This window comes from Flavobacterium sp. ST-158 (assembly GCF_058309975.1).
Window position 1 is genome coordinate 280272 of record NZ_JBZEEN010000004.1, and the last position, 49209, is coordinate 329480.

A 49209-nucleotide genomic window follows, 5' to 3' on the forward strand; every position below is an offset into this window, starting at 1 on the left:
AGGTTTTTTTGAGAACCATAAGAAAACAAAAAGTTAGGAAGTAACAGGGATCCTCCTGTCAATGTTCCTGTAAGGGATAGAAAATTTCTTCTGTTCATAATCAAATAATTAGAGGAGGTTTTTAAATTAATTGAAATTCAGGTTCTTTGACCATGGCATTAAAAAGTCTTATAACGGCTTGATTGGCATTTTGAGCATGGGAATCAAAATCGTATTTTAAGATGGTTTCAAAATCTTTTTGGGTATCTTCATCCACTTGAAACAACAATCTATCGGATAATTCGCTGATGATTTGTTTGTTTGTTCCTTGGTTCCAGTCTAAATTAAGTGTGGTTTTTCGGGCGGCGGCACGATTGTTATTTCCATTTTCAGACATCATGGTAGCCATTGTTCTTTGATTGAAATTTTCCCTGCCGCTACAATACAAATCGGCTAGGTTGTTGCGTTGTAAATATACTTGCGAGGTTAACCACGATTTTCCACCTTCCCAGCCTTTTACATTGGGTTGGTTAAATAAATCCATGCCTTGATTTTTTAAAAAAGCAACAATGGGTCTGTTGGTTCTGGGATTAATTTGCAGTTCCGTAAGCAGTTGCAAGCTGTATTCTACCGGATTTTTTATTTTAGAACCTGCGGTATTTTTATCAAATTCTTCCGTGAAAATTTTTTCTAATAAGGGCTTGATTTCAAAGTTTTGTTTTCTAAAATAATCACCATAATAAGTTACTAATTCCGCGCTTGGATTGTCATAAATAAACCATTGCAGTATTTTTCGAGTAAATAAGTAAGGGCTGTTTTTTTGTTTAAAAATAATATCTACAATATCATCGGCTTTAAAATGCCCTTTTTTACCTAAATAGACAATTTCTGAATCATCTGAAATTTTATCTCTGTATACACCTCCATTGTCAGCAGGACTAAGGCCTGCTAAGGCTTTTGCACCGTTTTTGATGTCGTCTTCTGTGTAATTGCCAATACCCAACGTAAAAAGTTCCAGGAGCTCTCTACTTAAATTCTCGTTGATTTTTCCTTTTTTATTGTCCACGTTATCGAGATAACGTAGCATGGCATTACTTTTTACAATGGCTTTGGTTAATTCTTTAAAATTACCAAAAGCATGTTCCCGGAGGAGTTGGTTGTGTTCAAAAATCCAATAGTTTACTTTTACTTTTTGATAAGTAGAAACAAAATGATTGTGTAATAACAATGTCATTTTTTCTCTTAATGGATAGTTATCCTGCATCATTTTGTCTATCCACCAAGATTTCATTTCAATAGAAGTATTTCCTTCTTGTCTTTGTAACTCTTTTTGAAGTTCTCTCTTTTTTTCCTGACTTAGGTTTTTGTATTTTTTTCGCTTTTCGCGAAATTCGACGAATGTCTTAGGACTGTCTTTTAGAAAATCAGGAATGCTTTTGTCAAAATTAGTTTTGAATGAAGCGTCTAAGAATTTTGAAATCCCCATTTTTTCTATTGCGGTAGCTTGCTTGTTCGAAAAGCCTAAACGGAGCGACCAAAGTGAATTGCGATTCATAACGAGTAGGTTTTGTGGTTTAGTCCCGAAGCTTCGGGTGGTATTTTAGGTTGTTCTTAATTAAGATATTAATATGTTAAAAAGGTTTAACGTTGGAGCTTGTTAATTTTGTGTTTTAGATTAAATTTTTGTGAGTTCGCCAAATAAAATGCCAATTTCAGCAGCAATAAATGAGCATTGTTTTCTTTTGTATTTGATTATATATCAACGATTTTTAAGGCTAAAATATTACGATTAAGATTATAATTTGTTAACACGCACTTAACGAGTTTGCCGTTTTTCGGGGCTTATTTTGTGGTTTTAATAAATTAATGTAATTCTTATGAAACTTTTAAATCTTACGGCTTGTTTGCTTTCGGTGGCATTTATTAGCTCTTGCGAAAATGACAATAATAAAGACAAATTTGTATTGCCTGCTATTGCTAATACAGGTGTTGCTTTACCATATACCGTTTTAAGCACAGCTAATGGTGTTGAAATTCGTAATGGAGGTTTTGGATCTTCAGCCTGTGCGCATCCAACTCAAGCGGGAGAATTTTATGCCATGACAGATCGTGGTCCTAATGCAGATGCTACAGGAGGCAAATATTTTCCAGTGCCAGATTACACTCCGCGTATTGGTCATTTTAGATTGAACAATGACGGAACTATAGAAAAGCTAGAAGAAATTTTATTTAAAACTCCATCAGGAACTCCTATTAGCGGAAGACCTAATCCAGCAGGCTATGGTTCTACTGGAGAGATTCCTTATGATTTAAATGGAGCTGTATTGGATACAGATGAATACGGACTAGATCCTGAAGGTTTAGTAGCTATGAAAGATGGTACTTTTTGGGTTTCTGATGAGTACGGGCCACATATTGTACATTATAGCAAAACAGGAGTGCAATTAGAGCGCATTAGCCCGGTAGGAATCAATACAGGTTCTCGCAAATTGCCTGCGGTTTTTGCTAAAAGATGGGCTAATCGTGGTATGGAAGGTTTAAGCATTACACCGGACCAGAAAACATTAGTGGGTATTATGCAATCTCGATTGTACAATCCTTCTAAGGCTGGAGCTATAAACAAGACTTTAACTCGTATTGTTACTTTTGATATTGCTACGGGAAATACGAAGCAATATTTATACCGTCAGGAAATTGATGATAATTCTAATTCAGAGATTTGTGCTTTGAGTGCTACTCAATTTTTAGTAGTAGAACGAGATGGTAAGTTTAGTGGAGATGGTTCTGTGATGAAACATATTTACAAAATAGATATTAGCAATGCAACGGATGTTTCAGGTATTGATTTTAATGCCGAAAATGGGTATTTAGTTAATGGAAAAGCCTTAGAGGCTAATACTTGGGAAGAGTTAACGGCAGCCAGTATTAAAGCTGTTTCTAAAACGCTTGCAGTGGATGTGTTTAACTTTTTAGGGAATTATCCACATGATAAATTAGAAGGGATTTGGTTGATTGATTCTAATACTATTGGTATTATTAATGATGACGATTTTGGGGTTTGGAGTGATGCTACGAATAAAATTAAAGCCAAAACTCTTTCTCCAACAAACGGTACAGAAAGAGACGGTAACCGATTGTATATTTTGAAGTTCTAAGAACACCAAAGAAATAAAAAAAGCAGGTATTCTACATTTTAGATTGCCTGCTTTTTTGTTATAGTCTCCGAGTTAAGGTTTAGATTTTATAGCTTTAATTAGTTTTTTGTTTCTTTTATCGGCTCTTGCATTTTGTAAAGAGATGACTGCCCAAATAGCAGCAGGAATCCAACCAATAAGCGTTATTTGTAATAGTAAACAAAGAATTCCAGTTAATATCCTACCTCTTAAAAAGAAAGAAAGAAACGGAAAGAAAATAGCGATTAAGGTCATAGTTTAGTTTTTTTATTTATTTCTCTTTGTATGATTTTTTAATGAAATATTGAATAAGCATTGTTAAAAGCAATATTAGGGTGAATAATAGAGAAAGGCTAATTATTCCTACTAAAGGCATACCGCAATGAATTCCTTTTTTTTGAATTAGATTTCCCGTAATGGAAAGTGAAAGAAGAGTAAACAAAATTTGTCCTGAAAAACTAATCAGGCAAACAGTACCAAATTTTAATTTTATGTCTTCTCCTATGGCTTTTCTCCCGTAAATAATTTGAAAAATTAATGGGGCGATTATTAGGGCTAAAGTTAAAAAACCTTCCATATTTTTATAGTTTCTTTATTTTACAATATAGGTTTCCCATCCGTCATAGTCACCCTCTAATTCTTTTGCTCTTTTTCTTAATTCTAAAGTGATTTTGCTAATTGATTCTGGGTCAACTTTATTATTTCTTGAAATATGTAATTTGAATGGTTTGTCAGGATCGTCAATTTTTTCTTTGAGTTCAATTTTAAAACCATTTTGGGCAATTTGCTTTTCAAATAAGTCTCTGTTTTTTTCATTTGAAAAATAGAGCCAGTGATCTACTTGTCTTGATTTTGTTAAATCATCGCCTCCCTTTTGTAATTGCTCAATTACTTTTTGATTTGACATACTTTCTTGTATTTCTTCATTTGGGTATAGAAAATTAAGATAAGCATCCCAGTTTTTATCCGGTTTTATATTTATATAATATTTATAATTGCTGAATTTGTTTTTATAAAGAGCTGTTAGTTTAGACCTAATTTGAGTTGTATCGCTGATGTAGTAATAATTTAATCTTTCGCATTGATAAGTAAAAGTTCCTGCCAATTCCGTTTTTGTTACTTTGGATATTGTTGTCTCAACTTCATCTGAAACTTCGTAAAGTTTATTGAATTCATCTTTTTCAGGAAAACCATCTTTATTACAATTTGAGAAAGTTACACCTGTAATTAAAATATAAGGTAAATTGGTTTTAGGAGCATCTTTTTTTAAATCCATATTCAATGTTATGGATCCGGCACCGTTTTCATAATTTGCTATATAAGCATCCCAGTTGCTGTCTTCTGTGGTTTGTGTTTCTTGTGATTTAGTGTTGCAACTAAATAAAAGAAAAATAAATCCAAAAGTTATAATGTTCTTCATGTAATTAGCTTTATTAATAATTTTCGAGGGTTTTATAGGTTTAATTTTTTCTGAATTCCATTATGAAATTATATTCTTCTTCAATAGGAATTTCTTTTTTTGAATTTTTTTCAATGTCTTTGCCTTTTTTGGTCCATAGGTATGGAAAAAAATAGAAGACAGTATCACCGTTTAATTTAGAAACTTCGTGTTGCCAGTTTTTCCATCTAAGACCTTTGTAAAAATCTTCTAAATTATTATTGAAGCAAAAGAATAAGAATTCTGAATAATTTAATTCTAATGGTTCAAATTCTAAACTATCAGGTGCTAAATAATAAATTTTTCCTAAATCTTCTCCAAGTCCGCCTCCATTTAAATAGAAAAAACCACCAATTACATCGTCTGCAATAAGTAAATATGGAGGTTTTTGATCCAAAGTAGTATGTGTTTTTCCTAAATTCCAATCAGGTAAATTTCGTTTAAGTTTTTCGTTACCCGAACCGAGAATTCTAATCCAACCATTGTCAACTAAAAGTCCTCCTGTATTATAAATAATTGTTCCCATAGGGGAGCGCGTTGTAACTTGCGTTTTGTACAAAGCCTCCTTTGCTTTTTGGTTGTCAACTGCTAAAATTTCTACTTTGTTTTTTGCCGAATGAATCCAATCTTTGACTAACGGCCATGCAGATTCTTTTTCGTTGATTAATTCATCAATAGTTCTCATTTTATTTTGAGAAAATAAAAATGTAGAAGTTAGAAGTAGAATTAAGAATTTATGAATTTTCATTTAGAAATTATTTTTAATAGTATGGTTTTTTATTTGTATTATCCAAAGTTTGCCCAAATTGAGTGAATTGGAAGAAATTTGCAAATCTCAAATATACTTATTTTTCTTATATATTTTTAAAGAGTTAAGGGTATGGTTTAGTTGGAAGTTTTTTTTTCTAGCCCTGATGGAAGCGGCATCCTTATGGTTTTTTCTTTAAAAACCATAAGATATAGCGGACAGCAGGCATAGCTCCTGAAAATAATTTGGCTTTGAAGACCTTTATAAAATATAAATAATTATTTTTGCAACCTCTTAAAATTAAAATTATTACTGGATATATTATGGTAAAAGATTTATTCGAAAGGATTCAAAGCAATAAAGGACCGTTAGGGAAATGGGCTTCGCAAGCAGAAGGATATTTTGTGTTTCCAAAGTTGGAAGGAGAATTAGGCCCAAGAATGAAGTTTGGTGGAAAAGATATTTTGAACTGGAGTTTGAATGACTATCTAGGTTTAGCGAATCATCCTGAAGTGCGTCAAGCCGATACAGATGCAGCTATTCAGTTTGGTGCAGCTTACCCAATGGGTGCTCGTATGATGAGTGGTCATACAACGTATCATGAGCAATTAGAGAAAGAATTGGCTGAGTTTGTAATGAAAGAATCAGCTTATTTGTTGAATTTTGGATACCAAGGAATGGTCTCTATTATCGATGCTTTGGTGACTAAGAATGATATTATTGTGTACGATGTAGATTCGCATGCTTGTATAATTGATGGTGTTCGTTTACACATGGGTAAGCGTTTTACTTACAAACACAATGATTTAGACAGCATGGAGAAAAACCTGCAACGTGCTACTAAAATGGCTAAAGAAACAGGAGGAGGAATCCTTTTTATTACTGAAGGTGTTTTTGGAATGCGTGGGCAACAAGGAAAATTGAAAGAAATTGTAGCTATGAAAGAAAAATACAATTTCCGTCTTTTAGTTGATGATGCGCACGGTTTTGGTACTCTTGGAAAAACAGGAGCTGGAGCAGGCGAGGAGCAAGGTTGTCAGGATGGAATTGATGTTTATTTTTCAACTTTTGCCAAATCAATGGCTAATATTGGAGCTTTCGTAGCAGCTGATAAAGATGTTATTGATTATTTAAAATACAATTTACGTTCTCAAATGTTTGCTAAGGCATTGCCAATGATTCAAACATTAGGTTCCTTGAAACGTTTAGAGTTATTGCGTCAGTCTTCTGAGATTAAAGATAAACTTTGGGAAAACGTAAATGCGTTGCAAAACGGATTGAAAGAAAAAGGATTTAATATTGGTGATACTAATACTTGTATTACTCCGGTATATCTTGAAGGAAGTATTCCTGAGGCAATGGTAATGGTAAATGATTTGAGAGAGAACTACGGAATTTTCCTTTCTATTGTGGTTTATCCAGTAATTCCAAAAGGGATTATCTTATTGAGAATGATTCCTACGGCATCTCATACTTTAGCTGATATTGAAGAAACCTTAACTGCTTTTGAAGCTATCCGTGAGAAATTAGTAAACGGAACATACAAGTCTATCGCTGAGAAAACAACAGTTGATATGGAAGCGCAAGCTTAATACAATTAAATTTTAGATTCCTCTTTATGGGAATTATATAACAAAAACCATTCATTCTATGAATGGTTTTTTTGTTTTAAAAATACCTTTACATAATATAAATCTTAAATTTTATAATTATGAGAACAGTATACATATTTAGTGGTATCGTTTTATTTAGTATTCTTACTTCATGTATGGATAAAAACAAAAAAGAAGTTGTGATTCCAGAAATTGAAGTAAATGCTCCAATGGAAACGCTTCATAAAGAATGTTACCAAGCTGTGCTTGAAAAAGATACCATCACATTGTCTGTAGATGTAAATAGTGTCAATGAATTTAAAGGATCATTAAATTATTCTTATTATGAGAAAGATAAAAGTTTTGGTACACTTTTAGGAAATGTAAAAGGGGATACCATTTTTGCCGATTATAAATTCCAATCAGAAGGAACTACTTCCATTCGAGAATTGGCTTATTTGAAAAAAGATGCTAATACTTATGTTGAAGGTTATGGAGAAATGATAGAAACTAATGGTAAATTGTCTTTTAAAGATAAAAGCAAAATTAAATTTGATGGAAATATAATTCTTAAAAAGATAGACTGCAAGCCCTAAATTTTCCAAGAAATTGGATGTAATAAACCCCATTTTGTATTACAAAATGGGGTTTTGTGTGGTATTAAAGGTTCTTTTTGAATGTTTTTCTACGGCAATGTACTTTTGGGTCAAAATGTTTCCATAGGTTGTGAATGGCTACGTTATCAGCTAATTCAGGTGTCCTAAAGCAGTTTTCAATTCCTTTTTCTTTAAAAGTATCGTAATATTCATTAAATATAATGGCTGTTACGGCCTTGTTTTGGTATTCAGGATGCACGCCAATTAAATAGAAAAGCATGTCTTTGCTTTGTTTTTTTGCTTTAAGCAGATGAAACAATCCAAAAGGGAATAGCTTTCCATTGGCTTTTTGTAAAGCTCTGGAGAAAGAGGGCATTACAATGCTAAATGCTACAATGTTATCATCTTTATCTTTTACAAACTTGATGTATTCTGGGTTGATGAAACTGATGTATTTTTTCTTAAAGTATTCTTTTTGTACATCAGAAATGGCTACAAATGAAGATAGATTGGCATAAGAAGTATTGAATAAATCAAACATTTTATCTACATAAGGCATTACTTCTTTAGTAGATTTAAAGTTGATAGGTTCTAGTTGGTATCTTTTCTTAACGAGTATATTTGCTTTTTGGAAAAATTCTGGTTTTACATTTGAAAACGGAAATTTACTTTCTATATATTCTTTTTCTACCACATAACCCAGTTGTTCCAAATGAGTAGCGTAGTAAGGGTGGTTGTACCAAGTAATCATAGTGCCCAGTTGGTCAAAACCTTCAGTTAGAACTCCTACTTTGTCTAGGTTTGAAAATCCCATTGGGCCTTCAACATATTCTAAATTGTTTTTTCTTCCTAGTTCATATACTTTTTCTAGTAAAGCTTCGGTTACATTGATGTCGTTAATCATGTCAAACCAACCAAAACGTACTTTTTTCTTTTGTTGTCCGTTTACTTCGGCCCAGTTGATGATAGCGGCAATTCGACCAACGATTTTATCATTTTTATAAGCCAAATAAAAATAAGCTTCTGCGTTTTCAAAAGCTGGATTTTTTGTTTTATCAAATGTTTCTAATTCGTCGGCAATTAAGGGCGGCACCCAGAATTCGTTGTTTTTATATAGTGAAAAAGGAAATTTAATGTATTCGGTTAGTTCTTTTTTAGTTTTAACTTCTTTTACTGTAATCATTGTTTCGTTTCTTTATTCAATTGCGTCTTTTCGTTTTTGATCTCTTTTTGCTGCTTTACGTACCGATCTAGGTTGTGACGGAGCATCGTCTAAGTTGATTCTTACTTCTTTGTATTTGGCATCATATCGCCAAGAAAAACCAACTCCTCCGTAGAAAATGCTAGGTGTGTCTTTTAAATTATGACTTATAGATGCATCTATTTGCATGTTTTTGTTAATTAAAAAAGCGGCACCTCCGCGCACAATAGCATCGCTGTAAAAATCGCTTTTATAGCCTTGGTTTTCTACAAAACCTGACCATTTTCGACTGATGCCTTTGGTTAAGGTAATGATGTAGCCGTAACTAGGGTAGTCGGTCGCAATGAAATCTCCAATGATGTTGGTGACAAATACCCAGGAGCCATCGCCTAAATGGTTTTGAGTAATCAACATCACTTTTGGTGAAATCATAGCGTCATTAGTAAAAGCATAGGGATTGTTTTTCATGGTAAAATTTGCTCCGGCAAAAACAGAAACAGCGGGAATTAATTGGTGCCAGTTAAATGCATGATTGGCCTTCCAGCTGTAAATATTTATTTTTTTTTCGTAATTTTTATACGGATCGTAGATGAGGTATTTTGCACCTAAAACAGTTTGTTTTAAATCCGCTTTTTTATACTGGTTAAAAGTGCTTGCAAAATCTTCATTTTGGTATTGGATATTAGCAATTAATTCTAGTTTTTCCATAAGAAAACCATAACGCAAATCGAGATCTATTCCATATCCATTTGCATTGTAATTCAGTAAGCGGTGGCTTTCTTGGATGCCGTAAATCCCTGTTTCAACTTGAATTACGGATTTTCCAACAGAATAGGCTGACATAGACTCTCCTGGTCTGTTGGAATTGATTTCATCGGTATGTTGCCCGAAGGTGAAATTGGCTAAAAGACAAGTAGCTAAGACTAATAAAATTTTAAATTGAGACATGATGTTTAGGATTTTACGAGTAATAAGCTTTCCAAATGTACTATATTTTATTATTTATTTAAGAATGATAATCGAATTTTGAGCGTAGTATTTGTTAAATTTGCTAAAAAAACATTTGATTATGCAAGTTGCGTCTTTTACAGGATTTATTCGAACATTATTTATCATTATATCTTTCTATTATATTTTTAGATTTTTGGCAAAATTGTTTTTGCCTGTTGTAATCAAAAAAGTTGTAGAAAAAGCTAGTGAAAATATGCAGCAACAACAACAGCGTCAGTATCAGGATTCATGGCAAAGAAATACAGAAGGCGAAACAATTATTTATAATACAGATAACGTAAAGAAATCTCGAGAAACCAAAAAAGTAGGAGATTATGTAGATTACGAAGAAATAGATTAAATTTGTCCCAATAGTAATCTAAATTTTAATAAAATTCTCGACAATTGAAAGTATTAAATAAGTTCTATCCTCACGCTATTGCCATTCTTGGCTTTGTTATAGTTTCACTCATTTATTTTTATCCTGTACTGCAAGGTAAACAAATTTTTCAATCGGATATTGCTCAATATACCGGTATGGCTAAGGAGCAAAATGATTTCCGTGCCAGCCAACACATCGAACCTTATTGGACAAATTCTGCTTTTGGAGGAATGCCAACCTATCAATTAGGGGCAAAATATCCTTATGATTTTGTTGGAACTGTTGATCACATGTTACGTTTTCTACCGCGTCCTGCCGATTATTTATTTCTATACTTTTTAGGGTTTTATGGATTGTTATTGGTTTTAAAAATTGATCCCTTAAAAGCTTTTTTTGGCGCTGTAGCCTTTGGTTTTTCTACCTATCTCATAATAATTTTGGGTGTTGGACACAATGCTAAAGCGCATGCTATTGCTTATATGCCACTAGTAATTGCTGGATTTTTATTGGTTTACAAGAAAAAATATATAGCAGGAGGACTATTAACTATGGTAGCCACTGCATTAGAAATTAATGCGAATCACTTCCAGATGACGTATTATTTACTGATATTCTTGTTGATTCTTTCTGCTTATTTCGCATTTAATTTTATAAAAGAGAAAGAATATAAACCTTTATTGACTTCTATTGGGGTTCTAGCTGTTGCTGGGATTTTGGCTATTGGGGTTAATGCTACTAATTTGATGGCTACTGCTGAATATGCTAATTTTAGTACTCGCGGAAAAAGCGAATTGACGTTTAATCCAGATGGTTCTAAAAGTACAAATACGAATGCCATGACCCGTGATTATATTACCGAGTACAGTTATGGTATTACCGAAAGTTTCAATTTGATTGTGCCAAGACTTTTTGGAGGTTCTAATCATGAGACTTTAGGAACGGATAGTAGTATGTATGATTTTATGATTAGCCAAGGTGTTCCTGCAGGTCAAGCAGCTGATTTTGTTACTGGAATGCCAACTTATTGGGGAGATCAGCCAATTGTAGCGGCTCCTGCTTACATTGGAGTTGTGGTGTTCTTTTTTGGAATATTAGCTTTAATCATAGACGAAAGAAAAATAAAATATGTATTCCTTTCAGGAGCTGTTGTCACTTTATTACTCTCTTGGGGTAAAAATTTCCCAGCTTTAACGGATTTCTTTATTGATTATGTGCCAATGTACAATAAGTTTAGAGCCGTATCATCTATTCAAGTAGTGTTAGAGTTGTGTTTTCCAGTTTTAGCAGTAATGGGACTGCAATCTTTTTTTAAAGCAAATAAGGACAAACAATGGGAAGGATTATGGCAAACAGCAGCTATTGGCTTAGGAACCATCGTTATTTTGTTTTTATGCAAAAGCATGTTTAGTTTTTCAGGTGCTAGCGATGGTTATTTTACCCAAAGCTATGGACCAAGTTTTGTAGATGCCCTTAAAAGCGATAGAAAAACTTTGTACAGTGCCGATTTGTTGCGTTCAGGATTCTTTATGGTTCTAACATCGGGTATTTTATGGCTTGTAATTAAAAACAGAATGGCGCAAAATACTGCCATTATTTTGTTAGGATTGTTCATGATTTCCGATTTGTTTTTTGTAGATAAAAAATATGTTTCGGCTAAAGATTTTGTGAGTAGTAGAGAAGTAAATGTTCCATTTCAAGAAACACCTTCTGATGCTCAAATATTACGTGATACTACCCATTACCGTGTTTTTGAAGTGAATGGTAATTTTTCTAGTGCAAGAACTTCTTATTTTCATAAATCAATTGGAGGTTATCATGCTGCAAAACCACGCAGAATGCAACAGCTTTTTGATTATCAGATTGCTAAAAACAATCTGGAAATTTTAAATATGCTGAATGTCAAATACGTTATTCAAACGGATAAAGATGGAAAAGAGTTTCCAACTGTAAATCCTGATGCCAACGGAAATGCTTGGTTTGTTCATAACATAAAATTTGTGAACAAGGCCAATGATGAAATGAAAGCTTTGGATCATATTGATACTAAAAAAGTAGCTGTATTTAACATGCAATTGTACAGGGATAAATTTAAAAATGCGCGTTTGAAGCGTAATTTAGATACTTCAGGAAAAATACATTTGCGAGTGTATAAGCCTAATTACATTAAATATTTTTCAGAAAGTAAGAATGAAGGTTTAGCTGTTTTTTCTGAAATTTATTATCCAAACGGATGGAATGCTTATGTGGATGGTGTAAAAACAGATCATTTTCCGGTAGATTATGTTTTAAGAGCGATGATGATTCCTAAAGGTGTTCATACTATTGAATTTAAATTTGAACCAGAAGTAATTAAAACAGGTAGCATAATCACACTTATTAGTGGTGTAGGAATGTTGTTGTTATTAATTGGTGGGGTGTATTATGAGCGAAAAAAGAAATCGACTTTAAATATTTAATATTGTACTAAGAATTTTGAAGTTGTGTTTTTTTAGTTTTTAATCAAATCGAACCATAAAATTGGAACCAAAAAAAATCCTTATCATAACGTATTATTGGCCACCAGCTGGAGGGCCAGGAGTGCAACGTTGGTTAAAATTTGTGAAATATTTACCTGATTTTGGTATTCAACCAGTAGTTTATATTCCTGAGAATCCTACTTATCCTATTGTGGACGAAAATTTGATGAATGAGGTTTCGGATAAGGCAGTTATTTTAAAACAAAAGATTTTTGAGCCTTATCAATTGGCTTCTTTTTTGTCGAAAAATAAAACCAAGAAAATGAATTCGGGGATTATTCCTAACCAAAAGAAACAATCGTTTTTAGATAAAGTGTTGCTTTGGATTAGAGGAAATTTGTTTATTCCAGATGCTCGTTTTTTTTGGGTGAGACCATCGGTTGAATATTTAGAAAAATATATTCTGGAAAACAATATTGATATTATTGTTACTTCTGGGCCACCTCATAGTTTACACTTGATTGGGCTGGAATTAAAAAATAAATTAAATCTAAAATGGGTTGCCGATTTTAGAGATCCGTGGACAACAATTGGTTATCATAAATCTTTGCGTTTGTCTCATTTTGCAGCTCAAAAACATAAAAAATTAGAATCGCAGGTGTTAAATACTGCCGATACTATTATTGTTACCAGTAAAACTACTAAGACCGAGTTTGAGTTACTTACCACAAAGTCTATTGCTGTTATTACCAATGGATTTGATGTAGAAAAGGTAGCACAACAAACATTGGATACCAAATTTACTTTGGCACATATTGGTTCTTTTCTTTCGGCTAGAAACCCTAAATTATTATGGGAGTCCTTAGCGGAATTACTTGCTGAAATCCCTGATTTTAAAAATCATTTAGAGCTAAAATTGATTGGAGCGGTAAGTCAAGAAGTGTTAGATACAATTGCTGTTTTTGGATTGGAAAGTTATGTGAATAGTTTGGGTTATGTTTCTCATGAAGAAGCCATTGTGCATCAAAGGAAATCGCAGGTTTTGTTGCTTATCGAAATAAATTCTGAAGAAACAAAGAGTATTATTCCTGGAAAATTATTTGAATATATGGTTTCTAATCGCCCAATTATTGGGATTGGTCCTAAGGGTTCTGATTTTGAAGAAATTATTACGAATACAAATACGGGAGTATTTTTTGATTATTCTGAAAAAGAGAAGCTAAAAAGAGTAATTTTGGACTATTATAATCAGTACCTAGAAGGAAAATTACAATCGCATGGTATTGGTTTACAAAAATATTCTAGAAAACATTTGACCCAAGAGCTCGCTTCTTTACTTTTTAAATCCTAGATAATATGGGGCTTGTATTAAATCAGTCTTTAAAAAATACTATTGTTACTTATATTGGTTTTGCAATTGGAGGTATTAATACTATTTATTTTTATCCTTATTTTTTAGGAAGTACTTATTACGCTTTAACAACCTATATTCTATCGGCGGCGGCTATTATTATGCCCTTACTTGCTTTTGGGGTACAGAATACCTTAGTAAAATTCTTTTCGCAGTGTAGAAATGAAAAAGAAGAATCCGAGTTTTTATCGTTTGCTGTATTGTTTCCATTGGTGCTTTCCATTCCTTTACTGTTGATTTTTTTATGTTTTTACGGAGATATTTCGGATTATTTATCTAAGGTAAATCCTATTGTTAAGGATTTTTTATGGTTCATACCATTTATTGGAATTTGTATGGCTTATTTTGAAATATTTTATGCTTGGGCAAGAGTTCATATGCATTCGGTATTTGGAAATTTTATCAAAGAAGTAGGTCTGCGTTTGTTTTCTTTAATTGCTTTGGTTGGTGTATATTATAAATATATTAGTCCACTTCAATTTATTTATGTCACAGCAGTTACCTACTTTTTAGCTTGTTTAGTAACTATGTTTTATGCTTTTTATTTAAAAAAACCTCGTTTTCAGCTAGTTATTCCTCATAATGTAAGAGAAATTTCAGTATACACTTTTTATATTATTTTATCAGGAGGAGTAGCTACTTTATTATTAGATATAGACAAGATAATGTTGAATCAATACATTAAAATTGAGAACATTGCTTATTATTCGGTTGCCACTTATATTGCTTTAGTGATCTCGGTCCCTAGTAAGGCCATGTATCAAATTACCTATCCCATTACAGCTAAATTGATGCACGAGGAAAAACATGATGAAATGAATGAGTTGTATAAAAAGACTTCCATTAATTTACAAGTTGTAGGTGGTTATGTGATGCTGTGTATTTTTGTTAATATTAACAAGCTATATGAGATGATCCCTGAGGAATACAGTGGTGGAGTAGTCGTTGTTTTTTTGACAGGTTTGTCTAAATACTTTGAATTGATTTTAGGAAATAATACTGCTATTATTTTTAATACTAAATACTATAGAGCAGTATTGTTTTTAGGAGTTGTGGTTGTGTTGTTAACTGTAGGTTTGAATATGATTTTTATTCCTCTTTATGGTATTCTGGGGTCAGCAATTGCCATATTATTATCGGTTAGCTTATATAGTTTAGCCAAATTGATTTTTGTCCAAAGGAGGTTGCATCTTTATCCTTTTACAAAGCAAACAATCTATTCTATGGGACTCACATTATTCTTATTTTTAGTTTTTTTCTTTTGGGATCTTCCTATGAATGGTATTCTGGCAATTGGAATTAAATCGATTATAGTGAGTATCGCTTATGTATATTTAAATTATAAACTTGAAATATCAATCCAAATTAACGAGGTTATTGATGGAATATTAAAAAGATTTAAACTTGTAAGATAATTATTTTGTTTTAGTAAATGTTAATCACTAAAAGTGGGTATTGAAAATTTTGTTTTCTGGTATTAAATTTGTGGTAGTTTTTGTTTTGAAAACTGAGTAAAAAACCCAAATTAATTCTTTCAAGATTATGGAAAACGATCCCCTTATTTTAAAAGAAAACTCTAAGAAGTTGTCTGCTGTTTTAGCCCAAAAAGTAAAGAAAGGTTTTGTGGTAGAAGAGGTAAATGAAAAATTACCTTTTGTGGTTTTGTCTAAAAAGAAAACAAAAATAAATCACCGTTTGAATTTTTGGATTTCCTGCGCTACTTTCGGTTTGTGGTCCATTCCATGGATGTATCAATGTATAGACGCTAAAAAGGAAAAGAAAATTATAATAGCTATCGATGAAGATGGAAATCCGTTTGAAGAAAAATGTTATAATTAGATAGGTTAAAAACAAAAAGAGGCTGTCCGAGAAGGCAGCCTCTTTTTGTTTTATAACTTTTCTTTTAGATACTTAGCTGTTATTGATTTTTTGCTTTTTATAATTTCTTCGGGAGTTCCTACGGCTAACAATTGTCCGCCGTTTTCACCACCTTCTGGTCCTAAATCTATAATCCAGTCGGCACATTTTATCAGGTCCAGATTGTGTTCAATAACAAGTAAAGAATGTCCTTTTTCTATCAAAGCATCAAAAGAGGCTAATAATTTTTTAATATCATGAAAATGCAAACCTGTTGTGGGTTCGTCAAAAACAAATAAAGCTTTTTCTTTGGTAGCTCCTTTTACAAGGAAAGAAGCTAGTTTTATACGTTGCGCTTCACCACCAGAAAGAGTTGATGAAGATTGTCCTAATTGTACGTAACCTAAACCAACATCCTGCAAAGGTTTTAATTTTTGAGTAATCTTAGTTTGTTTGTTGGTTTCAAAAAAATGTACAGCATCATCGATAGTCATCGTTAGAATATCATTGATGTTTTTGCTTTCAAAAGCTACTTCCAATACTTCTTTTTTAAAGCGCTTTCCATTACAGGTTTCACAAGGCAATTGCACATCGGCCATAAAAACCATTTCTACATTGATGGTTCCTTCGCCACTACAAGTTTCGCAACGTCCACCATCCACATTAAAAGAAAAATGTTTGGGTAGATAGCCTCTTATTTTAGATAGTTTTTCTTTAGCAAATAAATCTCTAATGTCATCGTATGCTTTAATGTAAGTCACCGGATTAGAACGCGAACTTCTTCCTATTGGGTTTTGATCTACGTATTCAATATGTTTTATTTGCGAAAAAGAACCTGATAATTCGCTAAACTGACCTGCTTTTTCTCCTGCATTATCCAGTTTTTTTTGCATAGCTGGAAACAAGATTTTCTTAATTAGCGTACTTTTTCCACTTCCCGAAACTCCAGTAATTACTGTAAGCACATCTAGTGGAAAAGTAACATCAATATTTTGAAGGTTGTTCTCTCGAGCTCCTTTTATTTCGATAAAGTTTTTAAATGGACGACGCTTTTTAGGAACCTCAATTTCCAAATCACCATTCAAATATTTTGCAGTTAAAGATGTCGATTTAAGTATTTCGTCAAAATTACCTTGAGCGACTAATGCTCCACCAAAAGTTCCTGCTTCTGGACCAATATCGATAATCATATCGGCAGCCTTCATGATATCTTCATCGTGTTCTACTACAATAACTGTATTTCCTAAATCACGAAGTGACAACAATACTTTTATCAAACGTTCACTGTCTTTTGGGTGTAGACCAATGCTTGGTTCGTCTAAAATATACATCGAACCCACCAAACTGCTTCCCAAGGAAGTGGCTAGGTTGATGCGTTGCGATTCACCACCAGAAAGTGTAGCCGAATTTCGATTCAAAGTCAAATAATCCAAACCAACTTCCGTTAAAAAAGACAATCGGTTATTGATTTCGACCAATAATCTTTTGGCTATTTGTTTTTCATATGTGTCAAGTTCAATGCTTTTAAAGAAATCAACCAGATGTCTAATTGGCAAATCGACTAAATCCGAAACGGTTTTTCCGTTTATTTTTATGTAGGAAGCTTCAGGACGCAAACGCTTTCCTTTGCAACTTTGGCATTTGGTTTTTCCTCTGTAACGCGATAACATCACGCGATTTTGGATTTTATAATTTTTATCTTCTAGTTCTTTAAAAAAATCATTCAGTCCTTGAAAATAAGAGTTTCCAGTCCAGATTAACTCTTTTTGGGCTTCGGTTAGCTCAAAATAAGGCTTGTGAATTGGGAAATCAAATTTGTAAGCACTATTCACTAATTGGTCACGATACCAACTCATACTTTCTCCGCGCCAAGGAAAAATGGCATTTTCATAAATTGATAAACTTGTATTTGGAATAACCAATTCAGCGTCAATACCAATAATATTGCCATAACCTTCACAAACTGGACAAGCGCCGTATGGATTGTTGAAGCTGAATAAATGAAGATTGGGTTCTAAGAATGTAATACCGTCCAATTCGAAATTATTCGAATAATCAAATCGTTTTTCGGTATTCAATTCTTGTAAGTAACAAATTCCTTTGCCTTCATAAAAAGCAGTCTGTACCGCATCGGCAAGTCGGTTGTAAAATTCCTCTTCGTCTTTAACTACAATTCGGTCTACAATTAAAGTAACGTCTTTGTTGTCTAGTGAATGTTGGTCAATTTCATCTAAGCGAAGAGTTTCGTTATTGACTAATATTCTAGAAAATCCCTGTTGAAGTAATACTTTTAATTTGTCTTCTAATTTTCTTCCTTCTTCTAAATGAATAGGTGCAAGCAATAACCACTTGCTATTGATTTCCAGATTTTTTACATCATTGATAACATCTGAAACGGTGTTTTTTTTGACTTCACGTCCCGAAATAGGAGAATAGGTTCTTCCAATACGAGCATACAATAATTTCATGTAATCGTAAATCTCAGTCGAAGTTCCTACCGTAGAACGTGCATTAGTAGTGTTTACTTTTTGCTCAATAGCTATGGCAGGAGCAATTCCTTTGATGTATTCTACTTTTGGTTTGTCTAATCGTCCTAAAAATTGTCTGGCATAAGAAGATAAACTTTCTACATAACGGCGTTGCCCTTCGGCATACAAAGTGTCAAAAGCTAAGCTAGATTTTCCAGAGCCCGAAAGTCCTGTAATAACTACTAATTTATTGCGAGGAATTACAACATCTAGATTTTTTAAATTGTGTACCTGAGCCCCTTTTATTATTATATTTTTCTTAGGATCTATTTTCGAAAAGTCAAGTTGCATAAAAAATATTGGATTTTTACAAAAGTAATCATTTTCTAGCTGAGAATTGAGCTAGGCTAAATCATAAATATACAGGATTTCTTGTTTTTAATTTGAGAATAAATAATGTGGAGGCTTGAGGCTAAATGCTTTAATTTTAATAAATATTTGTATTTGTGTAATTTTTGTGGTTTTTATTTGTTGTGCAAGACAATAATTTGTTAAATTTGGAAAATCATTCATCTTTAAAAATAAAAGCGCCTATAGTATAAAACTACTTTTTAGAAAAAAATACCCCATTTAACCCATACTAAAAAGTATTACTATGATAGCTAATATTCAAATCACTGACGCTTTGTTGGTAAAGGATTATGTAGCAGGTAACGAAGAGGCCTTAGCTACTTTAATCAAAAGACATGAATCTAAAATTTACGGTTTTATATATTCAAAAGTATCCGATAGAGACGTTGCTAACGATATTTTTCAAGACACTTTTATAAAAGTAATCAAAACCTTAAAATCCAATTCTTATAACGAAGAAGGAAAATTTCTTCCTTGGGTAATGCGTATTTCGCATAATCTAGTGATTGATTATTTTAGAAAAAACAAAAAAATGCCGTTGTATCGTGAAACAGAAGAATTCTCTGTTTTTTCAATCATGACAGATGATTCTTTAACGATAGAAAATCAGTTGATAGCCAATCAAGTAGAATTAGATATCCAAAAATTAATTGAAGAACTTCCAGAGGATCAAAAAGAAGTACTGGTGATGCGCATGTATAAAGACATGAGTTTCAAAGAAATCTCCGAAATCACTGGAGTGAGTATCAATACTTCATTAGGAAGAATGCGTTATGCATTAATGAATTTGAGAAAAGTAATTGACAAACATCAAATTATTTTGACCAATTAAACAATATTTAAATACTTGCCGCGTTGTATTTTAACTAATCCATTAAAAGAACAGCATGGCAAAAATTTACTCTAAAAAAAATCTAGTTGATACACAGATGAAACCCAAAAAAGAAGTTATTTCTTTTCTATTAAATTATTCCAAAGCACTCCATATGATTAAGGTGGCGGATAATAGTTTTGAAATTATAGCAAACTAATAAAGTTAGTAATAGTTGTTTTGGTAAATCTCACTAATCTCTTTTGAGTTAGTGAGATTTATTTTTTATAGCCATCTAGGTTTGTTTTTCTTCCAATAGTTCGGGTAATAATATCTTTCTCTAAATCTAATCCACGAGCAGGCGAGTATTCTCTGCCGTACCAAATAATTTGCAAATGCAAATCGTTCCATAATTCCTCAGGAAACAAACGTTTGGCATCTTTTTCCGTTTGCACCACATTTTTCCCATTAGTCAAATTCCAACGGTACATCAAGCGATGAATGTGCGTGTCCACAGGAAATGCGGGAACTCCAAAAGCTTGTGACATCACCACGCTGGCAGTTTTATGGCCCACAGCAGGTAATTCTTCTAAGGCTTCAAAACTCTGAGGGACTTCTCCGTTGTGTTTTTCGATTAGTATTTGCGACAAACCATGAATTCCTTTCGATTTCATTGGCGATAAACCACACGGACGAATAATTTCTTTTATTTCTTCCACCGACATTTTAACCATATCATACGGATTATCCGCTTTGGCAAAAAGCAAAGGCGTAATTTGGTTCACACGCACATCCGTACATTGTGCCGAAAGTAAAACAGCAATCAATAAAGTATACGGATCTTTATGATCTAATGGAATAGGAATAGTAGGATAGAGCTTTTTTAACGTATTTATAACAAATGTTACCCGTTCTTGTTTGGTCATTATTGTAAATTTATATCTTGTAAAAATAATATAAAAAATACCAATTAAGAAAAACAAGTCTTAGTGAACTTTGCGAAAGCCTTGCAAACTTTGCGTTTAAACAAAAATAATTATGACAACATTAAAAAAAGGCGATAAAGCACCCGATTTTTTCGGTGTAGACCAAGACGGAAAAGCCCATCAATTAGCAGATTATAAAGGTAAGAAACTGGTAGTTTTCTTTTATCCAAAAGCGAGTACGCCAGGTTGCACAGCCGAAGCCTGCGATTTAAGAGATAATTTCGAGCGTTTTCAGGCTAATAATTATGCGCTTTTAGGAGTAAGTGCCGATTCGGCAAAAGCACAAGCCAAATTCAAAGATAAATATGACTTTCCTTTTCCATTATTGGCAGATGAAGAGAAAGAAGTTATTCAAGCATTTGGCGTTTGGGGACCTAAAAAGTTCATGGGACGTGAATACGACGGCATTCATAGAACGACTTTTATAATTGACGAAAACGGAATCATTGATGAGGTCATTGAAAATGTCAAAACCAAAGAGCATGCCGCTCAGATTTTAAAATAAACTAAAAACGCCAAGAAAAAATATTTTTTCTTGGCGTTATTAATTTTTAATGGGTATTCGAAACGATTTGCGCATCAGCGGCGTGTTGAATTAAGAAAAAATACGTTCTGTTTTGTCATTCCGAAGAATGAGGACACGAGCGATAGCGAACTGGCAAAGCAATCTCATCAAGTAGCTCTACAAAGTGTTTCTATTTGCTCATTGTTGTGGGCACGGAAAACATTTCTGCGCTAACTTTGTGCTGATATTTCTAAACAGTCAGGGGTTTATATAAGGAAGTATTTGATTGAAATAAATATTACTGTTTGATTTTATTTTCTAGAAAAGTTATTATTTGTTCAAGCTTTTCACTTCCTACTTCTTTTTCAGACAATATAAAACGGATTCCAATATTAGTATCAAGAAATATCGTTTCATTTATTTTTTTTAAACTGGAAAAAGCATTCCATTTTAATGTAGAATCTTGTTTGTAATTTTTGTAACGAAAATAATCTTCTTGAAATTCCCATATTTCATTATCAACTGCTTGTAAACATTCCTCAGCTTCAGTATTTATTATGTCAAAATAGTTTTTTTTATTTTTTATGTAATAATCATTAGCCCTGTAGCAAAATATAAGGGAAAGAATGCCCATACCAATAAAAATGACTCCAATATTATTTTGACCAATTAGTATTAAAATTCCAAGTATAATAAGTATAATTCCTAAAATTAGATTTTCTCTTCTTTTTTTTAAATTTTTACTCCAAGCTAAATCAAAATTTAATTTATTTTGTTCTTCATGAATATTTTTGTCAAAGGGAATTTCAAATTTCATTTACTTTATTTTTAAAAAAGCGTTTTCTATATTTTTATTCCAAATATATATAACTTTTTAATATTCTGAGTTTTTTCTGATATTTAAATAAACTAGAAACGCCACAAATAAAAAATACTTGTGGCGTTTTGTATAAAATGGATAGTTTTTTATTCTACTAATTCCTTTTCGGGATCATAACCAAAAAGGCGTTTTTCTTTAATAATTTCTGAAACTCCAGTAGGAAGCATTGGCTCCCATCCTGGGGCTCCTTGGTTGATCATTTTTAGGACTTCTCTAGAGAAAACTTTTAGGTTTTCAGGGTTGTAGTCTTCTACATCAATTACTTTTCCGTTGAATTTGAAGAACTTGTACAATTCTTTCATTCTAGGATGTACTTTTAGGTTTTCAGAAGTGGTAATTTCTCCGTTTTCGTCTAACATTGGGTATAATAATACTTTCATGTCTCTAAAGAATAATTTACCAAAAGCTTCTAAGATTCCACCACTTAAATGGCGGTAGTATTTCTCGTCAAATATATCGACTAAGTTGTTGACACCCATGGCAAGTCCCATTCGGGCTTTGGTATAATTAGCAAAATATTCTACTACTTTATAGTATTCTTGGAAATTAGAAATCATTACCGTTTGTCCCAAAGAGCAAAGCAATTCGGCACGATCCATAAAATCTCTTTCGTCAATTTCACCATCTGAACGCAGGTTAGACAAGGTGATTTCGAAAATAACCAAGGTGTTTTCCTTGTCCACTTTGTTTTCTTCAATAAACATACGCATCGATTTCTCGTACATGTCCATGTTTACCTTAGTAACCGGGCGGAAACTTCCTCTTAGTGCCAGAATGTTTTTTTTGTATAAAATAGATGCTGGAAGAATGTTTTTTCCTTTTGGGTTAAACATTACGGCATCGGTCATTCCGTTTTTAACCAATTGCAAACTGATTAAACGGTTGTCTACATCAGCAAATCGTGGTCCAGAAAAGTTAATGGTGTCAATCTCTAGTTGGTCTTTGTCTAGGTGATCGTATAAATAGCGCAACAGTTTTTTAGGGTCGTTGTATTTGTAATAAGCGCCGTAAATTAAGTTTACGCCTAGAATTCCAAGTGTTTCCTGTTGTAGTTTGGCGTCGGTTTCTTTAAAACGAATGTGAAGAATAATTTCGTTATAATCTTCGTTAGGATCAATCTGGTAACTGATTCCTACCCAACCGTGCCCTTTAAATTGTTTGGCAAAGTCGATTGTGGCTACCGTATTGGCGTAGCTAAAGAACATTTTATTGGGATGCTTCTCTCTATTCAGTCGTTTTTCAATTAGACTTACTTCGTGCGAGAGCATTTTCTTCAGTCGGTTTTCCGTTACATAGCGACCGTCTTTTTCAACTCCATAAACGGCATCACTAAAATCTTTATCATATGCTGACATTGCTTTTGCTATGGTTCCTGATGAACCTCCAGCCCTGAAAAAATGTCTTACGGTTTCCTGTCCTGCGCCAATTTCGGCAAATGTTCCATAAATATTTTCATTTAAATTGATACGTAGTGCCTTATCTTTTATTGAAGGGATTTGAGCGATTGCTCTGTCTCCTTTTAGTTTTATTTCGGTACTCATTTTTTTAGTTTAAATTTATGTTTTTGCCTGATGTTACAAAGTTAATTAAATAGCTAGCCTAATAAAAGAGAAATAATCCTATTTTTGTGAAAAAAATAAGATTTGAAGGTATATTTTTTAGGTACAGGTACTTCTCAAGGCATTCCAGTGATAGGGAGTGATCATCCTGTGTGTAAAAGCACAGACAGTAAAGACAAAAGACTTCGGGTTTCGATATGGATTCAATGGGATGATTATTCCTATGTAGTAGATTGTGGCCCTGATTTTAGGCAGCAAATGTTAACTTCCAATTGTCAAAAAGTAGACGGAATTATTTTTACACATGAACATGCCGATCATACCGCTGGTTTAGATGATATTCGTCCTTTTAACTTCAGACAGGGAGAAATGCCTATTTATGCACACCAACGTGTCATTGATAATATGCGCGCTCGTTTTGATTATGTTTTTGAAACAGTCAATAAATATCCAGGAGCACCATCAGTCAAAACCATTGAAGTGGTTAATAATGAACCCTTCTCAATAGGCAACAAAATAGCAATTCCTGTCAATGTATTACATGGTGATCTTCAGGTTTTTGGATATCGAATAGATGATTTTGCTTATCTAACAGATGTGAAAACTATCGAAGATGTGGAAATTGAAAAATTGAAAAATTTAAAAGTACTGGTAGTGAATGCTTTGCGAGAAGAACACCATTTTTCGCATTTTAATTTACAGGAAGCATTGGATTTTATAGCATTAGTAAAACCAGAAAAGGCTTATTTGACTCATATTAGTCACGTAATGGGGTTTCATGAAGAGGTACAAAAGAAATTACCGGAGAATGTTTTCCTAGCTTATGACAATTTAGAAATCACCCTATAATATTTTTTACAATGAAAAGATCATTTCTGCTCTATGCTTTTATTCTATTGGTATTGATAAATGTTTTTACATATTCCTTTTTAAGTAATGAAGTAAAGTTTGAGCAAAACAGATTCGAAAAAACAACTAAAAAATTGCGCGATAGTTTGGATTCAGTTACCGCAAAGCTGAATGAGGCTAATTATTTTTCTTTAGAAAAGAATGAAAATGCGCAAAACTATTTTGATTCGGCTGTAGCCAATAAAACAATCGCTTACGAGAAATTAATTTCTATTGTAACCGAAAAATTAATGGACTATAATGCCAATCCAAAAGGAAATCCTTATGTAGGGCAGGATCAAATAGGGGCGAACAAGTTTGTTATTAATAAAGTTAAAATTTTAAACCACAGATGGATTATTGCTGATTACAGTGATGGTAAAATGTGGGGAGAAGTATTGTTGAAATACTTTGTTAACGAAGACGAAAGTATTTCATTTGAAGTAATTCAGTCTTTGCTTTACGCCAAATAATTTATAGTTTTCCGAATTTTTGATAAAAGAATTTTTAAACCATTGTAGGACTTATATAACTTATATGTTAAAATAAATTAGCATTGTTTCATTCCTAAAGGTGGTGATATGTGAAAAGAAAAAATCCCATCTTAGAACAAGATGGGATTTTTTAATATGTTGGAATTAAATTATTTTCTAGCAATAACTCTTTCAACAGCTTCAACAATTGCTTGATTGTTTAGCTTGTATTTTTCCATTAATTGTTCAGGAGTCCCAGACTCACCAAAACTATCTCTAACCGCTACAAATTCTTGAGGAGTAGGATTGTTTAAAGCTAATACACCAGCAATGCTTTCTCCAAGACCACCAAGATAATTGTGCTCTTCAGCAGTTACAATACATTTAGTTTTAGCTACAGATTTTAAAATAGCTTCTGCATCTAATGGTTTGATTGTGTGAATGTTGATTACTTCAGCAGAAATTCCTTTTTCTTCTAATTTTTCAGCAGCAATTAAAGCTTCCCAAACTAAGTGACCAGTAGCAACAATTGTTACATCAGTTCCTTCGTTTAGCATAATTGCTTTACCAATGATGAAAGGCTCATCAGCAGGAGTAAAGTTAGGCACTACCGGACGTCCAAAACGCAAGTAAGCCGGACCGTGGTGGTCAGCAAGAGCAATAGTAGCTGCTTTTGTTTGGTTGTGGTCACAAGTATTAATAACAGTCATTCCTGGTAACATTTTCATCAAACCAATATCTTCAAGGATTTGGTGTGTAGCTCCGTCTTCTCCTAAAGTTAATCCAGCGTGAGAAGCACAGATTTTTACGTTTTTATCAGAGTAAGCAACAGATTGACGAATTTGATCGTAAACTCTTCCTGTAGAGAAGTTAGCAAAAGTTCCTGTGAAAGGAATTTTTCCACCAATAGTTAAACCTGCAGCAATTCCAATCATATTTGCCTCAGCAATTCCGATTTGGAAAAAACGCTCTGGGTGATTTTTTTTGAAATCATCAAATTTTAATGATCCAATTAAATCCGCACAAAGTGCTACTACGTTTTCATTTTTTTGACCTAATTCAGTCATTCCCACTCCAAAACCTGAGCGAGTATCTTTACTTCCTGTATTTATATATTTTTTCATTACTTAATTTAAAGATTGAATGATTTAAAAATTTAAAGATTATGATGATTCATAATTTAGAATTTTAAATTCATAATTATTTAGTAGTCACCTAAAGTTGCTGGATTTTGAGCTAATGCATTTTCTAATTGTGCATCATTTGGTGCTTTACCATGCCAAGCATGACTGTACATCATATAATCAACACCATTACCCATTTCAGTATGCAACAATACACAAACTGGTTTCCCTTTTCCAGTTCTTGATTTTGCATCATTCATTCCAGCAATAATTGCTTCGATGTTGTTTCCTTCTTTGATTTCTAAAACATCCCAATCAAAAGCTTCAAATTTAGCACGAAGACTTCCCATTGCTAATACTTCATCTGTAGTACCATCAATTTGTTTTCCGTTTAAATCCACAGTTGCAATTAAGTTATCTACTTTTTTTGCAGATGCATACATAATTGCTTCCCAGTTTTGACCTTCTTGCAATTCACCATCACCGTGAAGAGTATAAACAATATGATTGTCGTTGTTTAATTTTTTAGCTTGAGCCGCCCCAATTGCAACAGACATTCCTTGACCTAGAGAACCTGATGCAATACGTACTCCTGGTAAATTATCATGAGTAGTTGGGTGACCTTGTAATCTTGAATTTAACAAACGGAAAGTAGCTAATTCAGAAACTGGAAAATAACCGCTTCTTGCTAAAACGCTATAGAATACCGGTGAGATATGTCCGTTTGAAAGGAAGAATAAATCTTCTCCAATTCCGTCCATGTCCCAGCCTTCTTTGCGGTCCATTATATTTTGATACAAGGCTACCAAAAATTCGGTACAACCTAGAGAACCTCCTGGGTGACCTGAATTAACAGCGTGTACCATTCGAAGGATGTCTCTTCTTACTTGGATAATTAAATCTTTTAATTGTTGAGTGTTAGGTTTCATTTTGAGTGTAAAAGTTAAACTGATTGCAAATGTAAATTTTATTTTCCCTTATGACAAATGATTTTTAGAATTGTTTGATAACTAATTGAATTGGAAAAAAATGTATTCTTTTAGTTTTTTGATTTTATTTTAATAATATTGGACGACTTTATAAATGTAAATTTCACACTAATTATTTAAAGCAAAAACTTCTGCAGTCTTTATAAATAGTGATTTGATAGAATTTGGTAGCCATTTAGCTTCTTTTACTTTATTTCAGATTTTTCTTTTTAGTTAAAGTCTTTTTGAGATCTTTAGAAGGAGTAATTTTTTTTCAGAAACAAATAATCGCAACATTTTTTGTGTTAAATGTTATAATTTTAATATAAAATGCTGTTGGATCAATATAATGACTCTTATAAAATAAAAAAGTCTTGCGGTTAGCAAGACTTTTATGGTTTGGGTATAGAAGAAATAGTGATTAGATTTCTTCTTCTTTATTAGTGTTAGTCACTTCAGGTGAGGCTTGGTCTTCACCTTTTAAATAAGTAGGCAAATTTAGTCCAGCCATGTTGAATAAGTCATTCAAAGGAGGAACGGTTTTCATCATTCCAGAAACAAAATTAGCGGTTGAGCCATTTCCATCAGCATTGTTCCCAGAATCCCAAACAGTGATTTTGTCAATTTTGATGTTTTTAACGGCTTCTACTTGTGTTTTTACCAATTCTGGTAATTTTTCAATTAATAACAATTGGAAAGCTTGAGTTGGATCGCCACCAGCTGCTGCAACAACTTGTTTGTATCCTTCCGCTTGTTTGGTTAAAATTTCATAAAGTCCATTTGCTTCGGCTTCCATTTTAGCAAAAATAGCGTCGGCTTCTCCTTTTGCATTTTCTCTAATTCTTTCCGCATCGGCTTGAGCTTCAATAATAGCGCGTTGTTTTGCAATTTCTGCAGGGACAACTACGTTTGCAATTTGAGTAGAACGCTCTCTTTCTGAACGAGCCAACTCGGCTTTTTGTTCCGCTACATAAGATTCTTCTAAGGCTTTAGCACTTTGCACTTTTTCGGCAGACATCGCTATGCGTAATGATTCTGCTTCTTTTTCTCTACGTAAGGCTTCCGAATTAGCAATTGCAATTTTAGCCTCATTTTCTCCTTTTATGGCTATCGCATTGGCTTCAGAAGTTTTTACTCTGGTGTCTCTTTGTGCTTCCGCTTTACCAATAGCTTCGTCTTTAGCTGCAGAGGCAATACTAATTTCACGGTCTTTTTGGGTAATGGCAATTTTAACGTCACGGTCTCTGTGCGTTTCAGCTATTTGAGTATCTTTTTCTCTGTCGGCCAAAGCTTTTCCAGTTTCACCAATTTTTTCTTGTTCGGCAACAGAAATTTTAGCTTCGTTGATGGCTTTTGCAGCAGCTTCTTTTCCTAAAGCTTCAATATAACCAGATTCATCTTTAATGTCGGTTACGTTTACGTTGATTAATTTTAAACCAATTTTACGCAATTCGCTATCCACATTTTTAGAAATGTTATCTAAAAATTTATCTCTGTCCGAGTTGATTTCTTCGATGGTCATGGTAGCAATAACCAAACGTAACTGTCCAAAAAGGATATCTTTAGCTAATTCTTGAATTTGTTCGTGAGACAAACCTAAAAGTCTTTCGGCAGCCGTATTCATACTGTCTGTTTCAGTAGAAATAGCAATAGTAAATCGGCATGGAACATCCACACGAATGTTTTGTCTACTTAAGGCATTGGTTAAATTAGCTTCAATAGACAAAGGTTTTAAATCTAAATAAGCATAATCTTGGATTACTGGCCAGATGAATGCACCTCCTCCGTGGACGCATTTTGCAGAAGTCCCTCCGGTGCGTCCATAAATTACTAATATTTTGTCCGAAGGACATCTTTTATATCTGGATACTAAGGCCGAGATACTTACAAAAAATACAATTGCAGCTACTGCAATAATTAAAACTGGTGTCATTGATTGGATTTAAATAGGTTGTACGATAATAATATTATTGTTTTCAATTTTTACGACTTTCACAGTACTTCCGGAATTTACTTTTTCAGGATGTTCGGTCATGGCTTCTAGTTCATGAAAAGCGCCGTTAATGCTAATCATGATTTTTCCTTTTCCTGTTTTATTTTCCGGAATACTTAGATAAACCTCTGCTGATTTGTTAAGGGTATTTTGAATTTTAAAAGAATTGTTTTCTTCCAGTTTTTGAACCTGTTTGATGATGATGAAAAATAAAAACACAAACAAACAGCCCACTAAGGCAGCAACAGCAATAAGCGCAATAGTATTGCTTATGGTGTTGAAGAATGAAATTCCGGTCCAGCTAAAACCTAATAAAAAGTTGATGAGATTTCGTAGCGAAAATAATTGAAAGGTGGTGTCGCCCCCGTCAAAGTCACCATCAAAATCAGCTTGAAGACCATCAGAGGAATCGACACCTAAAAAGGTCATTATAGCTTGAATAGCAAAAATGAGTGTTGTGGGAATAGCAATGTACCAAAAGGTTTTTAGTAAGGGGTCTAAGGTTTCTAATAATTCCATAAGGTATAACTTTTGATAGTTTTGTAAGTTATACAAACATAATGAAATTACTTACTAAAGCAATGCGACTTGTGTAAAAAAAATTAGCGTATTTTTAGATTGTCTTTATTTGGTGATGGATTGCAATAGAGATTCCAGAATCTGTTGTCCTTCTTCCCAAAGTCCTAATTGTGATGCCAGATTCAAATGCCCTTTTAAACCCACATTATAAAAATCACTTCCCCATTTTTGTGCTAAAAATTCGGCTCTTTTTGCCGAAATATAAGGATCGTTAGCACTCGTAATCACAACAGAAGGATATTTTAATTGGTTTAAAGGAATAGGAGCAAAGTTCCAGATTTCTTCCGGGGTATGTTCAGCCGATTCCACATCGGCGGGAGCAACTAATAAAGCACCGGCAATTTTGCTGGTATCATTTTGTTGAGACCAATGGGCTACTAAGGAAACAGCCAGACTATGTGCCACAATGACCACAGGCGTTTCAATAGCTTTTATAGTTGTATCTAAATTGTGTAACCAATCCTTTAATTGCGGTTGGTTCCAATTATTCTGAACTACTTTTTTTGTGTTTGGAAAATGCTGTAACCAATTGTCCTGCCAATGTCCGGTTGTGGAATCGCCTAAACCGGGAACTATTAATAAGGTATGTTTCATAGTTTTTGTAATTTTATAAGGATGATACAAAACTATAAAATTCGCTTTACTATATCAAATTAGTATAATAAAAATAAATGAATACACTGTAACAAGTTTTATAAAAACAGAATTCCGCAAAACTGAGGAGTCAATGCGGAATTCTGTACTATAAAAAATCAGTTTAAAATTGTTTACCAGGAGGAGGAGGAAAATCATTTATCTTTATTGAATTATTTCTTGAATCTAAATGATTAAATTTTTTTTCTTTCCCTTTTTCGTAATAAATTATTTTACAAAACTTCACCCTCCCTTCTTGTGATTGTTTATATGTTTTAATAATCGAATCTATTGTCGTACTCTTTTCATATCCGTTGATGTAATATTGTTTTGTTATAATATAATAATCATTATCGATTTTCTTTACTTGTAGATTTCCTGAAGCAAAAATTGTATCTGTGTCTGATTGAAATTCGAATTTTTGTCCCTTGACGAGTGTTGAAAAAACAGTGTCACTTTTTGGGTTAATATACAATTTGTAAGTGTACATTATTCCATCTGAATTGACCTTTTTAAAAGCGTTTGTGTAATTATAATCACCGATTTTTTCTGTGTGATTACAGCTGAAATTGATTAAAAGTGCAAAAAAATATTATTTTTTTCAAATTTCTAGTTATTTATGTTTAAAACAAATCTAATAAAAATATATTTTGTTTTTTTCTTACAAAATAAAAAAGTACAGCTTTCACTGTACTTTTAAGATTTGATATATTATATTCAAAACTAAGAACTACAAGACAACATCGAACAACCTACTTTATTTCTTGCCCATTCCGGACGTTTAACAAACCATTTTTCTTGTTTTTTTTGTTCGGAATACGGGTTTTTTAAGAGATTGAAAAGTTCGTCAATCAGGTTGTAATCGCCTTTGTTGGCGGCATCGATAGCGAGTTGTGCCATGTAATTCCGTAATACATATTTTGGATTGACGCTGTTCATTTTTTCGGCACGTTCAGTATTGGTTGCTGTTTCTAATTGCAAACGCTCACTGTATTGGTTGAACCAATTGTCCCAGGCTTCTGTGATTTTTGGGAATTCTTCAATGGAATTGTAGAAAGCAGCTGCAATGATTTTTAATCCTTCTTCCGGTTTTTCTTTTTCAAACTGACTTAAATTTCGATAGAAAATGGTCATGTCGGTTTCGGTTAGGTGCAAATTGTTTTCTAATTCCTGAATGAGTTTTTGGTCGTTCTCATTTTGATTGAAAAGTCCAATTTTAGAACGCATCATGTCTAAATATTGGATTTCGAAATTAGTACCAAAATCAGCGAGGATTTTTTCCAAACCTTCGGCTTCGTTGATTAAAAGAAATAAAGCATTTGCCAATTGGTACAAATTCCAAAGGACAATATTGGGTTGGTTGCCGTAACGGTAGCGCTTGTGTTGGGAGTCGGTGGTGTTAGGTGTCCAACCGTAGTCGTAACCTTCGAGCCAGCCATAAGGACCGTAATCGATGGTGAGTCCCAAAATGGACATATTATCAGTATTCATTACGCCGTGAACAAAACCTACCCGTTGCCAATGAATAACCATTTTCAGACTTTTTTCGGCGACTTTTCCGAAAAATTGCAGATAGCTCTCTTTAGAAGGTTCTCCTAATTCCGGGTAAAAATGTTTGATGGTATAATCAGTCAGTGTTTTTAGAGTTTGCACATCTTTACGTGCGGATAAGATTTGGTAGTTTCCAAAACGTAAAAAACTAGGTGCAATACGACTTACAATAGCTCCTTTTTCATAAGCCGGATTTCCATTGTAAAGGATGTCTCTTAGAACTTTGTCACCGGATAAAGCGAGAGACAACGCTCTTGTGGTAGGAACGCCCAAGTGAAACATGGCTTCGCTGCACAAATATTCACGAATGGAGGATCGCAAAACGGCTAAGCCATCAGCGGTTCTGGAATAGGGTGTTTTTCCGGCGCCTTTGAGTTGGATAGCCCATCGTTTATTGTTGTGAACGATTTCGGTTAAATTGATGGCACGTCCGTCGCCTAATTGTCCAGCCCAGTTTCCAAACTGATGTCCGCCGTAACACATGGCATAAGGTTGTGTATTTGCCAAAACTTCATTTCCGGTAAATACATTTCTAAATTCCTCGGATTGTGTATCTGTTTCTGATAATCCTAAGTTTTCGAGCATTTCTGGGGAAACGTGAATGATTTGGGGATTGGCAGTTTTTACGGGTGTTACAAATGAAAAACAAGCCTGCTCCACCTGTCTGACGTAGTTTTCGGTAATGGAGTCGGCGGGTAATTCTTTGTTGAATGTATCTTGGATGTTGAGTTTCATTGTGATTGTAATTATTGGTATTACAAAGTTAGCATTTATATTCACCATTAAGAAATTAAGGCGATTAAGAGTTTTTTTGAATGATATAAGTCATATAAGCTTATTTTACGAATTAAGGCTTTTAAAAGTTAATATAAGTTGTGAAAGATTAGGGAAGACTTAATCACTTTAATTTCTTAATGGTGAAAAAACGTTGCTTTTTGCGTAAGGGATAGCAGTGGAAATCCTTTTATTTTTCTTTGAAAAAAGAAGAAAAATAAAAGATTGAAATGGATAGCCCGACCCTACCGGAACGAAGTGGAGGCAGGGATACGCCCAAATGCTTTTTTGAGAAGTCTTAGTTTGCTGTTAAAAATAGGTGAGATTTTCTAAATTAAACTATCTTTGCCAGCCGAACAATCGGAAGAAAAATCGCAGTATGAAGTTTGATTTATTACAAAAAGACCCACTTTCTAAAGCCAGGGCGGGAAGTATTACTACAGATCACGGTGTTATTGAAACGCCTATTTTTATGCCGGTAGGAACGGTTGCCTCGGTAAAAGGCGTGCATCAGAGAGAATTGAAAGAGGATATTAATCCGGATATTATTCTGGGAAATACCTATCATTTGTATTTGCGTCCGCAAACTAAAATTTTAGAAGCCGCGGGTGGTTTGCATAAATTCATGAATTGGGATCGTAATATTTTGACGGATTCTGGAGGTTATCAGGTGTATTCGCTTTCGAATAGCCGAAAAATTAAGGAAGAAGGGGTTAAGTTTAAATCGCATATTGATGGTTCTTATCATACGTTTACACCAGAGAACGTAATGGAAATTCAGCGTACTATTGGTGCTGATATCATTATGGCTTTTGACGAATGTACGCCTTATCCGTGCGATTATAATTATGCCAAACGTTCGATGCACATGACCCATCGTTGGTTAGATCGTTGTATTAATCATTTGGATAAAGTACCGGTAAAATACGGTTATGATCAGGCTTTTTTTCCTATTGTTCAGGGAAGTACCTATAAAGATTTACGACGACAGTCGGCAGAATATATTGCTAATTCCGGTCAGGTAGGAAATGCCATTGGGGGACTTTCGGTGGGAGAACCTGCTGAGGAAATGTATGCGATGACGGAGGTAGTTACTGAAATTTTACCAGAAGAAAAACCAAGATATTTAATGGGTGTGGGAACGCCAATTAATATTTTGGAAAATATTGCTTTGGGGATTGATATGTTTGATTGTGTAATGCCTACTCGTAACGCCCGAAATGGAATGTTGTTTACGGCTAATGGGACTATCAATATCAAGAATAAAAAATGGGAGGATGATTTTTCTCCAATTGATGAAATGGGAATTACCTTTGTAGATACAGAATATTCTAAAGCCTATTTGCGTCACCTTTTTGCTGCTAATGAGTATCTAGGGAAGCAAATTGCTACGATCCACAATTTAGGGTTCTATATGTGGTTAGTGCGAGAAGCTAGAAAGCATATTATAGCTGGTGATTTTAGACCTTGGAAAGAAATGATGGTTAAAAATATGAGTCAACGTTTGTAAATTAGTGGATTTGGTTGTTTAATAGAAACTATAGATAACTAAATTAACGATTAACCGAATATACTTTTTATGTTAACAATATTAGATAAGTACATCCTAAAAAGATATTTGGCCACTTTTGGGGCTATGTTATTGATGTTTATCCCAATTGGGATTATCATTGATGTTTCGGAGAAGATTAATAAAATGATTGAGAATAAGGTGCCTTTTATTAAAATTGCAACTTATTACTATCATTTTACGATTTATTTTGCAAATGCCTTGTTTCCCATATTTCTTTTTTTATCAATTATTTGGTTTACGTCAAAACTGGCTAATAATACCGAAATTATAGCTATTTTAAGTTCTGGAATCTCATTTACACGTTTTTTACGTCCCTTTATTATTGGTGCAACAATAGTTTCCATTGGAGTTTTATTGATGGGCTTTTATGTCGTTCCCAGTGCTAGTGAAGGTTTTAATAATTTTAGGTATACTTATTTAAAATCTGGTGGGAGAGAGCAAATGGCAGGCGATAATACGGATGTGTATAGACAACTGAATGATAAGGAGTTTTTATATGTGAGTAATTTTAATCCAACTTCAAAAATGGCCTTCAATTTTGCATTGGAGCGATTTGATAAAGAAAAAATGGTTTCAAAAATTACCGCTAGTAGAATTAAATTTAATGAAAAAGACAGTACTTATACTTTGTATGATTATACTAAAAGAACTGTTGGTAAACTGGGAGATAAACTTGAAATTTTGCCAGAAAAGAATGTTAAGTTTAAATTTGAATTGGAAGATTTAACCCCCGTGGTTTATATTGCTGAGACCTTACGATTGGATAAATTATTTGATTTTATTGATAAGGAAAAAAAACGTGGTTCTTCGAATATAAACGTGTACATGGTCGTTTTGTATAAAAAGTTTAGTGTTCCTGTATCGGCTTTTATTTTAACCGTTATTGCTGTTGCTGTTTCCTCTATGAAGCGCAGGGGAGGAATGGGTATGAATTTGACCATAGGAATTGCTGTTGCTTTTGGATTTGTATTTTTTGATAAAATTTTCGGTGTTCTTGCTGAAAAATCTACTTTTTCACCTTTTTTAGCGGTATGGTTTTCTAATATTATTTTTGGAATTCTGGCTGTATATTTATTGCGCAATGCCAAACGATAGACTTAAAAGTTATCTTAATCTCCATTTAATTGTTTTTATTTGGGGGTTTACAGCCATTTTAGGCGCTTTAATTACTATTGCTGCCGATGTTATTGTTTGGTATCGAATGCTTTTAGCTAGTTTGTTTTTGGCTATTTACATTATCTTTTCAAAGAAATCATTTCAAATACCTTGGAGTTCTTTATGGCAGTTAGGTTTTGTAGGCTTACTGATTGCATTGCATTGGATTTTCTTTTTTCATGCCATTCATGTTTCTAATGTATCGATAACTTTATCCGTTTTTTCATTAGGAGCTTTTCTAGCTTCTTTGTTAGAACCTTTGTTCTATGGTAGAAAAGTACTCTGGTACGAAGTATTCTTTGGCTTGATTATTATTGTGGCACTGACTAAAATCATGCATATTGAGGAGGTTTATTTTCAAGGAATGATTTATGCATTGGTTTCTATTGTTTTAGGAGTTTTGTTTACTTTATACAACGGAAAGTTGATTCAAAAGCACGATTCGGCCGTGATTACTTTTTATGAGTTTTTAGCGGGGATGTTTTTTATTAGTCTTTATTTTATTTGGGAAAATAAATTTACGCTGTCTTTTTTCAACGTTTCCACTAATGATTGGATTTTGATTTTGGTTTTGTCTTCTGTTTGTACTGCTTACGCTTTTACAGCATCGGTAAAAGTAATGAAACAATTAAGTCCTTATACTGTAATGTTAACTACTAATTTGGAACCTGTTTATGGTATTCTATTGGCGTATTTTATTATTGGCGGTAAAGAAAAGATGAAAGGCGATTTTTACATAGGTGCCTTAGTAATAATAGCTGTAGTGATTTTAAATGGAATTTTAAAACACCAACGAGCTCTAAAATTAAAAGCAAATAATAGTGATTAAGGGCAGCTTTTTCCTTAGTTGCTGAATTTTAGCATATTTCCCTCATAATAATTATAAAGAAAATGAAGAAAATTATTTTTATGAAGCCTGTAATTAATTTTTTTATTATAGGATTATTAATTACTACGCTGAGCCGTTTTGTATTGTTTTTGCTTTTTAAAGAGCGTGTGATGCAAACACCTGATTATTGGATGATTTTTCCAATTGGTTTGCGTATGGATACTATTTTATTGTGTTACATCTCATTTTTGCCTACTTTATTATTATCGGTTTTGCCAGATAACTATTTGCAAAAAATAAAAAGATTTTTCAGTTTCTATTTTATAACTTTTCTATTTCTGTTGTTCTTTATGGAACTGGCGAGTTATGATTTTATCCACGAATACGATACGCGACCTAATAAATTATTTATTGATTATTTGATTTACCCTAAAGAAGTAGTAGGGACTTTGGTAAAGAGTTATATGGCTTCGATGGTATTTTCATTTGTAGTCTTAACTCTGGCTTTTTATTTTGCTTTTAAGAAAGCGCCAAAATGGTTTTATCCTAAGTTTGTGGCTTATCGTAGCAAATTAATTTTATTTCCTTTAATTGCTTTTTTACTGTTTTTTGGAGCGCGCTCCAGTTTGGTTTCTAAAAGACCTATCAACGCGAGTAATGCTATTTTTTCTACTGATCAATTGACAAATACTTTGGGTTTGAATTCTTTGTATACTGTTGGTTTTGCTTTGTATTCGGTTAAAAACGAAGGCAATGCAGCTAAAATGTATGGAAAAATGGACGAAAAGGAAGCTATTGAACGAGTAAAAAAGTATATGAATGTTCCAGAGTCTAGTTTTACGGATGCCGAAATTCCTTTGATGCATTTGCAAAAAGCGGATACAACTTTTGAAAGACCTTATAATGTGGTAATCTTTTTGCAAGAAAGTTTAGGGGCAGAATATGTGGGAAGTTTAGGCGGTTTACCATTAACTCCGGAGTTTGATAAACTGACTAAAGAGGGAATGTTATTTACCAATTTGTATTGTACTGGAACCAGAAGTGTAAGAGGGATTGAAGCAGTGGTTACAGGATTTCTTCCTTCGCCTTCTGAGAGTGTGGTGAAATTGAGTAATTCACAAACAGGTTTTTATACCTTGGCTGAAAATTTACGTGAGAAAGGTTATCAAACCAGTTTTATCTATGGTGGAATGGCTAATTTTGATAATATGGCTGCTTTTTTTAATGGAAATGGGTTTAGTAAAATTATCGATGAAAAGGATTATGATGCGAGCAAAGCAGCTTTCAAAGGTACTTGGGGATATTCAGATGAAGATTTAGTGGCTAAAGCAAACTCTTATTTTAAATCGATGGGAGATAAACCATTCTTTTCATTGATGTTTTCTACTTCTAATCATGAGCCATTCGAATTTCCTGATGGAAGAATTCAATTGTATGATAAAAAGAAAAATACGGTAAACAATGCCATGAAATATGCTGATTTTTCTATTGGTAAGTTTTTTGAAATGGCTAAAAAAGAAGCTTATTTTAAAAACACTATTTTCTTAGTTATTGCAGATCACAATACAAGGACTTATGGAAAAAATTTAGTTCCTATTAATAAGTTTCATATTCCAGCATTGTTGATAGGACCTAATGTCCCTAAAAGTGCTACATATTCAAAATTATGTAGTCAAATAGATATCGCGCCAACTTTGCTTAATTTTATAGGAATGGATATTAATAATCCAATGCCAGGTAGAAACCTAATGCAATTAGGAGCAGAAGTTCCAGGTAGATCCATTATGCAATTTCACGATAATAATGCATTTCGCATTGAAAATCAGGTGGTTATTTTGCAGCCTAATAAAGAGCCTTTGCAATTTGAAATGAAAAATGATACAGTTTTGATTCCTACTAAATTAAATAAGGAGATGGCTAAAGATGCTTTAGCACATATTACTACTGCTTCTTATCTGTATAAAGAGAGAAAATACAAAATGAAAGCTCAGAAATAACTTTTAAAGCAGTTTTTTAGTTGTTGAAATTCAATTAAATAAGGTTTTGAATGTCTTATGCTGGAGAATAATAGAATAGATTGTATCTTTGCTGAGTATTACTAAAATGAAAAATAAGCGGGTGTAAATGATTTAAAATTTTATATTTGCACTTCCAAATAAAATAATAACGCACAAATCCTATGGAATATTTAGATTTTGAGCTTCCAATAAAAGAACTAGAAGATCAGTTAGAAAAATGTCAAGTTATTGGGCAAGAATCAGAAGTTGATGTTACAACTACTTGTAATCAAATCAATAAAAAACTGATTGAGACCAAAAAGAATATTTACGAAAATCTTACAGCATGGCAACGTGTGCAACTATCAAGGCATCCAAGTCGTCCTTATACATTAGATCACGTTAGAGGATTATGCGGAGATACTTTCTTAGAACTTCACGGAGATCGCGGGTTTAAAGATGATAAAGCAATGATTGGTGGTCTTGGAAAAATTGGTGGTCAATCTTTTATGATTATTGGTCAACAAAAAGGTTTCAATACTAAAACACGTCAGTATAGAAATTTTGGGATGGCAAATCCAGAAGGTTACCGCAAAGCTTTACGATTAATGAAAATGGCGGAGAAGTTTGGAATTCCTGTAATTACTTTAATAGATACTCCGGGAGCTTATCCAGGTTTAGAAGCTGAAGAGCGCGGACAAGGAGAAGCAATTGCTAGAAATATTTATGAAATGGTTTTACTAAAAGTGCCAATTATTACCATTATTGTTGGTGAAGGTGCTTCTGGTGGTGCATTAGGAATTGGAGTAGGAGACCGCGTGTATATGTTAGAAAATACTTGGTACTCTGTTATTTCTCCAGAATCTTGTTCTTCTATTTTGTGGAAAAGCTGGGAGTATAAAGAAAAAGCAGCCGAAGCATTAAAGTTGACTTCTGCTGATATGAAAAAGCAAGAATTAATAGATGATATTATTCCAGAACCACTAGGTGGAGCTCATTATGATAGAGAAACTACTTTTAAAACAGTAGAAAAATATATTCTAAAAGGATACAACGAGTTGAAAAAATTATCAACAGCTGACCTTATTGCTCAGAGAATGGATAAATACACTAAAATGGGTGAGTTTAAAGAATAACAAATCTATTTTTAAATTATAATCCGTCTCGTTTACAAACGAGACGGATTTTTTTATGGTTATAAACAAAAAACACATAGTTATAAACATATTCTTGTAATAACTAAACTGTGTTTTTTTTAAAATTTGTGTTACTTTCGTGATATGGAAAATTTCAAGAATGTTAAGCCTGTAAAGGTGGATAAAACGACTATTATAAATCTAGAGAAAGGAAAGTTACCTCCGCAAGTGATTGAATTAGAGGAAGCTGTGCTAGGTGCAATGATGATTGATAAAAAAGGGGTTGATGATGTTATTGATATCTTACAGCCTGATGCATTCTATAAAGAATCTCATAAACATATTTTTGAAGCAATTGTTCAATTGTTTACAGAAACACAACCTATTGACTTATTAACAGTATCTGCGCAGTTAAAAAAGAATGGGAAATTAGAGTTAGCTGGTGGTGATTTTTACCTGATTCAGCTTACGCAAAAAATATCTTCTTCGGCACATATTGAGTTTCACTCGAGGATTATTCTTCAAAAATTTATTCAACGTAGTTTGATTCGTATTTCGTCTGAAATTATCGAAGATTCTTATGATGAAACTACTGATGTTTTTGATTTATTGGATAAAGCCGAATCTAAACTTTACGAAGTTACACAAGGGAATATTAAACGTAGTTCCGAAACAGCTCAAAGTTTAGTATTGCAAGCCAAAAAGAAAATTGAGGAAATTAGTAAGCAAGAAGGTTTAAGTGGAGTAGAAACTGGTTTCACTAACTTAGATAAACTTACTTCAGGATGGCAACCGAGTGATTTGATTATTATAGCTGCTAGACCAGCGATGGGTAAAACAGCATTTGTCTTGTCTATGGCTAGAAATATGGCTATTGATTACGGACATCCAGTGGCTATTTTCTCTCTAGAGATGGCTTCGGTACAGTTGATTACTCGTTTGATTTCGTCAGAAACAGGTTTGTCTTCTGAAAAATTACGTACAGGTAAATTGGAACCACATGAGTGGACAATGTTAAGTACAAAAGTTAAGGATTTAGAAAAAGCCCCTTTGTTTATTGATGATACTCCTTCACTTTCCATTTTCGATTTGAGAGCAAAAGCAAGGCGTTTGGCATCACAACACGGAATTAAAATCATTATCATCGATTATTTACAGTTAATGACTGCAGGTGGAAATGGTAAAGGCGGTGGGAACCGTGAGCAAGAGATTTCAACAATTTCACGAAATTTAAAAGCTTTAGCTAAAGAGTTAAATGTTCCGGTAATTGCACTTTCTCAGTTATCGCGTGCCGTTGAAACACGTGGTTCCAGTAAAAGACCTTTGCTTTCTGACCTTCGTGAATCGGGGGCTATTGAGCAGGATGCCGATATTGTATCGTTCCTGTACCGTCCTGAATATTATAAAATTGACGAATGGGATGATGATGAAGCGGCACCTACTGCTGGACAAGCCGAAATTATGATTGCTAAACACCGTAATGGTGGAATTGAAAACGTTCGTTTGAAATTCTTAGGGCACCTCGGTAAGTTTGACAATTTAGATGATTATAGTAGCGGTTTTGATGATGATTTACCGTCTTCAATGAATCAAGATGACAATTCGTTTATTACTAAAAACTTACCTTCACCTCATGAAGCATTTGGAAGTAATTTGAATGATGACGATGACGACGATATGCCATTTTAATTTAAAGCGCTATATTTGAAATAAAACATTCCAATGCTTTTTAGAAAAATAGCCATTCTTACTATTGTTTTAGTTTCTTTCTCTGTGAAAGCGTCTTTTATTTTGTTGCCAATGGATGAAAATTCACAGCAAAATCATTTAAAAGCTTATGGGATTACCTATTGGTGTTTGGATAAAAAGTATAAAGCAAGTTGGTTGCTAAACTATCGTGGTGGTTCTTTTTTATTACCAGATGCAACTGAAATTAGGAAAGAATGTCAAATTAGAGGTGTTAGTTTCGAAGTCCTTTCAGATTCGGAGGAACAGTCTATTTTAAACGAAATTGCAAGTCCATCACAAAATATGGAAAATGTAATTTTAGAAAAAGCACCTAAAATTGCAGTTTACACTCCAAAAGGAAAACAACCTTGGGATGACGCAGTTACTTTGGTCTTAACGTATGCTGAAATTCCTTTTACCGCTATTTATGATGAAGAAGTTTTAAGCGATCAATTAGTGCTTTACGATTGGTTGCATTTGCATCATGAAGATTTTACGGGACAATATGGTAAATTTTATGGTTCCTATCGAAATGTACCTTGGTATATCGAACAAAAAAAGGAAGCTGAAAATTTGGCAAGTCAATTAGGATTTGCAAAAGTTTCAGAAGAAAAAGGAGCTGTAGCCAAAAAAATTAGAGATTTTGTTATTGGTGGGGGATTTATGTTTGCCATGTGTTCTGCAACAGATAGTTTTGATATTGCTTTGTCAGCAGATGGCGTGGATATTTGCGAATCTATGTTTGATGGCGATCCTAGTGAAGCTAATTATCAGTCCAAATTGAATTATTCTAATACTTTTGCTTTCAAGGATTTTACTTTAGAAAGAAGGCCTGAAAAGTATGAGTTTTCAGATATTGATATGACTGAAAAAAGAATTGTTCCTATGGAGAAAGATTATTTTACCCTTATGGAATTTTCGGCTAAATGGGATCCTATTCCTAGTATGCTGTGTCAAAATCATACCCAATTGATAAAAGGTTTTATGGGACAAACTACTTCTTTTGATGATAAATTAGTGAAGTCTAACGTTTTGATTTTAGGAAGCTGTGAACTTAATGGTGAAGCCAGATACATTCATGGGCAGAAAGGAAAAGGAATGTTTACTTTTTTTGGGGGGCATGATCCAGAGGATTATCAGCATAAAGTTGGGGATCCACCAACAGTTTTAGATTTACATCCAAATTCTCCAGGATATCGATTGATTTTAAATAATGTGTTGTTTCCAGCAGCAAGAAAGAAAAAACAAAAAACCTGATGGCTATATTTCTTAATCGTCAATCTTTAGTTTATAATGGAAGCCGTTGATATCTGTTGCTATTATTTGGTTAGTGTCAATATGTTCGCTAATAATTTCAATTTCATTTTCGTCTTCTTTTTTTATAATTCCAATACCTATTTCTCCTTCTAAGTTAATTTCTCCTTTTACATTTTTACCATTATCATCTTCACCTGTAATTTTATGATTGTATTTTGAGTTGTTTGTTTTTGAGTAAAAGTAAAATTCATTTGAATGATTTGTATTTTTTTTATCGGTATATGCTGAAGTATAGTCTGTAATTTTGTCTATTTCTTTATCGGGATTGTAATCCTCATCTTTGCAAGAGATAAAGCAAAGTGTTATTGCTGTAAGGATAACTTTGTTGAAAGTATTGGTGTATCTCATAGCCTATTTGTTTTTTATCAATAGACAACTAGTGTGGTTTTAATCTATTTTAAAATATTGGTGTGTCAAATTTAAGGCTAAAAAAAACACTTTATTTACGGAAAACCGTAAAGTAAAGCGTTTTTAAATAAAAGTTTAAGGTATTTCTTTGTAATATTTTTTAACTGTTATATCAATCCCATGTCCTTTGCAAGAGCTATAAGATGTGCATTGTTGTTGGCTTTAAAATATGTTTTTAGCTTGTTTAGTCGTTTTTCTATGCTACTATTTCCATTTGGAAGTATTCCAGTATTTTTAAATTCTATTGCAATATCATTTATACTGAAACCTTTGGCTAATAATTTTAATAGAGAGATATCGTATTCGTCTATTTCAAGTATCATTTTTTTAGATATTAGTTCTAGATTTTTTTCAGGAAATACTATTGGACTGTCATTATTGTAAATAGTTTTTATGGCTTTTTTTAAATCCTCGATACTATTTCGTCCCTTTACTACATAGGCATTAATCGCTAGGGTTTGAAATAGAAATTTTATTTTAAAGGATTTGTCTTCTATAGAAAATAGAATTGTTTTAATGTCAGGTTGTATCTTTTTTACAGCTGCAATAAGTTCTTCTCCATTAAGAAGTTTGTTTTCTCGATGATCTTGTTTAAATGATAAATCACTTATAAGTAAGTCAAATGGCTTGTTTTCTAATTGTGCTCTTTTGATTTTGATGAGCGCATCATCGCAGTATTTTGCATAGTGAATTTCAATTACAGATAAGCTTTCTAAGGTTTGTATAACACTTTGTATTATAGAATCTATATCTTCGACAATTAATACTTTTTTGAACATAAATTTACATTTAGATTGGGATTGAAATGTTGATTTTAACACCTTTATCGGGTTTGCTATCAATTAAAAAGTCACCATTCAATATATTAATACGATTCTCAATATTTTGTAGCCCATTTTTTAGTATGTTTTTTTCAATAATGAAACCAATTCCATTGTCAAAATAATTTATTAATAGACTCTTTTCTTGCTGCTTAAATGAAATAATGACCACGTTAGACAGACTATGTTTTTTCATGTTAACTAAAAGTTCCTGTATCACTCGGTATATTGTGATTTTCTTTAAGCTATTTAAACTGTTCCAATCCACATTTTCTAAACCATTAATTATTGGGTTTATGGTATCACTTTTAAAACTGGATATCATTTCATATAAATTATTTTTAAAGAGTGTACCTGTTTCAATTAAACTATTTTCTCTGGAGATATTTCTGGTTGTAGAATAAATAGTTTCTAAATTCTCAAGTAGTTTTTCCGAATTACTGGGAGAGGATAAATCTTGTGTTTCTGCAAAATTGATGGTTTGATAGATATCATTAGCTAATTCGTCATGTAATTTTTTTGCAATTCTAGTTTCTGTGTTATAGGCTGTTTGAAGTTTTTCTTTTTTACTTTTTTGTATTAAGTAGTAATAAATAAATCCAGCAAGAATTATTATAAGTGTAAAGATGTAACCTGTAATAATGTTTTTGTTTTTTTCTACTTCTTCCTGTAATTCTTTTTCAGCTTTTAACTTTGTATTTTCTTCTTTTTCTTTTTTAGAATCGTATTTAAGTTTAGCGAAATAGTTTTTAGCTTTTTGCCTTATTTTAGTTATACTGTCGTTGATAGCAACATATTTTAAAGCATTTTTTTTTGACACATTTCCTTCAGTGTTTTTTATGAGCAAGCTTAAAGCAATCAAACGATCATCGGGATTGTTATATTCTGTTGCCTTTTGGTATAATAGTTCAGCATATTTTAAAGATTTTTGAGGATAACTTTTGTTGTAGTATTCATATAGATTGTAATAATTAGCGGTTAAATCATAATCATTATCCGCAGATGAATCCATATTTGAATTTAAATCTAATGATTTTTTTAAATAATAAATAGCTTTAGGATTATTGAGCTTCATATAGCAATAACCAATATCATTTAAAATGCCAGAGGTGTAATATCTGTTTTTTTTAGTTTCCTTGTTTTTTAATAGAGGGAGTAGTATTTGTAATGCTTTATTAAATTCTTTTTTTTCTTTATAAATATGACCAATATTTAATTGGTTTAGAGTGATATATTTTCATTTTTTGTGTAATCTCTAGCTTTATAATAATAAATAAGAGCATTATTATATTCTTTTGTAAAGCTGTAATTATTAGCTAACATTTCAAAAAACTTAAATTTATACCTTTGAGTATTAATGTTTTCTAATAAAGAGATAGTTTCCACTATACTATTTTCAGCACCTGAATAATCACCTTTCATTTGTTGGGATACTATAATTATAAACATTGTAGTAGCAAATTTCTTTAACTCTAATTTAGGACTAATATCAAGTCTTATTTTATTTGCATAATAGAATGCACTATCGTATTTATTGGTGTCATAAAAATCGTTTGCAAGTTGATAGTAATTATCAATTTGATGGGGCGTATATATTGATGGTACAATAGCCTTTTTTTTCTTTTCACAAGAACTGATAGAAAGGACAAAAATGGCAATTGTAAAGAATATTAGTTTTGGGAATAAACGTTGAAAATTCATATTTTAAAAATCTAGAACTAAAATACTATTTTTCTTAATAATGATTATTAGTTTTCTTATATTAATGTTTGTTTTTTTAGATTTATTATAAAAACAAAAAACCCCAATCTTTCGATTGAGGTTTTCTATATAAGTAAGTAATCCTAAATTGAGTTGATAAAACGTTTATTTTACTTTATTAAGTACAGCTTTGAAAGCTTCTGGGTGGTTCATAGCTAAATCAGCAAGAACTTTTCTGTTCAATTCGATTCCGTTAGCTTTAACTTTTCCCATGAATTGTGAATAAGACATTCCTTCTAAACGAGCTCCAGCGTTGATACGTTGAATCCATAAAGCACGGAAATTTCTTTTGTTCACTTTTCTATCGCGGTATGCATAGCACATTGCTTTTTCTACCGCATTCTTTGCAACTGTCCAAACGTTTTTACGTCTACCAAAGAAACCTTTGGCTTGCTTCATTATTTTTTTTCTTCTTGCTCTTTTAGCAACTGAATTTACCGATCTTGGCATAATTTTATTGTTTTTTTGTAGCAGGCGTCCCGAATTTAATCAAGGGAACTTATGGCCATACTCCAAGGTTATTGAAATTGTTTTAACCTAAAGAATTTCTTTAATTGACAATTATTTGTCTATTAGATAATTCTTAATTGTTGTTTGATGCTTTTCATATCTGTTGAGTGAACTAGCGCTGAGTGTGTCAAAGCTAATTTACGTTTTTTAGATTTTTTAGTCAAGATGTGACTTTTAAAAGCGTGTTTTCTTTTAATCTTTCCAGAACCAGTAACTTTAAAACGTTTCTTGGCGCTAGATTTGGTTTTCATTTTAGGCATTTTTTCCTAGTGTTTTAATTTATTCTTACTTACTTATTTTTGCGAGTTTGCAGTGCAAACACCATATTTTAGGTAACCTCTTTGTAAACAGATTACTTATTTCTTTTTCTTCGGAGCAATGAACATAATCATTCTCTTTCCCTCAAGAACCGGCATCGCTTCCACTTTACCAAATTCTTCTAAATCTGTAGCTAATCTTAATAATAAGATTTGACCTTGATCTTTATAAATGATTGAACGTCCTTTGAAGAATACAAAAGCTTTTAATTTAGCTCCTTCTTTTAAGAATTTTTCAGCGTTCTTTCTTTTAAACTCATAATCGTGCTCATCTGTTTGAGGACCAAAACGAATTTCTTTCACAGTAACCTGTGATGATTTTGCTTTCAAGATTTTGTCACGCTTTTTTTGCTCGTATACAAACTTCTTGTAATCCATAATTTTACAAACTGGTGGATCAGCATTAGGAGATATTTCAACTAAATCTAATTCGAATTCATCAGCTAGTCTTAAAGCTTCTGAAAGTTTAAAAACTCCAGGCTCAATGTTTTCTCCTACAAGACGTACTTCTTGTAGACCACGAATGTTGTTGTTGATTCTGTGGGCATCTTTTTTTTCTACGCGAGGTTGGTAACCTCTGTTGCTTCTTATTGCTATGGCTTTAAAATTTAAGTTAAACTGTAAATACTTTTAATGTTTTGTTCATTTCTTCGCTTACAATTGCAACAAACTCTTCAATTGTAACGGTGATATTTCCTTTTCCTTCTTGACCGTGACGACGGATTGAAATGCTTCCATTTTTCTCCTCTTCTTCACCTACAATCAGCATAAATGGGATTTTTTGCATCTCCGCATCCCTAATTTTCTTACCAATTGTTTCGTTTCGGTTGTCAATCAGCCCGCGAATTTCGTGATTTTCTAGCAAATCTAAAACTTTTTTAGCATATATTTCATATTTCTCACTCAAAGACAAGATAATAGCTTGTTCTGGCATAAGCCAAAGAGGGAAATTTCCTGCTGTATGTTCTAGTAAAATAGCTATAAATCGTTCCATAGAACCAAATGGGGCTCTGTGGATCATTACGGGACGATGTAATTCATTATCAGAGCCTTTGTATGTCAATTCAAAACGTTCTGGTAGGTTGTAATCTACTTGTATGGTTCCTAATTGCCATTGTCTTCCTAGGGCATCTTTTACCATGAAATCTAGTTTTGGACCATAGAATGCCGCTTCACCATATTCAACTACGGTATTTAAACCTTTGTCTTTTGCAGCATTTATGATTGCGTTCTCTGCTTTCTCCCAGTTTTCATCTGTTCCAATGTATTTTTCTCTGTTCTCTTGGTCTCTTAATGAGATTTGAGCAGTAAAATCTTCAAAACCTAATGAACCAAAAACGTAAAGTACAAGATCGATTACTTTTTTAAATTCTTCATCTAATTGTTCTGGAGTACAAAAGATATGTGCATCATCTTGAGTAAACCCTCTTACACGAGTCAAACCATGTAATTCACCTGACTGTTCATATCTGTATACTGTGCCAAATTCGGCATAGCGTTTAGGTAGGTCTTTATATGACCATGGTCTTACATTGTAAATCTCACAGTGGTGAGGACAGTTCATTGGTTTTAATAAGAACTCTTCTCCTTCAGCCGGAGTATTTATAGGCTGGAAGCTATCTGCACCATATTTAGCATAGTGACCAGAAGTAACATAAAGTTCTTTTTGGCCTATATGTGGAGTAACTACTTGTTCGTATCCTGCTTTCTTTTGTGCTCTTTTTAGAAATTGTTCTAATCTATCTCTTAATGCAGCTCCTTTTGGTAGCCATAAAGGCAAGCCTTGGCCTACTTTTTGAGAAAAAGCAAACAACTCTAATTCTTTACCTAGTTTTCTGTGGTCACGACGTTTTGCTTCTTCAAGCAAAGCTAGGTATTCAGTAAGTTCTTTTTGTTTAGGAAACGATGTTCCGTATACACGTGTTAATTGCTTGTTTTTTTCGTCACCACGCCAGTAAGCGCCTGCAACACTCATTACTTTCATGGCTTTGATAAGTCCTGTATTTGGGATGTGTCCTCCGCGACATAAGTCAGTAAAAGTATCATGGTCGCAAAAAGTAATTGTTCCGTCTTCTAGATTCGAAATCAATTCTGTTTTGTAAACATTGTCTTTGTATAATTCTAGAGCTTCTGCTTTAGTAACAGGGCGTAATTTGAATTCATGCTTTCCTCTTGAGATTTCAAGGACTCTTTCTTCAATTTTCTTAAAATCAGCTTCGGTAATTTTTTGATCTTCAAAATCTACATCATAATAGAATCCGTTTGCAATTGCAGGTCCAAGAGTTAATTTGATACCAGGGTACATTTCCTCTAGAACTTGTGCCATTACGTGTGAAGTTGAATGCCAGAAAGCTTTTTTTCCTTCTTGGTCGTTCCATGTGTATAATGTAAGACTTCCATCCGTGGTCAATGGAGTTACTGTTTCTACAGTTGTACCGTTAAAAGAAGCCGAAATTACATTTCTTGCAAATCCTTCGCTAATGCTTTTAGCAACATCCATCGGAGTTACGCTTGGCGCATACTCTCTAACTGACCCATCGGGCAAAGTAATCTTAATCATTGTTAGTTTAATTTTGAGAGTGCAAATATAGAGTATTAGAAAAATACATACAATATATATGTAAGGTTTGTTTATTTATGTTAGCAGTAGTTTTAGTGTTATACTATTGTAGATGTGGAATTTTTTTTATGGAGCTATTTCCTGCTATCCGCTTCAATCTTACTCGCCGAACCCCGGCAAGTAAGGATTTTCGCTGCTATCAGGGCTAGGGAATAGTGTTTACAAGAAAAATATCCTTTATTATTTAGGGTAAAGAATGGTGTTTGAGTTAAAAACTCTCTGCATATTGATGGTGAATCTTCTCGAAATGCGACAAGACAACTGTCTAAATTCTTACAAATGATAAAAAGGTTAAAATCCAAGTTGTGTATTTTCAGTGAGTTAAAAAAAAGATTAAAAATAGTTGGTTAAAAAGTATTGAATAACGGTATAGAGTGACTACTTTTGCACCCGCAACAACGAACACGTTCACTGAGAGACTGGCAAGAAAAACGAATTTAAATCAAATGAAAGTTTGGTAAAAAAAGTTCAAAAAAAGCTTGCGAGGAATTAATTTACGTTTTACATTTGCACCCCGCAAAAGCGGCAAGTTAATTGAAATACTGACAAGGAAGATGGAGTTAAGCTTCGAGAAATAAATCGAAAAAAAACTTTAAATTTTTCTTGCGAGT

The 49209-nt window shown here is 33.0% G+C and carries 45 protein-coding genes (1 of these 45 cut by a window edge); 19 read left to right on the top strand and 26 right to left on the bottom strand.

From position 1 onward, the window contains the following. A protein-coding gene (locus AC4FRF_RS08670; RefSeq protein ID WP_491159096.1) for a DUF1501 domain-containing protein crosses the window boundary here: on the bottom strand, positions 1-98 show its beginning. Its footprint begins 1069 nt before the window's first position; only the first 98 of its 1167 coding nucleotides appear in the window; the start codon lies at positions 96-98; its stop codon lies off the left edge, out of view. A 23-nt stretch (positions 99-121) separates the two neighbouring features. After that, a complete protein-coding gene (locus AC4FRF_RS08675) occupies positions 122-1534 on the bottom strand; it encodes a DUF1800 domain-containing protein (protein WP_491159097.1) in 1413 nt (470 codons plus the stop codon). 322 nt (positions 1535-1856) lie between these two features. On the opposite strand from AC4FRF_RS08675, the gene AC4FRF_RS08680 reads away from it, so the two are divergent. Next, positions 1857-3134 (top strand): esterase-like activity of phytase family protein, encoded by a 1278-nt coding sequence (locus tag AC4FRF_RS08680; protein WP_491159098.1) that lies wholly within the window; start codon positions 1857-1859, stop codon positions 3132-3134. 72 nt (positions 3135-3206) lie between these two features. Here AC4FRF_RS08680 and AC4FRF_RS08685 read toward each other — a convergent pair whose 3' ends face one another. From AC4FRF_RS08685 to AC4FRF_RS08700, 4 genes are read right to left on the bottom strand one after another with little or no spacing between them, the layout of a single operon-like run. Continuing rightward, positions 3207-3407, bottom strand: coding sequence for a YqaE/Pmp3 family membrane protein (locus tag AC4FRF_RS08685; RefSeq protein WP_491159100.1), 201 nt, complete (start codon positions 3405-3407; stop codon positions 3207-3209). 16 nt (positions 3408-3423) lie between these two features. Further along, the gene (locus tag AC4FRF_RS08690; RefSeq protein WP_491159101.1) at positions 3424-3729 is read right to left on the bottom strand and encodes a hypothetical protein; all 306 of its coding nucleotides are present in this window, start codon (positions 3727-3729) and stop codon (positions 3424-3426) included. Between the two features lie 15 nt (positions 3730-3744). Beyond that, positions 3745-4572, bottom strand: a complete 828-nt coding sequence (locus tag AC4FRF_RS08695) for a DUF695 domain-containing protein (RefSeq protein WP_491159102.1) — start codon at positions 4570-4572, stop codon at positions 3745-3747. Positions 4573-4612: 40 nt separating this feature from the next. Continuing rightward, a complete protein-coding gene (locus AC4FRF_RS08700) occupies positions 4613-5338 on the bottom strand; it encodes a DUF2625 domain-containing protein (RefSeq protein WP_491159103.1) in 726 nt (241 codons plus the stop codon). 323 nt (positions 5339-5661) lie between these two features. Between AC4FRF_RS08700 and capB the strand changes: the two genes are divergently transcribed. Together capB and AC4FRF_RS08710 are read left to right on the top strand one after the other, a co-directional pair. Continuing rightward, the gene (capB, locus tag AC4FRF_RS08705) at positions 5662-6930 is read left to right on the top strand and encodes a cysteate-C-fatty acyltransferase (RefSeq protein ID WP_491159143.1); all 1269 of its coding nucleotides are present in this window, start codon (positions 5662-5664) and stop codon (positions 6928-6930) included. Between the two features lie 119 nt (positions 6931-7049). Then, positions 7050-7526 (top strand): hypothetical protein, encoded by a 477-nt coding sequence (locus AC4FRF_RS08710; protein ID WP_491159104.1) that lies wholly within the window; start codon positions 7050-7052, stop codon positions 7524-7526. Positions 7527-7590: 64 nt separating this feature from the next. On the opposite strand, the gene AC4FRF_RS08715 is transcribed toward AC4FRF_RS08710, so the two are convergent. Both AC4FRF_RS08715 and AC4FRF_RS08720 read right to left on the bottom strand, forming a co-directional pair. Further along, positions 7591-8709: a GTP cyclohydrolase gene (locus tag AC4FRF_RS08715; protein WP_491159105.1), complete on the bottom strand. Its 1119-nt coding sequence runs from the start codon at positions 8707-8709 to the stop codon at positions 7591-7593. A gap of 12 nt (positions 8710-8721) precedes the next feature. Further along, on the bottom strand, positions 8722-9675 hold the full coding sequence (locus tag AC4FRF_RS08720; RefSeq protein ID WP_491159106.1) for a transporter: 954 nt from the start codon (positions 9673-9675) through the stop codon (positions 8722-8724). A gap of 121 nt (positions 9676-9796) precedes the next feature. On the opposite strand from AC4FRF_RS08720, the gene AC4FRF_RS08725 reads away from it, so the two are divergent. The 5 genes from AC4FRF_RS08725 (at position 9797) to AC4FRF_RS08745 (ending at position 15805) form a co-directional block, all read left to right on the top strand. Next, positions 9797-10078 carry a DUF4834 family protein gene (locus AC4FRF_RS08725; protein ID WP_491159107.1) on the top strand — a complete coding sequence of 94 codons (282 nt, stop codon included), beginning with the start codon at positions 9797-9799 and terminating at the stop codon, positions 10076-10078. 44 nt (positions 10079-10122) lie between these two features. Continuing rightward, positions 10123-12555, top strand: coding sequence for a YfhO family protein (locus AC4FRF_RS08730; protein ID WP_491159108.1), 2433 nt, complete (start codon positions 10123-10125; stop codon positions 12553-12555). 61 nt (positions 12556-12616) lie between these two features. Further along, a complete protein-coding gene (locus AC4FRF_RS08735) occupies positions 12617-13906 on the top strand; it encodes a glycosyltransferase family 4 protein (protein WP_491159109.1) in 1290 nt (429 codons plus the stop codon). A 5-nt stretch (positions 13907-13911) separates the two neighbouring features. Further along, complete coding sequence (locus AC4FRF_RS08740) at positions 13912-15381, top strand: lipopolysaccharide biosynthesis protein (RefSeq protein ID WP_491159110.1); 1470 nt, start codon at positions 13912-13914, stop codon at positions 15379-15381. 127 nt (positions 15382-15508) lie between these two features. Beyond that, complete coding sequence (locus AC4FRF_RS08745) at positions 15509-15805, top strand: hypothetical protein (RefSeq protein ID WP_491159111.1); 297 nt, start codon at positions 15509-15511, stop codon at positions 15803-15805. A gap of 50 nt (positions 15806-15855) precedes the next feature. On the opposite strand, the gene uvrA is transcribed toward AC4FRF_RS08745, so the two are convergent. After that, on the bottom strand, positions 15856-18642 hold the full coding sequence (gene uvrA, locus AC4FRF_RS08750) for an excinuclease ABC subunit UvrA (protein ID WP_491159112.1): 2787 nt from the start codon (positions 18640-18642) through the stop codon (positions 15856-15858). Between the two features lie 304 nt (positions 18643-18946). Here uvrA and AC4FRF_RS08755 point away from each other — a divergent pair, with 304 nt between their 5' ends. Beyond that, positions 18947-19534 (top strand): RNA polymerase sigma factor, encoded by a 588-nt coding sequence (locus AC4FRF_RS08755; RefSeq protein WP_491159113.1) that lies wholly within the window; start codon positions 18947-18949, stop codon positions 19532-19534. A 257-nt stretch (positions 19535-19791) separates the two neighbouring features. Here AC4FRF_RS08755 and AC4FRF_RS08760 read toward each other — a convergent pair whose 3' ends face one another. Beyond that, the gene (locus AC4FRF_RS08760; protein WP_491159114.1) at positions 19792-20439 is read right to left on the bottom strand and encodes an endonuclease III domain-containing protein; all 648 of its coding nucleotides are present in this window, start codon (positions 20437-20439) and stop codon (positions 19792-19794) included. A 112-nt stretch (positions 20440-20551) separates the two neighbouring features. Here AC4FRF_RS08760 and bcp point away from each other — a divergent pair, with 112 nt between their 5' ends. Next, positions 20552-21004 (top strand): thioredoxin-dependent thiol peroxidase, encoded by a 453-nt coding sequence (gene bcp, locus AC4FRF_RS08765; RefSeq protein ID WP_491159115.1) that lies wholly within the window; start codon positions 20552-20554, stop codon positions 21002-21004. A gap of 298 nt (positions 21005-21302) precedes the next feature. Here the strand turns inward: bcp and AC4FRF_RS08770 are convergent, their stop codons facing one another. After that, positions 21303-21821, bottom strand: a complete 519-nt coding sequence (locus AC4FRF_RS08770) for a hypothetical protein (protein WP_491159116.1) — start codon at positions 21819-21821, stop codon at positions 21303-21305. A 149-nt stretch (positions 21822-21970) separates the two neighbouring features. Beyond that, positions 21971-23425 (bottom strand): TonB-dependent receptor, encoded by a 1455-nt coding sequence (locus AC4FRF_RS08775; RefSeq protein WP_491159117.1) that lies wholly within the window; start codon positions 23423-23425, stop codon positions 21971-21973. 102 nt (positions 23426-23527) lie between these two features. Here AC4FRF_RS08775 and AC4FRF_RS08780 point away from each other — a divergent pair, with 102 nt between their 5' ends. Together AC4FRF_RS08780 and AC4FRF_RS08785 are read left to right on the top strand one after the other, a co-directional pair. Continuing rightward, the gene (locus tag AC4FRF_RS08780) at positions 23528-24292 is read left to right on the top strand and encodes an MBL fold metallo-hydrolase (RefSeq protein WP_491159118.1); all 765 of its coding nucleotides are present in this window, start codon (positions 23528-23530) and stop codon (positions 24290-24292) included. A gap of 11 nt (positions 24293-24303) precedes the next feature. Next, a complete protein-coding gene (locus AC4FRF_RS08785; RefSeq protein WP_491159119.1) occupies positions 24304-24804 on the top strand; it encodes a hypothetical protein in 501 nt (166 codons plus the stop codon). Positions 24805-24974: 170 nt separating this feature from the next. On the opposite strand, the gene AC4FRF_RS08790 is transcribed toward AC4FRF_RS08785, so the two are convergent. The 6 genes from AC4FRF_RS08790 to AC4FRF_RS08815 all read right to left on the bottom strand — a co-directional run bounded on the left by AC4FRF_RS08790 (position 24975) and on the right by AC4FRF_RS08815 (position 32387). Continuing rightward, positions 24975-25928: a transketolase family protein gene (locus tag AC4FRF_RS08790; protein ID WP_491159120.1), complete on the bottom strand. Its 954-nt coding sequence runs from the start codon at positions 25926-25928 to the stop codon at positions 24975-24977. 80 nt (positions 25929-26008) lie between these two features. Then, a complete protein-coding gene (locus tag AC4FRF_RS08795) occupies positions 26009-26857 on the bottom strand; it encodes a transketolase (protein WP_491159121.1) in 849 nt (282 codons plus the stop codon). A gap of 460 nt (positions 26858-27317) precedes the next feature. After that, positions 27318-28829, bottom strand: a complete 1512-nt coding sequence (locus tag AC4FRF_RS08800; RefSeq protein ID WP_491159122.1) for a flotillin family protein — start codon at positions 28827-28829, stop codon at positions 27318-27320. 9 nt (positions 28830-28838) lie between these two features. Further along, entirely contained in the window at positions 28839-29408 is a 570-nt protein-coding gene (locus AC4FRF_RS08805; RefSeq protein ID WP_491159123.1) for a serine protease, read from the bottom strand. A 105-nt stretch (positions 29409-29513) separates the two neighbouring features. Next, a complete protein-coding gene (locus tag AC4FRF_RS08810) occupies positions 29514-30062 on the bottom strand; it encodes an RBBP9/YdeN family alpha/beta hydrolase (protein ID WP_491159124.1) in 549 nt (182 codons plus the stop codon). Between the two features lie 762 nt (positions 30063-30824). Next, positions 30825-32387, bottom strand: coding sequence for a protein adenylyltransferase SelO (locus AC4FRF_RS08815; RefSeq protein WP_491159125.1), 1563 nt, complete (start codon positions 32385-32387; stop codon positions 30825-30827). Between the two features lie 418 nt (positions 32388-32805). Between AC4FRF_RS08815 and tgt the strand changes: the two genes are divergently transcribed. The 7 genes from tgt (at position 32806) to AC4FRF_RS08850 (ending at position 42101) form a co-directional block, all read left to right on the top strand. After that, positions 32806-33936, top strand: coding sequence for a tRNA guanosine(34) transglycosylase Tgt (gene tgt / locus AC4FRF_RS08820; RefSeq protein ID WP_491159126.1), 1131 nt, complete (start codon positions 32806-32808; stop codon positions 33934-33936). Positions 33937-34005: 69 nt separating this feature from the next. Then, positions 34006-35094 (top strand): LptF/LptG family permease, encoded by a 1089-nt coding sequence (locus tag AC4FRF_RS08825; protein ID WP_491159128.1) that lies wholly within the window; start codon positions 34006-34008, stop codon positions 35092-35094. Then, positions 35081-35983: a DMT family transporter gene (locus tag AC4FRF_RS08830; RefSeq protein ID WP_491159129.1), complete on the top strand. Its 903-nt coding sequence runs from the start codon at positions 35081-35083 to the stop codon at positions 35981-35983. Before AC4FRF_RS08825 ends, AC4FRF_RS08830 begins: the two co-directional genes overlap by 14 nt. 62 nt (positions 35984-36045) lie before the next feature. After that, positions 36046-37980 (top strand): LTA synthase family protein, encoded by a 1935-nt coding sequence (locus AC4FRF_RS08835; RefSeq protein WP_491159130.1) that lies wholly within the window; start codon positions 36046-36048, stop codon positions 37978-37980. Between the two features lie 182 nt (positions 37981-38162). Continuing rightward, positions 38163-39116 (top strand): acetyl-CoA carboxylase carboxyltransferase subunit alpha, encoded by a 954-nt coding sequence (locus AC4FRF_RS08840; RefSeq protein ID WP_491159131.1) that lies wholly within the window; start codon positions 38163-38165, stop codon positions 39114-39116. Between the two features lie 144 nt (positions 39117-39260). Further along, positions 39261-40805: a replicative DNA helicase gene (gene dnaB, locus AC4FRF_RS08845; protein ID WP_491159132.1), complete on the top strand. Its 1545-nt coding sequence runs from the start codon at positions 39261-39263 to the stop codon at positions 40803-40805. Positions 40806-40838: 33 nt separating this feature from the next. Then, positions 40839-42101 (top strand): asparagine synthetase B, encoded by a 1263-nt coding sequence (locus AC4FRF_RS08850; RefSeq protein ID WP_491159133.1) that lies wholly within the window; start codon positions 40839-40841, stop codon positions 42099-42101. A gap of 12 nt (positions 42102-42113) precedes the next feature. Here the strand turns inward: AC4FRF_RS08850 and AC4FRF_RS08855 are convergent, their stop codons facing one another. The 8 genes from AC4FRF_RS08855 to thrS all read right to left on the bottom strand — a co-directional run bounded on the left by AC4FRF_RS08855 (position 42114) and on the right by thrS (position 48538). Next, entirely contained in the window at positions 42114-42509 is a 396-nt protein-coding gene (locus AC4FRF_RS08855) for a hypothetical protein (protein WP_491159135.1), read from the bottom strand. 167 nt (positions 42510-42676) lie between these two features. After that, the gene (locus AC4FRF_RS08860) at positions 42677-43348 is read right to left on the bottom strand and encodes a helix-turn-helix transcriptional regulator (protein WP_491159136.1); all 672 of its coding nucleotides are present in this window, start codon (positions 43346-43348) and stop codon (positions 42677-42679) included. A 10-nt stretch (positions 43349-43358) separates the two neighbouring features. Continuing rightward, entirely contained in the window at positions 43359-44402 is a 1044-nt protein-coding gene (locus AC4FRF_RS08865) for a sensor histidine kinase (RefSeq protein WP_491159137.1), read from the bottom strand. Between the two features lie 209 nt (positions 44403-44611). Then, positions 44612-45091, bottom strand: coding sequence for a hypothetical protein (locus tag AC4FRF_RS08870; protein ID WP_491159138.1), 480 nt, complete (start codon positions 45089-45091; stop codon positions 44612-44614). Positions 45092-45256: 165 nt separating this feature from the next. After that, entirely contained in the window at positions 45257-45601 is a 345-nt protein-coding gene (rplT, locus tag AC4FRF_RS08875; RefSeq protein ID WP_035633036.1) for a 50S ribosomal protein L20, read from the bottom strand. 122 nt (positions 45602-45723) lie between these two features. Next, positions 45724-45921, bottom strand: a complete 198-nt coding sequence (gene rpmI, locus AC4FRF_RS08880; protein WP_007810722.1) for a 50S ribosomal protein L35 — start codon at positions 45919-45921, stop codon at positions 45724-45726. A gap of 96 nt (positions 45922-46017) precedes the next feature. Then, the gene (gene infC / locus AC4FRF_RS08885) at positions 46018-46575 is read right to left on the bottom strand and encodes a translation initiation factor IF-3 (RefSeq protein WP_491159144.1); all 558 of its coding nucleotides are present in this window, start codon (positions 46573-46575) and stop codon (positions 46018-46020) included. A gap of 16 nt (positions 46576-46591) precedes the next feature. Next, complete coding sequence (thrS, locus tag AC4FRF_RS08890) at positions 46592-48538, bottom strand: threonine--tRNA ligase (protein WP_491159139.1); 1947 nt, start codon at positions 48536-48538, stop codon at positions 46592-46594. Positions 48539-49209 lie beyond the last annotated feature (671 nt).

What these genes read in the sequence shown, in the direction of transcription:
- AC4FRF_RS08675 (WP_491159097.1), bottom strand. Translation starts at nt 1,534, where the DNA reads ATGAATCGCAATTCACTTTGGTCGCTCCGTTTAGGCTTTTCGAACAAG.
- AC4FRF_RS08680 (WP_491159098.1), top strand. Translation starts at nt 1,857, where the DNA reads ATGAAACTTTTAAATCTTACGGCTTGTTTGCTTTCGGTGGCATTTATT.
- AC4FRF_RS08685 (WP_491159100.1), bottom strand. Translation starts at nt 3,407, where the DNA reads ATGACCTTAATCGCTATTTTCTTTCCGTTTCTTTCTTTCTTTTTAAGA.
- AC4FRF_RS08690 (WP_491159101.1), bottom strand. Translation starts at nt 3,729, where the DNA reads ATGGAAGGTTTTTTAACTTTAGCCCTAATAATCGCCCCATTAATTTTT.
- AC4FRF_RS08695 (WP_491159102.1), bottom strand. Translation starts at nt 4,572, where the DNA reads ATGAAGAACATTATAACTTTTGGATTTATTTTTCTTTTATTTAGTTGC.
- AC4FRF_RS08700 (WP_491159103.1), bottom strand. Translation starts at nt 5,338, where the DNA reads ATGAAAATTCATAAATTCTTAATTCTACTTCTAACTTCTACATTTTTA.
- capB (WP_491159143.1), top strand. Translation starts at nt 5,662, where the DNA reads ATGGTAAAAGATTTATTCGAAAGGATTCAAAGCAATAAAGGACCGTTA.
- AC4FRF_RS08710 (WP_491159104.1), top strand. Translation starts at nt 7,050, where the DNA reads ATGAGAACAGTATACATATTTAGTGGTATCGTTTTATTTAGTATTCTT.
- AC4FRF_RS08715 (WP_491159105.1), bottom strand. Translation starts at nt 8,709, where the DNA reads ATGATTACAGTAAAAGAAGTTAAAACTAAAAAAGAACTAACCGAATAC.
- AC4FRF_RS08720 (WP_491159106.1), bottom strand. Translation starts at nt 9,675, where the DNA reads ATGTCTCAATTTAAAATTTTATTAGTCTTAGCTACTTGTCTTTTAGCC.
- AC4FRF_RS08725 (WP_491159107.1), top strand. Translation starts at nt 9,797, where the DNA reads ATGCAAGTTGCGTCTTTTACAGGATTTATTCGAACATTATTTATCATT.
- AC4FRF_RS08740 (WP_491159110.1), top strand. Translation starts at nt 13,912, where the DNA reads ATGGGGCTTGTATTAAATCAGTCTTTAAAAAATACTATTGTTACTTAT.
- AC4FRF_RS08745 (WP_491159111.1), top strand. Translation starts at nt 15,509, where the DNA reads ATGGAAAACGATCCCCTTATTTTAAAAGAAAACTCTAAGAAGTTGTCT.
- uvrA (WP_491159112.1), bottom strand. Translation starts at nt 18,642, where the DNA reads ATGCAACTTGACTTTTCGAAAATAGATCCTAAGAAAAATATAATAATA.
- AC4FRF_RS08755 (WP_491159113.1), top strand. Translation starts at nt 18,947, where the DNA reads ATGATAGCTAATATTCAAATCACTGACGCTTTGTTGGTAAAGGATTAT.
- AC4FRF_RS08760 (WP_491159114.1), bottom strand. Translation starts at nt 20,439, where the DNA reads ATGACCAAACAAGAACGGGTAACATTTGTTATAAATACGTTAAAAAAG.
- bcp (WP_491159115.1), top strand. Translation starts at nt 20,552, where the DNA reads ATGACAACATTAAAAAAAGGCGATAAAGCACCCGATTTTTTCGGTGTA.
- AC4FRF_RS08770 (WP_491159116.1), bottom strand. Translation starts at nt 21,821, where the DNA reads ATGAAATTTGAAATTCCCTTTGACAAAAATATTCATGAAGAACAAAAT.
- AC4FRF_RS08775 (WP_491159117.1), bottom strand. Translation starts at nt 23,425, where the DNA reads ATGAGTACCGAAATAAAACTAAAAGGAGACAGAGCAATCGCTCAAATC.
- AC4FRF_RS08785 (WP_491159119.1), top strand. Translation starts at nt 24,304, where the DNA reads ATGAAAAGATCATTTCTGCTCTATGCTTTTATTCTATTGGTATTGATA.
- AC4FRF_RS08790 (WP_491159120.1), bottom strand. Translation starts at nt 25,928, where the DNA reads ATGAAAAAATATATAAATACAGGAAGTAAAGATACTCGCTCAGGTTTT.
- AC4FRF_RS08795 (WP_491159121.1), bottom strand. Translation starts at nt 26,857, where the DNA reads ATGAAACCTAACACTCAACAATTAAAAGATTTAATTATCCAAGTAAGA.
- AC4FRF_RS08800 (WP_491159122.1), bottom strand. Translation starts at nt 28,829, where the DNA reads ATGACACCAGTTTTAATTATTGCAGTAGCTGCAATTGTATTTTTTGTA.
- AC4FRF_RS08805 (WP_491159123.1), bottom strand. Translation starts at nt 29,408, where the DNA reads ATGGAATTATTAGAAACCTTAGACCCCTTACTAAAAACCTTTTGGTAC.
- AC4FRF_RS08810 (WP_491159124.1), bottom strand. Translation starts at nt 30,062, where the DNA reads ATGAAACATACCTTATTAATAGTTCCCGGTTTAGGCGATTCCACAACC.
- AC4FRF_RS08815 (WP_491159125.1), bottom strand. Translation starts at nt 32,387, where the DNA reads ATGAAACTCAACATCCAAGATACATTCAACAAAGAATTACCCGCCGAC.
- tgt (WP_491159126.1), top strand. Translation starts at nt 32,806, where the DNA reads ATGAAGTTTGATTTATTACAAAAAGACCCACTTTCTAAAGCCAGGGCG.
- AC4FRF_RS08825 (WP_491159128.1), top strand. Translation starts at nt 34,006, where the DNA reads ATGTTAACAATATTAGATAAGTACATCCTAAAAAGATATTTGGCCACT.
- AC4FRF_RS08830 (WP_491159129.1), top strand. Translation starts at nt 35,081, where the DNA reads ATGCCAAACGATAGACTTAAAAGTTATCTTAATCTCCATTTAATTGTT.
- AC4FRF_RS08835 (WP_491159130.1), top strand. Translation starts at nt 36,046, where the DNA reads ATGAAGAAAATTATTTTTATGAAGCCTGTAATTAATTTTTTTATTATA.
- AC4FRF_RS08840 (WP_491159131.1), top strand. Translation starts at nt 38,163, where the DNA reads ATGGAATATTTAGATTTTGAGCTTCCAATAAAAGAACTAGAAGATCAG.
- dnaB (WP_491159132.1), top strand. Translation starts at nt 39,261, where the DNA reads ATGGAAAATTTCAAGAATGTTAAGCCTGTAAAGGTGGATAAAACGACT.
- AC4FRF_RS08850 (WP_491159133.1), top strand. Translation starts at nt 40,839, where the DNA reads ATGCTTTTTAGAAAAATAGCCATTCTTACTATTGTTTTAGTTTCTTTC.
- AC4FRF_RS08855 (WP_491159135.1), bottom strand. Translation starts at nt 42,509, where the DNA reads ATGAGATACACCAATACTTTCAACAAAGTTATCCTTACAGCAATAACA.
- AC4FRF_RS08860 (WP_491159136.1), bottom strand. Translation starts at nt 43,348, where the DNA reads ATGTTCAAAAAAGTATTAATTGTCGAAGATATAGATTCTATAATACAA.
- AC4FRF_RS08865 (WP_491159137.1), bottom strand. Translation starts at nt 44,402, where the DNA reads ATGGATTCATCTGCGGATAATGATTATGATTTAACCGCTAATTATTAC.
- AC4FRF_RS08870 (WP_491159138.1), bottom strand. Translation starts at nt 45,091, where the DNA reads ATGAATTTTCAACGTTTATTCCCAAAACTAATATTCTTTACAATTGCC.
- rplT (WP_035633036.1), bottom strand. Translation starts at nt 45,601, where the DNA reads ATGCCAAGATCGGTAAATTCAGTTGCTAAAAGAGCAAGAAGAAAAAAA.
- rpmI (WP_007810722.1), bottom strand. Translation starts at nt 45,921, where the DNA reads ATGCCTAAAATGAAAACCAAATCTAGCGCCAAGAAACGTTTTAAAGTT.
- thrS (WP_491159139.1), bottom strand. Translation starts at nt 48,538, where the DNA reads ATGATTAAGATTACTTTGCCCGATGGGTCAGTTAGAGAGTATGCGCCA.